Origin of the sequence: Burkholderia sp. lig30, assembly GCF_000687455.2 — a bacterium.
Classification (GTDB): Bacteria; Pseudomonadota; Gammaproteobacteria; order Burkholderiales; family Burkholderiaceae; genus Burkholderia.
On the sequence record NZ_JGVW01000096.1, the window covers coordinates 57,309 to 111,856 of the forward strand.

Genomic DNA, 54,548 nt, shown 5'->3' on the forward strand with positions numbered 1-54,548 from the left:
CGAGCGACACGTAGCCGGACGCAACGCAGCCCTGCCGGTGCGGCAGGGCTGTTTTTTTCAGGGGCGTTCGCGCGCCCTGGCGAGGGAGTCCAGCGATGAGCGTCGTCAATCGTCAGATCCTGCTCGTGTCCCGCCCTCAGGGCGCGGCGAGCGTCGACAACTTCAGGCTCGTCGAGACGCCGCTCGCGCCGCTCGCGAGCGGCGAGGTGCGGGTGCGCAATCATTTCCTGTCGCTCGATCCGTACATGCGCGGCCGCATGAGCGACGCGAAGTCGTATGCGGAACCGCAGCCGCTCGGCGAAGTGATGATCGGCGGCACGGCGGGCGAGGTGATCGAGTCGCGGCATCCGGGTTTCGCGGTCGGCGACACGGTGGTCGGCCGCTTCGGCTGGCAGGAGTACGGCACGTCGGACGGGCACGGGCTGCAGAAGGTCGACGTGTCGCGCGTGCCGCTGTCGGCGTGGCTGGGCGTGACGGGCATGCCCGGCGTCACCGCGTGGTACGGGCTGAACCGGATCATCGTGTCGAAGGCCGGCGAGACCGTCGTGGTCAGTGCGGCAAGCGGCGCGGTCGGCAGCGTCGTCGGCCAGCTCGCGAAGCGCGCCGGCTGCCGCGCGGTCGGCATCGCGGGCGGGCCGGACAAATGCCGCTACGTGGTCGAGACGCTCGGCTTCGACGCGTGCGTCGACTACAAGGCGGGCGCGCTCGCCGACGACCTCGCGGCCGCGACGCCGGACGGCGTCGACGGCTGCTTCGAGAACGTCGGCGGCGCGGTGCTCGATGCGACGATGGCGCGGATGAACGCGTTCGGCCGCATCGCGCTGTGCGGGATGATCGCCGCGTACGAGGGCGGGCCGGTGCCGATGGCGAATCCGGCGCTGATCCTGCGCTCGCGCCTGTCGATGCGGGGCTTCATCGTCTACGAGCATCCGGACGCATGGCCGCCGGCGATCGCCGAGCTGACGGGCCTCGTCGCGGCGAAGCAGCTGCACTATCGCGAGTCGATCGCGCACGGGCTCGAGCGCGCGCCCGAGGCGTTCATCGGGCTGCTCAAGGGACACAATTTCGGCAAGCAGCTCGTCCAGCTGGTTTGAGCCGGACGTGGCATCATTGGGCGCTTGTCGTCCGTCACGGGCGCCGTGCAGGCGCCCGTTCCTTCCCGATGCCGCTGAATCCCAAGATCGCCCAGGTGCTCGACATGGTCGAGCGCGCCAGACGCCCGTCCTACCATCACCAGACGCCGCCGGAGGCGCGCGCCGCCTATGAGCGCAGCGCGCCGATCCTCGATGTTGCGCCCGCGACGATGCACGCGGTCGAGGCCTGCGCCGTGCCGACGCGCGACGGCGGCTCGATCGGTGCGCGCCTGTATCAGCCGGTCGCGCCGAGCCGCGCCGAGCCGATGCCCGCGCTCGTCTATTACCACGGCGGCGGCTTCACGGTCGGCAGCATCGACACGCACGACGCGCTGTGCCGGATGTTCGCGCGCGACGCGCAGTGCGCGGTGCTGTCGGTCGACTACCGGCTCGCGCCCGAGCACAAGTTCCCGACCGCGGTGCACGATGCCGCCGACGCGCTGCGCTGGCTGCATCGCGAGTCGGCCGCATTCGGCATCGATCCGGCGCGGCTCGCGGTCGGCGGCGACAGCGCGGGCGGCACGCTCGCGACCGTGTGCGCGGTGCTTGCGCGCGACGCCGGCATCGCGCTTGCGCTGCAATTGCTGATCTACCCGGGCACGACCGGCCACCAGCAGACCGGCTCGCACGCGCGGCTCGCGAACGGCTATCTGCTGTCGCAGGACACGATCCAGTGGTTTTTCTCGCAGTACCTGCGCGATGCGTCCGATCGCGACGACTGGCGGTTCGCGCCGCTCGACGGGAGGCGCGGCGCGCCGTCGTTCGAGGGTGTCGCGCCCGCGTGGATCGCGACAGCCGAATACGATCCGCTCGGCGACGAAGGCGCCGCCTACGCGGACAAGCTGCGCGCGGCGGGCAATGCGGTCACGCTGACCTGTTATGCGGGCATGATCCACGAATTCTTCAAGATGGGCGGCTTCGTGCCGGACGTGCAGCGCGCGCATACGGACGCGGTTGCCGCGCTGAAGGCGGCGTTCGACAACGATTGACGCCGAGGCGGCGGCCCGACGGGATGGGGGAGCGAATGACGAATTGCGTGGTGGAGACCGGCGACTGGGCGACGCTCGGCGGCGATGCGGCGCGGATACGCGATGCCGTGTTCGTGCGCGAGCAACGCATTCCGCCGGAGCTCGAGCTGGACGACGACGATCCGCTCGCGCGGCATGCTGTCGCGTATCGGGTCGACGCGGCGACGGGCGCACGGGAGGCGGTCGCAACCGGGCGGTTGCTGCCGGCCGGCACGATCGGCCGGATGGCGGTGCTGGCCGGCGCGCGCGGGCAGGGCATCGGATCGCAGGTGCTGCTCGCGCTGCTGGCCGAGGCGCGGCGGCGCGGCGACCCGAGCATCACGCTGTACGCGCTGGCGCCCGCCGTGCCGTTCTACGCACGGCACGGCTTCGCGGCGGTCGGCGAGCCATTCGTCGCGGCCGGCGTGGCGCACGTCGAGATGACGCGCGCGCTGTAACGGGCGCCGCTCAGCGCGGCTGCGTCGCGTCGATGTCGAACGCGAACGCGCGCTCGAATGCGCCGGGGCGCACGATGCGGTGCGAGCCGTCGTCGTCGCAGCGCTCCTTGATCTCGACCGTCAGCCGCACGCCTTCCTTCATCGTGACCCGCATCGCGGTGGTGCCGCGCGAGCCGTATTCCGGCGTTTCGATGAAGGCCGCCGACAGCGCGCGCTCGCGTTCGAGCGGGATGCCGGTGTGCGGCAGCGCGTCGTCGCCGGCGACGCGCGCGTCGCGCATCAGCGCGATCAGGTCGTCGAGCGGCGGGGCGGCATCGCCGGTGAGCAGCGTGCCGAGCTCGCTGCGCTTGCGCACGACTTTCGGCCAGGGCGTGTCGAGGCGGGCGTTGGACAGCCCGTGCACGCCCGGATAGACCCGCTCGGGCGCGGCGGCACCGCTCGCGCCTTCGGCGACGCGGTTGCAGAACCACGCGAGCTCACGGCGCTTCCAGTCGCCGACGATCAGGTTGAAGCCGTTGTACATCGCCGCATTCGCGGACAGCCGCTCGAGGTACGCGAGCGGTGCGACCGGCTCGCCGCTCAGGAAGTCCGACACGAGCCGGCCGCGGGTCGGCGCGCCCGCGCGGATGTCGAACGGCGCGCGGAAGTTGGTGAGCGCCGCGAAGCGCCCGTCGCGCGACACGCCGAGCCAGGTGCCGCCGCCTTCGAGGTCGCGGCCGGCGAGGACGCCGGGCGCATCCTCCCACCACGACAGCGGTGCGCTCGTGCGGCGGAAGAACTCGTCGCGGTTGGCGGTCAGGGTGAAGACGGGGCCGGCGGCGGCTTCAGGCTGCCAGTCGAAGACAATCAGGCACATCGGGCGAGTCCCTCGCTGGGATCATGGGGCGCCGGCCACCTTCGGCGGGGCCGGCGCGCAATCGGGCAGGCCGCGCGTCAGCCCTCGGCGGGCAACGCGTAAGGGAGCGGCACGAACGCGAGCGCGGGGCCGTCTGCCGCGCCGAGATGCACGCCGCCGCTTTCGAGCGCGGCGAGCTTGATCTCGACGAGCACATCGACGCCGCCGGCGGGCGCGGCCGCCGCGTTGACGATCATCCCGCACGGCTGGCCCGGGTCGTCGCTGTGGAACACCTCGATGCCGGCACGCACGGTGTCGGTGTCGCCCGCGACGTGCGCGAGCGCGGTGCGGCGCTTGATCGTGCCGCGATACTGGCTGCGCGCGACGATTTCCTGCCCCGGATAGCAGCCCTTGCGGAAGTTCACCGCGCCGATCACGTCGAAATTCACCATTTGCGGCACGAACTGCTCGACGGCGGGCTGCGTGACGCGCGGCTCGCCCGCGCGGACGTCGAGCCAGTCCCACACCGCGGGCGACACGGCGGGCAGCTTGCCGTCGAGCGCCGCCAGACGGGTCTCAACTTCCGCGCGCGGGCCGATCCACAGGTAGCGCAGCCGGCCGGCCGCGTCCGGCAGCCGGATCAGCGCGCCGGCGGGGCCGTCGACTTTCACGTGCACGCCGTCCGGCAGCGCGTCGAAGATGCCCGACAGCACGCCGCGCACGTCGCCCGCGAAGCCCACCACGGCGAGCGTGTCGCTCGCGTCGGACAGCTTCGCCTTGGCGCGCAGCACGAACATCGACAGGCGTTTCTGCACCGCCGCCTGGATGTCCTTCGACACCAGCAGCCGCACATCGTGGCCGGCCCGCCACGCGAGGAACGACGCGAGCAGGCGGCCTTTCGGCGAGCAGTAGCCGGCCAGGCGCGCGCTCGCGGCGTCGAGATGCTCGACGTCGTTGGTCAGCTGGGTGTGGAGGAACGTCGCGGCATCCGCGCCGGCGACGTCGATCACGCCGAACTGCGTGAGCGGCATGTACGCGCCCGGCGCGTCGAAATCGGCGGCGGACGGACGGGGGAATACGGGAAGCGGGGCGGGTGCGGCGGCCTGGGCGGCCGCTGAGGCGATCGGTGTGGTCATGGAACGAGGGAACAGTCAATCCTGACTTTGGCGTAGGCGAGCAAGTATTATATGGGCTTCAACCAAGTCTCGTTTCGCAAGTCCCTACTGAAAGAAAGCCTCTGCCAAGGCTTATGCAGCAAGGGTTGCGGGCGAGGGCTCATTTGAGTGTGCCCAAATCGTGACCACTTTTGCATGCTCCGCGAGGTGGTCAGGGGCAAGGTGAGCATACCGCAAGACGTGCTCGTGCTTGGTCCATCCCCCCAATTCCATCAGGCGGTTCAACGGCGTCCCCGCCTGGACGTGCCAGCTCGCCCAAGTGTGGCGCACGTCGTGGAACCGGAAGTTGTCGATTCTGGCCCGCGCGCATTGGCGATCCCACTGCGCGCTGCACCATCCCTCGATCGGCTTGCCGTTCCTCAGAAAGACGTGAGTCTGGTGCTTGCCGATCCAGCGGCGGATCGTCGCCACGGCGTCGTCGTTCAGCGGGACGCCGATCGGCTTGCGGGCCTTCGCCTGATCTGGATAGATCCACGCCCGGCGGTTCACCAGATCGACCTGCGACCATTCGAGATTCAGCAGATTCGCCCGGCGCAGACCGGTTGCGAAGCCAAGAATCGCCACGTCCCGAAGCCAGTCTGTGCGGATGGCCGACATCGTCGGCGACGTCGCGAGGCGCAACAAGTGGTCAGCCGCATGCGATGTCGATGTCGTCGTGCCACGGATCGACCAGTTCGGCGAAAGCGATCTGCATTTCATTACGCGGATCGCGCGTCAGTACGGCGCAACCGCGACCGCCAAGGCCGGCAAGCTGATCGTGCTGCCTCGCGGGGGCGGCAAGAGCGCGAGCGGCAAGCCGCTGCCCGTCGTGACGCTCACGCCCGAGCAGCTGATTGATTACGACATCACGTTTCCCGATCGGGCCAGCTTCGCGGCGGTACGGACGAAGGTCCATGACCGCAAGACGGGCAAGAAGATCGACCTGACGATCCCGAACCCGGATGCACAGCCCGGCGCGGCGGCCGTGCATACCGAGCGGCATGCGTTTGCCAGTTCGCAGGCGGCCAAGTCCGCGGCCACGTCGCGGCTCGCGACGCTCAACCGGCACACGTCGGTGAGCAGCTTCACGTTGCGCGGCCGTGCCGATCTGGCGGCGGAAAAGACGATCGGACTGAAGGGGGGCAAGGAGGGTGTCGACGGCGAGTTTCTGGTCGAGTCGGTCGAACACACGTTCTCGTCGCGCGGCTGGCTCACGACCGTCACGCTGAACGGCGGCAACAAGGGGAAAGCAAAGGTCGGCCACGGCAAGAAGCCGACGAAGAAGATCAATCTGGTTGTGCCGGCACCGCAGAAGTAACGCGACGGTGTCGGATCTGGCAAGCCGCCTCGAGGCAACTCGGGCGGCTTTTTCTTTTTTACGGGTGAAGAGGTGGGAATGCAAGACCACGAAAAGACGATTCTGGAGCTGGTCGTCATGGGCGGGCTCATCGGTGTCGCAAAGGTGCTGGTCGGTAGCGAGCAGCTGACGTACCGGCTGGTGGCCGGCCGGGCGATGCTCGGCTCGGCGACGTCGATGGTGGCCGGCATTGCGCTGCTGCAGATTCCGGATTTGCCGCCGATCGCGCTGCTCGGGATGGGGAGCGCGCTCGGCATCATCGGCTCGCAGTATCTGGAGGTGCTGCTGCGGCGTAACGCGAAGCGCCTGTTCGGGGAGAAGTGACGATGGCACGCATCAGCATGGCCGCCGCCGGTGGCAAAAACCGTGTCGCGTTCCTCGACATGATCGCTGTGAGCGAGATCGGTCCCGCGTTGCTCGCGAAGTCGGACGGCGGCTACAACGTGCTGGTCGGATCGACGCCTGCACGACCGTTGCTGTTTGCGAGCTACGCGGCGCATCCGAACGTGCTTAACCGGCAAATTCCGGTGCCGTCGACGGCGGCCGGCCGCTATCAGGCGCTGAATCGCTGGTGGCGTATCTATCAGGCGCAGATGAAGCTGCCGGAATTCGGGCCGGTTTCGCAGGACCGGTACGCGCTGCAGCAGCTGCGCGAGCACGGTGCGCTTCCGCTGATTGACGCGGGCCGATTCGGCGAGGCGGTCGCGAAGGTGTCGAACGTCTGGGCGAGCCTGCCCGGTGCCGGGTATGGCCAGCACGAAAACCGGATCGAGCAACTGCTGGCCGCGTACCGAGCGGCCGGCGGGGAGGTGACGGCATGACCTGGTTCGATCCGCGTATCTGGCTGGTCGTCGTGGCCGGCCTCGTGGCCGGCTCGGCCGGCGGGTATTTCAAGGGACACCGGGACGCCGATCAGCCGGCCAAGGTCGAGGATCAGGCGAGGCAGATCAAGGATCTGACCGCCGAGCGTGACGTATTCCGCCGCCGCACGGCGGCTCAACAGGAGATCGCAACCGATGCTGCGAAAGAACGTGACCAGGCGCGCGCTGATGCCGTTGCCGCTGCTTCTGCTGCTGACGGCCTGCGCCGGCAGGTCGCCATCCTCGTCGACGGCGTACGACATTCCGCCGCTGCGGCCGGAGGCTCGCCAGCCGGCGACGCCCTCGATCTGCTTGCCGACGTGCTCGGCCGGGCCGATGCGCGAGCGGGAGAGCTGGCAGCAATCGCTGACGAACGCGGCATCGCCGGCCAGCAGTGCGAGCGCAGCTACGACGCGTTGACGGGCGACACGCCATTCAATCCGCAGCGATAACGCGGCAATCGAGGCCGGGCGGCCTCGAAAGAAACAGGGCGACCGGGGGAATGTTCGCGCATTGTCCCCGGTCGCCTTTCCACTGTCTACGCCAGTGAATCGGCCAAGGCCCTGCTTACCTACGTAGGCGGGCCGGATTTTACACCAAGTTTAAAAATTGCTTTCACAATGGCAAATCCCATCATTCCCTGGATCGGCGGCAAGCGCCGTCTGGCAGACCATTTGATTCCGCGCTTTCCGGCGCACGATTGCTACGTCGAGGTGTTCGCGGGCGGGGCCGCGCTGTTCTTCCTCCGGCCGCCGGCCAAGGTTGAAGTGGTCAACGACGTCAACGGCGAGCTGGTGAATCTGTATCGGGTCGTGCAGCATCATCTGGAGGAGTTCGTGCGGCAGTTCAAATGGGCGCTGACGAGCCGGCAGGTGTTCGAGTGGCTCAAGCAGACGGTCCCGGAAACCCTCACCGATATCCAGCGCGCGGCACGGTTCTACTACCTGCAGAAAAGTTGCTTTGGCGGCAAGCTGGAGGGGCAGACGTTCGGCACGCGGACGGAGCATCCACCCGGCTTGAATTTGTTGCGTCTTGAGGAAGAATTGTCTGCCGCGCATTTGCGGCTGGCGAATGCATTCGTTGAGCGGCTTGACTGGGCTGCGTGCATTGACCGTTACGATCGGCCGCATACGCTGTTCTATCTCGATCCGCCGTATTACGAGACGGAGGGGTACGGCGTGGCGTTCCCATTCGCGGAATACGAGAAGATGGCCGAGTGCCTTCGCTCGATCAAGGATCGGGCGATCGTGAGTCTGAACGACCACCCGGATATTCGGCGCGTGTTCGACGGGTTTCACATCGAGACTGTGCCGATCCAGTACACGGTCGGGGGCGGGAAGGGCGTCGACCGCAACGAGCTGATCATCTTCAGTTGGGATGACGCCGCGCAACCGGTCGGGCTGTTCTGAAAGACGAAGTGAAGCCGGCGCGGGATGACCGCGCCGGCGAGGTTATATGCTCGTGTAGTCCGATGTCTGTTAATTGAGGTCAATCGAACCTTGCTACGTCGATTGTCCTGCGGAGCTTGTTGAGTGGGAACGATTCGGGGGCACCGCTTTCCTTCAGTTCTTTCTCGGCCGCGCTGGCCAGCTTGTCGATGTGACGAAGTGCGCGGCGTACGTGTACGACCTCGAGCACGAAGCGCTGCTCTAGCGTGAGCCGCCCCTTTCCCGTGTAGCCAGATTGTCTCCAGGTGTCGCGCAGATCCGTCCAGCTCAGGCGCTGGAAGTCGGGCAACTTCATCGCCTTGTCCGATCCGGGATCTGGCTCGTCCGGCGCATCGCGGAGTTTGCATCGGATTGCCTCGCGCGCCCGCCATTCGTCAGAGAATGGCGCGATTTGCTCACGGGGGCTATCCATTCTGCCTAGCCGCACAATTTCCCTCTCGATTTTCGCCTTGAGCAGGCGCAATGGTGCGCAGTACTTCATCATGTCCGGCTCGAGGTTCATGACCGCGCGAGACGCATCGCCAGCCAGCTCGGAGAGTTCGCGCAGCATAACCCGTTGGTGCAGCACTTCAAGTATCAGCAAATGCACGTCTGCGTACGTGCACGTGCGCCACCATTTCGACATCGCGTCGAATTGGGGCGGCTCAAATGGGGGTAAGATCATGACGCGAGGATGTTGCTGTATGAATATACAGTATGTTGCGCGGTAAGATGCTCGCGTCAAGTCTCAAAATTGGGGAGCGGGCAGTGCGCACAAACTACCAAGCGCCAACAGAAGATATGGGGATCAGTGAGCTGAAGCTTGGCATCGGCGACCTATACCGTCGCGACCAGTGGGAGCCGGATGTCTATCCCGACTATGCAGCTCCGATCGCATGGCGGATGGTGATGGCCTCGGTGTCGTCAAGGCGGTGTTTGGCTTCTGGCCGAAGTTCATGCCATCGTCTAATCATCATCTGATCCGGTACTAATGGTTACCTTGCCGACGGTGTGAAATGCCGATCGGGATCGGAAACGGACGGCCGCGAAATTCATGAATATAGGTGGGGCGCTCATCAGTCAGGCGTAAAGTTGCTTTGCCCGAGCTTACAAGCGCCTCCGTTGTTCCCGTTTGGTGCTCACCTTTCGGCCAGTTCGCCTTCCAATGTGAGTATTTGTCGCTTTGGGGGATTGCAGTTTTGCTCCTGCTGCCAAATTATCTGGATTAGGGGCCGGACATATTGGCTGTGCTGTGACACTATCGAAGCAACCACTTCCCCGTGTTCCAGGAAATGCGTCGATCAAACGATTTCGCATATCGGAATCGTGGGAAAAAACTGTCATCCATATACTAAAGAACCCTGTGCTTTTCGCTAGGTTCACCGCGACTCTCCGCAACGCATCGTTGCCCGGATTCGCCTCCACTTCGCCTTTTGTGGCAACCGCGACTCCCCAAGCTTGAGTTCGTTGAGCAACACGGTCCAATGCGACTTGCTCGCCATTTTCGTCAAGGTAGGCGTCGTCCACTGGCCTGCATGTGTCAACTGCCAGGTCGATGCACCGGCAAAATATGATCAAAGTTCCGGGGATCTGTCGCACCCATCAGGCTACCCCAGCTGGACCGAACTTGAGGTCATACTCAACGCGCGTCACGAGCAGCCGGTTAATGCATTTGACCTCGACCTTTCCCTCCGCAACGGGGTACCCGAACAACGCAAGGTTGGGAACAATCTTCGATCGTTCATGTTCCGCGTGCCGAGCGTGCCTCGTGTATCGAGCGATCACTCGACCCGAGAGTCCGTAGGCGGTCTCGAAGGGAATTGCCCCGGTTCGCAGGAGGCTAAAGTACGACGGGTATTCGATGCCGTCGAAGCCCGCCTGTCCCGCCATAAGCGAGATGCGCCGCGTAATGTCGTAGGAGTGGCTCGCTGCAAGGAACAGCATGTGAACGGCCATATCGAGGCTCTCGAACTCTGTCACGCCTTCGGGTTCACGCAGTACTTCCGACAGATCGAGGAGCTTCAACGGACGCGTCGGCGCAAGCGTTGCCACATACGTTTCGTCCTCAGCGGAGACACGGCATTCATGCACGCATACTTGCAAGTCTGCTGAACCGTAGAGCACGGGTTGACCAGGGGAATCCAGTCGTCCCCTGCCACTAAATTCCTTCGGTGGTGCATCGTATTCAGCAGGATCCTCTGGGTTCTTTGGATTCACCCGTAGCCGAAAGAAGATGTTCTCCGGTGGGAGCTCCTTGCCCGGATACTCGTTTAGTATTCGCTGGATAACTGCGCCCCGTCGTTGTTCATCTTGCATCTCCTTGAGCGGTTCGACTTCCCCCACCATCCACAAGCGCGGTCCATAGGGGAAGACTCCGATATTGAGTAGCCTCTCCAAAAGAGAGAGGTCACTCTTGAACCACGGGGGCACGGTGACGGAACTAGCCTGCTTGGTATTGAACGCAAGCGTAGGTGCCCCTCCGAAGCGCAACCTGCGGATCGACCCCCGGTTGAAGAAGGAGCGTGCAGCATCATGGAGCGCCGCTATGTTCACCTTCCAGCTGCTGTGTTGGCCGCAGTTCGGGCATGCCGCGTCGGTACGTTCGCCGCGGCGCGCGACCTCTAGGCCCAAGCCGAAATCCGAGAAGCAGCCAGAGCAGCAAACATGCTCCGGACGATCGTCATGAAGCGGGCCATCGCACTCCCAGGCCATGATCGCCTCAAATATTTTTTCGAATTGCTCGTCGTTGTCCATGTTCTTGTGCGATTCCTATTTGCCTAGTCACCGTGCTTCGTCGTGAGCTAACGCAATGTCCGTTGGGGTCGCTTAGATAGAATTATTGGCAGATCGATTTTTCGTAACATGCATTTAGATTATTTCTTCTATGCTAGTTAGATAGTCCATTCGATGCTGCCACAGCTTAATGGTGACATCCGATTCGATATTTCGCATGGCATTGCCAGTCAGCATGCCGTGCGCCGAAAGACGAAAGCTTGACTCGGCTTGATAGTAAGCATCAAAAGCGCATGTTGCCGCTCTGAATAGGGCGGCTAGATCATGCTCGGTTGATTCCGTGGAAGAAATCTTTGACATTATCCGTTCCTGAACCGCCAGTGCGCTAGCCTGAATCGCGCCAGCTCGTGCCATCGCCTGAACTGAGTCGCCATATCCACTTCGCGATTGACCTGGATTCAAATCTTGCTCCACCAGTTCATAGAGGCAATTCACGAAAAGTCGTGCGCTATTCAGGAATTTTGAAAGTTCATCCGACGAGACGGAATTGAAATTAGCTTCGTGAGCAACTAAATGGCGAATCTCAAAGATAGATGCAATGTCCAGCAAGAGACCGCTTGGCTCACTAAGCAACAATGGAGCGGTTTTCTGTTTTTGTTCCGCCTGACCTCCACCAAAAAGCTCTTCTTCGCTTGGCTCGACATACTCGCGAATGTCGGAAATTATTCTATTGAATTTTTTTCGTTGATCTTTGTCGCAAAATAAAGACTCAAAATGCGATGCGATGTGTTCTAGTCGACTTACGGGGAGCGAATGTGAAACCAAATCTCCGAACGTTATTGTCCCATCGCTTAGCGCCTTGGTTAGCAAGAAATCAAATTTAATGTGCTCCTTAAAAGCCTCTGCCCTCTCGATGTAAGGCGAGCCGGAGTCCACCAATCTCTTGATGGCTTCACGAACACTTACTTCAATACAGGATGCGATACCCATTATGTGCAAGGCACGCATAGTCGCATCTGACTCGCCAATCCGTCGAGAGCTTGCTTCCAAGTCGTAGAGCTCCAAGTTCCCATGGAGATACTTGTTCGAGGCTCTAGCGTTTTTCTCTTCTATTTCGGAAATTACGTTTCGCTTAGACATGAAACACCGATCAATGGAGTTGGCGAAGGATCGCTCGGTTAGGTAAATGTCTTCAGAGTGTGCCACATCAGATCGAACGTCCGCTACGGAGACGGATGAATGGCCCGTTCGGGTTGCGGATTCAACCGGTCGATCTCGAAATCCGCTAGCGTAGGTTGTAGCGTAGCTTTTTGATTCGGGCCTTATCAGCTAAGGCGAAGAGACCTATGTATCATCGGCGTATGGCCGGCCAGGACATCGGTCGGCATGGTACTCATTGGCTAGGCGTAAGGTTCGAGCTTACCGGCGCCGCCGCCACCTTCGCCCGAAGCGCGGGTGTCGGCCAAGAAGTGGCGTTCACTTCTTGGCGCGGCGCGACATTCGAGCGCTCCCTCCGCAACGGTTACGCCAACCCCTCTCGTGTTTGTCCGATGAGGCGCTAACCGTTCGAGAGGAGCGGATCTTCCGCCGATCCGACCATCGCGATATGGCGTGCCATCGCCACGACGAGCGCGCGAGGTTCGTATGTGACCAAAGCGTGCCCACATCTATACAATACGGGGCAGAAAATGCCGAAAAAGCGACAAACTGGCAAAGTCCCGAAGCTGACCGGCGCGAGACTTTTTAGTTAAAAATCAATGGTTTGCTGGTTTAACTCTACTTCTTTCTTGTTGTGTCCCTACTGAAGAAATGCGGCGCCGCGCTCCTGACGGTGGCCGTCGTTGTGGCCGCCGCCGGCGCGGGCGGCGCGTACTACTGGGCGACCCGGCCGCTGCTGCTCGGCGCCGCGGCGCTCGACATCACGATCACGCCCCGCAGCAGCGTGCGCAGCGTCGCGCAGCAGCTGGAGCGCGCCGGCGTGCCGATCGAGCCGGACGGCTTCGTCGCGATGACGCGCGTGCTCGGCCTGTCGAGCCGGCTGAAATCCGGCAACTACGAATTCAAGAGCGGCATCACCCCGTACGAGGTGCTCCAGAAGATCGCGCGCGGCGACGTCAACGAATCCGTCGCAGCGGTGATCGAGGGCTGGACCTTCAAGCGGATGCGCGCGGAGCTGGACGCGAATCCGGCCCTCGTGCACACGGCGGCAGGCATGAGCGACGCCGAGCTGCTGCGCGCGATCGGCGCATCGGAGAGCGAGATCCGGCGCGGCAGCGGCGAAGGGCTGTTCTTTCCGGATACCTACCTGTTCGACAAGGGCACGAGCGACCTGAACATCTACCGGCGCGCGTACCGTCTGATGCAGATGCGCCTCGACGCGGCATGGAGCGCCCGCGCGCCGGGGCTGCCGTACAGGACGCCCTACGAAGCGCTGACGATTGCGTCGATCGTCGAAAAGGAAACGGGGCACGCCGCGGATCGCGCGCTGGTCGCGGCGGTGTTCGCGAACCGGCTGCGTGTCGGCATGCCGCTGCAGACCGATCCTTCGGTGATCTACGGGCTCGGCGACACGTACGACGGCCGCCTGCGCAAGCGCGACCTGCAGGCCGACACTCCCTACAATACCTACACCCGCCGCGGGTTGCCGCCGACGCCGATCGCGTTGCCGGGCACGGCGGCGCTCGAAGCCGCGGTCAACCCGGCGGCGACGGGCGCGCTCTATTTCGTCGCGAAGGGCGACGGGACGAGCGTGTTCTCCGACACCCTCGGCGATCACAACAAGGCCGTGGGCAAATACATACGAGGTCAATAATGGCGCGCGGTAAGTTCATCACGTTCGAAGGCATCGACGGGGCGGGGAAAACGACCCACCTGGACTGGTTTCGCGAACGGCTCGACGCGAAGCTCGCGCCGCTCGGCCGGCAGGTGGTCGTCACCCGCGAGCCGGGCGGCACGCCGCTCGGCGAGACGCTGCGCGACATCCTGCTGAATCAGCCGATGGATCTCGAAACCGAGGCGCTGCTGATGTTCGCCGCGCGGCGCGAGCATCTCGCGCGCGTGATCGAGCCGGCGCTCGCGCGTGGCGACTGGGTGCTGTCCGACCGCTTCACCGACGCGACGTTCGCGTACCAGGGCGGCGGGCGCGGCCTGCCGCGCGACAAGCTCGAGGCGCTCGAGCGCTGGGTGCAGGGCGGCTTTCAGCCGGACCTGACGGTGCTGTTCGACGTCGCGACGGAGGTCGCGAGCGAGCGGCGCGGCGCCGCGCGCACGCCGGACAAGTTCGAAAGCGAATCCGACGCGTTCTTCGCGCGCACCCGCGCCGAGTACCTGCGCCGCGCCGAAGAGGCGCCGCACCGCTTTGCGATCGTCGATGCAACGCAGTCGATCGCCGAAATCCGCGAGCGCCTCGAAGGCGTGCTCGCCACGCTGTAACCGGAAGGACGCACGAACATGATCTATCCGTGGCAGACCGGCGACTGGGACCGCCTGCAGCAACTGCGTGGCCAATGGCCGCACGCGCTGCTGCTGCACGGCCAGGCCGGGATCGGCAAGCTGCGTTTCGCGCAGCATCTCGCGCAGGGCTTCCTGTGCGAAACCCCGCAGGCCAACGGCGAGCCGTGCGGGACGTGCGCGGCCTGCACCTGGTTCGAGCAGGGCAATCACCCGGACTACCGGATCGTGCTGCCGGAGGCGCTTGCCGGCGAGGCGGCCGTGGCCGGCGCGGCCGACGACACGGCGAAGGACGCCGACGACGGCGGCAAGAAGACGCGCACGCCGAGCAAGGAGATCAAGATCGAGCAGGTGCGCGCGCTGCTCGACTTCTGCGGGGTCGGCTCGCACCGCGGCGGCGCGCGCGTCGTCGTGCTGTATCCGGCCGAGGCGCTGAACGTCGCCGCGTCGAACGCGCTGCTGAAGACGCTCGAGGAGCCGCCGGCGGGCGTCGTGTTCCTGCTCGTGTCGGCGCGCATCGACCGCCTGCTGCCGACCATCATCAGCCGCTGCCGCCAATGGCCGATGACGGTGCCGGCGCCGGACGCGGCGGCCGCGTGGCTCGCGGCGCAGGGTGTCGGCGACGCGCAGTCGCTGCTCGCCGAGGCAGGTGGCGCGCCGCTCGCGGCGCTCGCACTGGCGAGCGACGAGAACCGGCCGCTGCGCGACTTCGCGCTCGGCCAGCTCGGCGCGGGCGCCGCGTGCGATCCGTTCGCGTGCGGCGAGGCGCTGCAGAAGCTGCCGGTGCCGCTCGTGCTCGGCTGGCTGCAGCGCTGGCTGTACGATCTGCTCGCGCAGCGCATGGCGGACGCGCCGCGCTATTTCCCGACCCACGGCGCGGCGCTCGCGCGTTGCGCGGCGGCGCTCGACGCGAACGCGTTCGCGCGCTTCATGAAGACGGTGACGCGCCAGCGCGCGGTCGAAAATCACCCGCTCAACGCCCGGCTGGTGTTCGAGGAGCTGTTTCTCGGATATCGCGAGCTGTTCGCTTGAGCGCGGTCCCGCGCAACCCGCCATCAGGAAACAACGGAATGTTTGTCGATTCTCACTGCCACATCAATTTCAAGGGGCTGGCCGACCGGTTGCCGGCCGTGCTCGAAAACATGCGCGAGCACGGCGTTTCGCACGCGCTGTGCGTGTCCGTCGACCTCGAGACGCTGCCCGAGGTGCTCGCGATCGCCGGCGCGCACGACAACGTGTACGCGTCGGTCGGCGTGCATCCCGACCACGAGGACGCCCAGGAGCCGACGCTCGCCGAGCTGGTCGAACTGGCCGCGCACCCGAAGGTCGTCGCGATCGGCGAGACAGGCCTCGACTACTACCGGCTCGAAGGCCGCTCGATCGCCGACATGGAATGGCAGCGCGAGCGCTTTCGCACGCATATCCGCGCCGCGCACGCGACCGGCAAGCCGCTGATCGTCCATACGCGCGCGTCGTCGGAGGACACGCTGCGGATCATGGCCGAGGAGCGCGCGGACGTGCCGGGGGGCGTGATGCACTGTTTCACCGAGCCGTGGCCGGTCGCCGAACAGGCGCTCGCGCAGAACTTCCACATCTCGCTGTCGGGCATCGTGACCTTCAAGAACGCGACCGACGTGCAGGACGTCGCGCGCCGCGTGCCGATCGATCGCCTGCTGATCGAGACCGACTCGCCGTACCTCGCGCCGGTGCCGTACCGGGGCAAGCCGAATGAACCTGCGTTCGTCAGTTATGTCGGACGCTTTATCGCGGCCGAGCGCGGCATGTCCGACGAGGCGCTTGCCGAGGCGACGACGCAGAACTTTTTCCGGCTGTTCAGGATCGCCCGCTGACGGCGGCCGCGTTCAGCCGACAACCCGGGGAAGGAGCCCAACATAATGACGAAGCCGACCAATCATCTGTCGAAACGCGCGATGCTCGCGGCCTTGCTGATCGCGGGCGGGGTGTTTACGGCCGCCGGCGCGCATGCGGAATCCGTCGACAAGATCGTCAAGGCAGTCAAGTTCGACGATATCGCCGACATCGGCAAGCAGCTGAAGAACGGTCTCGATCCGAACACCACCGACGCGAAGGGCGATCCGCTGCTCGTGATCGCCGCGCGCGAGAAGTCCGACAAGGTGGCCGCCGCGCTCGCGTCCACGCCGAGCGTCGATCTCGAGAAGGAAGACAAGGCGGGCGAGAACGCGCTGATGCTCGCGTCGCTGAACGGCGACGTCGGTCTCGTGAAGCTGCTGATCGACAAGGGGGCCGAAGTCAACAAGAAGGGCTGGGCGCCGCTGCACTACGCGGCGACCAACGGCCAGGACGAGGCCGCCAAGGTGCTGCTCGACCATGCCGCGTACGTCGACACGGCGTCGCCGAACGGCACGACTCCGCTGATGATGGCCGCGCGCGGCAACCACCCGACGACCGTCAACCTGCTGCTCGACCAGGGTGCCGATCCGGCGGTGAAGAACCAGCTCGGCCTGACCGCGCTCGATTTCGCGAAACACTACAAGGCGCCGGACGCGACCGAGATCCTGAGCAAGCGCACCGTGCGCGTCGGCGCATCGGCGCCGGCGGACGCGCAAAAGAGTGCAAAATGACGGTTTTCCGGCGCGGCTGACGCCGCGCCGGTCATCGCAGCAGGCGGCCTCGGGCCGCCTTGACATAAGGAACCCCATGTTGCGGGCTTTGTTCTGTACCGCGGCGCTCGCCGTGCCGCTGTCGGCGGCGGCTTTCACCAGCAGCGATCTCGACAGGCTGTGCGCGAAGACGGACGTCAAGTCCCGGGCATCGTGCGCGGCCTATATCGAAGGCGCCGCCGACGGCGTCTACAACACGATCGACGCGATCGGCGGCACGACCGGGCCGCGCGTCGGCCAGTATTTCTGCCTGCCGCCCGACATCAAGTCGAAACAGATGACCGACGCGGTGCGCAAGTACATCGCGGAGAATCCGAAGCTGGCCGACTACAACGCGAGCACCGCGGTATCGCTCGGCCTCGGCAAGGCGTTTCCCTGCAAGGGCGGCGACTGACCTGACCCCGTGTCCGGGCGCAGCGCGCCCGGATGTCGCCGACGCATCCGGGACGCGGCCCGCGCCTCTCGACGCGACGAAGCCAAGGCGTGGATGATTTCTCTCGACGAATTGCGGCGCATCGCCGGTGCGCCGCTCGCCGGCCGTCCTCAGGCACGGATGCCTGCCGTCGGCACGGCGGTCCACACGTCGGCCGGCCCCGGGCCGCCGACGGGCGCTGCGCGCGCGAATGTATCCGGGCTGTAACAACCCCCAGAAAATGCAAGGCGGCCGGTGCGGCCCGCGCGGATCGCTAATAATGGCGCATACGCGCCGGCATGCGCCGGTTGTCCTGGAGAGACGGACCATGAGAATTGCCCAGATCGCCCCGCTGACCGAATCGGTGCCGCCGAAGCTCTATGGCGGCACCGAGCGCGTGGTGTCGTACATTACCGAGGCGCTCGTCGATCTCGGTCATGACGTGACGCTGTTCGCGAGCGGCGATTCGCAGACCCGCGCGACGCTCGAACCCGTCTGGCCGCGCGCGCTGCGGCTCGACACGTCGATCCGCGACCGGGTCGCGCCGCACATGCTGCTGATGGAGACGGTCGCGCGCCGCGCGAAGGATTTCGACGTTCTCCATTTTCATATGGATTACTACTCGTTTTCGCTGTTCAACCGGCAGGAGACGCCGTACCTGACGACGCTGCACGGCCGGCTCGACCTGCTCGAGCAGCAGCCGGTGTTCGATGCGTTCAGCCACGCGCCGGTGATTTCGATCTCGAACGCGCAGCGCGAGCCGCTGCCGCGCTCGAAATGGCTAGCGACCGTCTACCACGGCCTGCCCGAGACGCTCTACACGCCGCAGCCGGTCGAGCCGCGCTATCTGGCGTTCATCGGTCGCATCTCGCCGGAAAAGCGCGTCGACACGGCGATCCGGATCGCGCAGCAGTGCGGGTTGCCGATCAAGGTCGCGGCGAAGATCGATGCGGCCGACCGGGAATACTTCGAGCGCGAGATCAAGCCGTTGTTCGCGTTGCCGCACGTCGAGTACATCGGCGAGATCGCGGACCACCAGAAGGCGGAATTCCTGTCGGGCGCGCATGCGCTGCTGTTCCCGATCGACTGGCCGGAGCCGTTTGGCCTGGTGATGATCGAGGCAATGGCGTGCGGCACGCCGGTGATCGCGTTCAATCGCGGCGCGGTGCCGGAAGTGCTGGACGAGGGCGTGTCGGGCTTTATCGTGGAGGACGAGATCAGCGCGGTCGCGGCGGTCAAGCGGCTGCATCTGCTGCCGCGCGCGCGTGTGCGGCAGTGCTTCGAGGAGCGTTTCACGTCGCGCCGGATGGCGCAGCAATATCTCGACGTCTATCAGTCGCTGATTCGCGCGCGCAACCGTGCGCGCTTCAAGGTGATCGGCTCGACGGCCTGAGCGCGCCGCCGCCGCACGCAAAAAAAACGGCGATGCTCGCGAGGGCATCGCCGTTCGTGCATGCGCGACCGCGCCGCGTGTGCGGCGCGATGGCTCGCGCGTCAGATCTTCAGCTTCGTGACCTTCGTGCCGTTGATCGACACGTCGCCCATCAGGCCGGCGTTCGTCAGCACGACCACCTCGACCGGTGCGGTCGCCGTCGTCGTGTCGATCGCGCCGTTCGCGCCCATCTTCACGAGCGCGACGGAAGCGCCTGCGCCGGCCGCCCAGCCCTCCGAGCTGCGGAACTCGTCGAGCGCGTTCTGCGTCATGAACAGGAATACGATCGCCTTCGATTGCGCGCCAGCCTGCAGGCCCACGGAAAGCGACGACGTGTTGTAGTAGCCGACCGTGCCGCCGCCGACGCGCAGTGCGCCGTTGCCGGTCTGCGCACCGACGATGAGGCCGGCCTGGATCACTTCCGGGAATACCAGCACGCCGCGCGACTTCGAGACGAGCTCACGTGAACCCTTGACGGTCGAATACAGGCGCGACAGCGTCGCATCGACGCTCGCATCGATCGCCTGGCGCTTCGACGCGCTGGTCGAGGCGTTGTCCGGCTTGTCCGGCGTGGTGGTGCAACCGGTGAGCGCGAGGCTGCCGACCACGAGTGCGGCAGCGACTTTCAGCATGAGATTCCGTTTCTGCATCGTTGTTCTCCATCGAGTGTAGTTCGAGGTGAGTCTCGCTCGTCGAGCGGGGCACGCAGGCACTTATATCACAGCACATTACAAAAACATTTCATTTTCGGGCGGCGCATGATCCATCTTCCGGGCGTGTCGCAGTGCGCCGACGCGTGGCATGCCGTTCGGAATTGTGCCGTATGCGCTCGAGGCGTGACGGCTTGCATGTGGCGCAAGATGTGGCGGCCGGCTCAATGCGGCACGGGCGGCTTGATCGGCGGACGCCGCAACGCGCGGCGAATCAGCGCGATGACGACACCGCACGAGAACAGGAACGCCGCGGGCACCACCCAGTAGCCGACGAAAGCGTGCCACAAATAGCTCGCCAGCGTGTTGCGACGCACCACGAATTCGTCGCGCGCGGCCTGCTGGCGCGGCGCGTTGGCGGCGAGCACGTCGGCGGGGCATCCGGACGAGCGGGCCTCGTCGGGGTCGCCGTGGCAGCGCGCGAGTGCGCCGGCGGCGCGTTGCGCGTCGGTCAGTTGCCAGGTGGTCAGCGCGAGCTTGAGATCGGCGTAGTTGTAGGCCATTTCCTCGCGGATCTCGCGTATGGCGACGATCGAGACGGGCACGGCCCAGAAGACGATCACGATCAGCCAGCGGCGCAACCAGCGGTGTTGTCTCCCTGCCATCCCGGCCTCCCTTCGACACGGCGTGCGGGGCGGCCCGATGGCGCGTCCGGGGCTCGGATGGGCCGCATTGCAGCCATCATAGAAGAAATCGCGGCGAATTGCCGCAGGCGGTCCGTCGCGCGCGGGCCACGCAAACAAAAATGCCGCGCATCGCCCGGGGCGGTGCGCGGCATGCTGCCGGTCGCGGCGAGGATCAGGCGCCGGCCTGGTTGCTCAGGCAGCTCTTCATGAACGCCTTGCGATCGTCGCCGGTCTTGCCGGTTGCGTCCTTGTTGCACGCCTTCATCTTGTCCTGCTGCGTCATCTTCTTCTTCGCCGACAGGCAGTCTTTCATGAAGGCCTTGCGCTCATCGCCCTTCTTGCCGGCCGCCTGGGTGTTACAGGCCTTCATCTTGTCCTGCTGGCTGCTCTGAGCGAACGCGGGGGAAGCCAGCATGCCGCCGACGAGCAGTGCGGCCACGAGCGATTGGATTTTCATTTGACACTCCCAATGTGGGTGAATTGCGTTTTATTGTCACCGTCATGAAGCGAAGACGCAGCAGCTTCGCGTTCCGATTATGGCGACCCTGTGTGAAAACAACAAAACGGCAGGATATAAAACGTGCAGGCCGGGCACGGGGTTGACAGTCGCGATGTCGAAAGCATCCCGAAACGACGCGCGCGGCACGGCGGCGTGAAAGCGTGCGGGGCGATGCGGGAAAACCATCATGCGAGGCCGGCGCAGCATGCGGCACGATGCGGGAAAACCATCATGCGAGGCCGGCGCAGCATGCGGCGCGATCGGTGAACGCGAGGGCTATCGGACGCGGCGCGCGAGCCATTACAATCGCGCCCATGAACGCATCGAACACTTCCCCCGCATCGCCTGCAGCGCTGCCGCGCATCGCCGTCCTCGCCACCGGCGGCACCATCGCCGGCGCCGCGCCGGACGCGGCCAGCACGGCCGGCTATCAGGCCGGTGCGCTCGGCGTCAATTTCCTGCTGGACGCGGTGCCGGCGCTCGCGTCGGTTGCGCGCATCGACGCCGAGCAGGTCGCCAGCATCGACAGCAAGGATCTCGCGCTGCCGCTCTGGAATACCCTCGCCGCGCGCATCGATGCGCTCGCCGCCGACGACGCGATCGACGGTATCGTCGTGACGCACGGCACCGACACGCTCGAGGAAACCGCGTACGCGCTGCACCTGACCGTGAAGACCGACAAGCCGGTCGTGTTGACGGCGGCAATGCGCCCGGCGACCGCGCTGTCGTCCGACGGTCCGCTCAACCTGCTCAACGCCGTGACGGTCGCCTCGCATCCGGCGGCGCGCGGGCAGGGCGTGCTGGTTGCGTTCAACAACAAGATCCATTGCGCGCGCGACGTCGTGAAGACCAGCACCTATGCGGTCGACGCGTTCCATTCGCCGGAGCTCGGCGTGCTCGGCTGGGTGCAGGACGGGCGGGTCGAGTTCGCGCGCCGCGCGACGCGTCCGCATACGCGCGCGGCGCAACTGGCGATGGCCGCCGCGTGGCCGCAGGTCGAGATCGTCACCAGCTATGCCGGCGTGTCGCGCACCGCCGTCGACGCGCTCGTCGCGGCCGGCGTGCGCGGGCTCGTCGTCGCGGGCACGGGCAACGGCTCGATCCACGCGACGCTGCAAGGCGCGCTGGCCGATGCGGCGAAGGGGGGCATCGCGGTCGTGCGCGCGTCGCGGGTCGGCTCCGGGCACGTGATGCGCAATGGCGCTGCATCGGACGACGCGCTCGGCTTCGTCAGCGCCGGCTCGCTGAATCCGTTCAAGGCACGCGTGTTGCTGATGCTCGCGCTGGCCAACGGCGTGAGCGGGCAGGCGGCGTTGCAGCAGGCGTTCGACACGTACTGATACAGAAGCTGAACGCGGGTTTGCCACACGTCATGAAAAAAAGCAGGCCGCCGGCCTGCTTTTTTGTGTCCCGATCCCGGGCGAGCGCTCAGGCCAGCGGCGGAATCACCAGCTTCTGGCCCGGATAGATGCGGTCCGGGCTCGACAGCATCGGCCGGTTCGCTTCGAAGATCGCGTCGTACTGGGTCGCGTCGCCGTATTGCGACTTCGAGATCGCGGACAGCGTGTCGCCGCTCCGGACTTCGTAGAACGTCGCCTCCGGCGCCGGATTGTCGACCGTGAGCGCGTCGCCGTCGACCGCCGCGACGCCCTGCACGTTGCCCGCCGCGACCGTGATCTTTTCCTTGGCCGCCTGGTCGCCGACGCTGCCCGACAGCGTCACGGTGCGCGACGCGCCGTCGAAGGCGACCGTGAGGTTCGACGTGTCGAAGCCCTGCGCGGCGATGTAGTTCTTGATGGCGTCGGCCGCGGTCTGGTTCGCGGCATTCGGGTCGGTCGCCGCTTGCGCGTCGCTCTCGCCCAGCAGTTTTTCACCCGCTTCCTTGATAAACGAAAGAAGACCCATCGCGATGCTCCTTCAGGTGGTTGGAACGGAAAACGCGCCGTGAAGCGGCAAACAAACGCCGCGCGAAGCGCGAACGCGCGCGCGGCGGATTTTTCTTGAAAGCGTGGCGAGAGTGTAGGCGCCCAAAGCGGCGCTTGCATGAAAAATTGCCCACGCGAACGTCAAGAAGTGTCACGCTCGAATCCGGCCGGCCGTTATCCGACGACGAGCACGCCGTTCATCTGTTCGTGCCCGGAGCCGCAGAAGATGTCGCACAGGAACACGACCGTACCGGCGTTGCCCGCCTGCGCGGGCAGGTGCACGACCGCGCCGGGCGGCACGTCGGCGCGCACGCCGTAGTCGGGGATCGAGAAGCCCATCACCGTGTCCTCGGCGGTCAGTTCGAACACGACCGATTCGTGCGGCGCGAGCGGGATGCGGTCCGGTGTGAAGACGAAGCGCCGCGCATGAACCTTGATGACGCGCGGCGCGGCCGCGCGCGCCTGCCAGCCCGCGAGCGTCGCGATGACCGCGACGCCGGCGGCCAGCAGCCAGCGGCGGCGCGCCGGCCTTGCCGGGCCGGCGCGCGTGACGCGTGCGGGACGATCGATGTGACGCATGATCGGCTCCTCAAAGCGTGCCCGACGGCGCGACGGGCATTTCGGTCAACTGGTACGCGCCCGGCGCGTCGGCGCGCCGCACCTCGCGCCAGCCGAGCCCGCGATACGGCGCGGCGGCGTCCCACGGCACCGGCAGGCGCTTGGCCTGCGAGCCCGCCGCAGGCAGCGGGAACATCAGCGAGCGCGCCGCGTGATGCGCGATGTGGCCGGTCATCGCGTGGTGCTCCTGATGGATGTGACCGTAGAACACGGTGACGTTCGGGTACGGCATCAGCACCTCGACGACCTTCGCGCCGTCGCGCGTCGCCCAGTCCCACTGCGGCGCGAGGTCGAACAGCGGGCGGTGCGTGAAGACGACGATCGGCGTGCCGCGCGGCAGGCGCACGAGATCCTGCGCGAGCCATTCGATCTGCGCGTCGCCGACGCGTCCGGCAGGGTCGGATACGTTGTCGACGGTGACGAAATGCACGCCCTTGTGATCGAACGCGTAATGCGTGGTGCCGAAGTGCTCGCGGTACGCGGCGCCGCCGTCGAGCGCGGCGTCGTGCTCGCCGGGCATCAGGTAGAGCGGCTTGACGCGCAACTGCGCGATGATCGACTGGAACTGCGTCATCCGCGCATGGCGCTCGGCGGTGTCGTCGGTCGTATGCGTGAGGTCGCCCGTAAACATCACGAAATCGGGCGGCGAAGGCAGCGCGTTGACTGCGGCGATCGCCTTCGGCAGCGTGCCGGCCGCGTCCGGGTTGATCGCGGGGCCGGTGAAGCCCCAGTGCGCGTCGGAGAGCTGGACGAAGAAGAAATCGTCGGCGCGCGCCAGGCTCCAGCCGGGCAGCGCGGACGCGAATGCGGCGCCGCCGTAGGCGGCGAGGCGCAGGAAGTCGCGCCGTTTCAGGGACACGGGCAGGTTCGACATGACAGCTCCTTCGAAAGTGACGGGGCATGCCTGTGATACCGGCCGGGACGGGCATCCATTCCCGGAATATTTTCGTGCCGGCGCGCGACCGGCGGGAATAAACTCGACGGGCGGGCGGTATCAGCCAGGACGGCGCGCGCTTCGTGAGCGGGGCGCCAGCGTATTCCGGACGGCGCGGCCGGCAGTCCGCGCGCGCAAGGGAGGCGACGTGGGGCAAACCGGGCGGGCGGCCGACGAGCATGGCGCGAGCGATGCGCAAGGCGCCGACGCGTCGCGCAGCCGGCGCTTTCAAACGCTTGCGCTGCCGCATCTGGATGCGGCGTACAACCTTGCGCGCTGGCTGTCCGGCAACGCGAACGACGCGGACGACATCGTCCAGGAGGCGTTCATGCGCGCGTTCCGCTTTTTCGATTCGTGCCGGGGCGACAGCGTGCGGCCGTGGCTGCTCGCGATCGTGCGCCGCACCTGGTACACGGAATGGAATCGCCGCGCGGCCGCGCACGAGGTCGCGGCCGCCGAGGAACTGGAGGGTGCGGCGTTGCCGGACGACTGGCGGATTGCCGCCGACGATCCGGAAACGATGCTGATCCGGGGCGAGGACGCGCGGCGCGTACGCGACGCGCTCGTGCGGCTGCCTGCCGAATATCGCGAAGTGCTGGTGCTGCGGGAGATGGAGGATCTGAGCTATCGCGAGATCGCGGCGATCGCGGACGTGCCGGTGGGGACCGTGATGTCGCGGCTTTCGCGCGCGCGGCGGCGGCTGGCCGCGATGCTTGCGGACGCGCCGCGCGGCACGGACGCGCGGGCACCGCGAGGGGGCTGCGCGGACAGTGCGGGTGGCGCGGGCGGCAGAGGCGGCACGGCAGCTAACGAAGTGGCCGCCGGGCAAGCGGCCGGCGGGTCCGGGCTGCGCGAGTCCGGCCATTCGCGCGGAGTTGACGCCGGCCGTGCGTCCGCTGCGACGGACGGTTCCGCATCGGAGGCTATCGATGGACTGTAACGAAACGCGCATGCTGCTCGACGCGGACGTCGATCGGGAATTGCCGCCGACCGATGCGCTGCGCGTGCAGCGCCACGTCGACGGCTGCGACGCCTGCCGCCGCGAGCGCGAAACGCTGGCGGCGCTGGGCCGTGTGGTGAGGCAGGCCGGCTATCATCGCGCGCCGGATGCGCTGCACGCGCGCATCGCCGCTGCGTTGCCGGCAGGCGCCCGGCGCGAGCCGCTTGAGACGCGGGCCGCGCGGCCCGCGGGCTGGCGCGGCTGGCTCCGGCGGGTCGGGTGGGGCGCCGCGGCATCCGCAGGCGCGGGAACGGGAACGGGAACGGGAACGGGAACGGGGGTGGCCGGCGCTGGCGCGAAGGCCGGTGGGCCGGCATGGGCCGGACGGCCGTTTGCGGCGCTGCCCGCCGGCTGGCTCGCCGGGCTGGCGTTGGCGCTGGCGCTGGGCGCGGCAGGCGGCGCGGCGCTGACGGCGCAGCGGCTGACGGCCGACCGGCTCGCCGACGAACTGGTCGCAAGCCACATTCGCGCCGGGCTGTCGGCGCGGGATGTCGATGTCGTCTCGACCGACCGGCATACGGTCAAGCCGTGGTTCAACGGACGTCTCGATTACGCGCCCCCGGTCGCTGACCTGAGCGCGAACGGATTCGTGCTCGCGGGCGGCCGCCTCGACTACGTCGGGCAGCGCCGCGTCGCGGTGCTCGTCTACCGTTACCGGCAGCACCTGATCGATGTGTACGTGTTTCCGGGGACGGATGGCCTGGCGTCGCGCGCCGCGGTGCGACAGGGCTATGCGCTCGAGCGCTGGCAGGCGGCCGGCATGACCTGGTGGGCGGTGACGGATGCCGAACCGTCCGCGCTCGCCGCGTTCCGGGCGGCGTTGACCGCCCGCGTCACGGTGCCGCGCACGGAGTGACGCGGCCCGGCGCCGCCCGCGCGCGACGGCGCACGGCCGGGCTGGGAGGCGCGGCGGCCGCCCGCGCCCCAAGTCGTTGAAAACACGGCCGAAACGCACCGCGTATGATGCAAGAACCTTGCGTGAGGTTCGCATCCGGGTTAAACTCTTCGGCTTCTCACTTGCCGCACCGGTTCCGACGCCCGGGTGGCTTCAATCCACAAGGAGTGTGTAATGCGTCATTACGAAATCGTATTCATCGTGCACCCCGATCAAAGCGAGCAAGTGCCCGCGATGATCGAGCGCTACAAGTCCACGATCACGTCGCACGGCGGCCAGATCCACCGTGTCGAAGACTGGGGCCGTCGCCAGCTGGCCTACATGATCGAGAAACTCGCGAAGGCTCACTACGTCTGCATGAACATCGAGTGCGACCAGACGACGCTCGACGAACTCGAACACGCGTTCAAGTTCAACGACGCCGTGCTGCGTCACCTCATCGTCAAGATGAAGAAGGCCGAGACCGGCCCGTCGCCGATGATGAAGGAAGTTCAGCGCGAAGAAGCCAAGAAGGCGGCTGCTGCCCAGCCGACCGAAGCGCAGGCTTAAGCTCGTAGCATTTAAGCCACCAAGGAGCGCGCCACCCACGTGAACAGGCTGCAATTGACGGCGAGCGTCGCCGAACGCGCACCGGTGCGGTACACCCCCGCCGGCGTTCCGATCGCAAGCGCCACGTTGCATCACCGCACGGAGGTCGTCGAAGCAGGCATTCGCCGCCAGGTCGAGATGACGATCGAGGCGGTGGCGGCAGGCGAGGCGAGCGGCAGGCTGGAAAGCTGTGAAATGGGCGTCGAAACGCTGTTCACAGGCTTCCTGGCAAAGAAAAGCCGCAACGCGAGAACCTTGGTGTTTCACATCACAGCATTGCAGGACATTGGAAAGGACTGAACATGGCCCGCCCCACTGGTAAGAAATTCGACAAGCGTCGTCAGCAACAAAACCCGCTCTTCAAGCGCAAGAAGTTCTGCCGCTTCACGGCAGCCAGCGTCGAGCAGATCGACTACAAAGATACGGATACGCTGAAGGACTTCATCGGCGAAAACGGCAAGATCACGCCGGCTCGCCTGACGGGCACGAAGGCGCACTACCAGCGTCAGCTGGACACGGCGATCAAGCGCGCACGCTTCCTCGCGCTGCTGCCGTACACCGATCAGCACAAGGCGTAATCAGGCGACGCAATAAGGAGAATTCGAATGCAAATCATTCTGTTGGAAAAAGTCGCCAATCTGGGCAACCTGGGCGATATCGTCAAGGTCAAGGACGGTTACGCACGCAACTTCCTGATCCCGAACCGCAAGGCACGCCGCGCGACGAAGGACGCGATCGCTGAATTCGAAGTTCGCCGCGCCGAGCTCGAAAAGGTCGCCGCTGAAAAGCTGGCAGCCGCACAAGTGGTCGGCGAGAAGCTGAACGGCCTCGCGTTCGAAATCACGCAGAAGTCGGGCGTGGACGGCCGTCTGTTCGGTTCGGTCACGAACGGCGACGTCGCGGAAGTCCTGAAGGCAGCCGGCTACGTGGTCGAGAAGGCCCAGGTTCGCATGCCGGAAGGCCCGCTGAAGATGATCGGCGAGCACGGCGTGCAGGTCGCACTGCACACGGACGTGGTGGTCGACGTCACGATCAACGTGATCGGCAACCACGCGTAAGCGACATGCAGTCTCGCCGGGCGGCTCGCGCCGCCCGGATGAAGGGCAGGGCCCGGGCAACCGGTTCCTGCCTTTTTTGTTTCCCGGCATTGCGCCGCCCGGCTGGCGAAGCCCCGCCCAATTCGCGATAATCCCAAGCCATGAACGCGCCGAAAGATCCCCAAATCGAATCGCTGAAAGTCCCGCCGCACTCGCTCGAAGCCGAGCAGTCGGTGCTGGGTGGCCTGTTGCTCGACAACGCCGCCTGGGACCGCATCGCCGACTTCCTGTCGCAAGGCGACTTCTACCGTTACGACCACCGGATCATCTTCGAGCACATCGGCCGCCTGATCGCGGCGACGCGTCCTGCGGACGTGGTGACCGTGTTCGAGGCGCTGACCACCTCCGGCAAGGCCGAGGATGTCGGCGGGCTTGCTTACCTGAATGCGCTCGCGCAGAACACGCCGAGCGCGGCGAACATCCGCCGCTACGCGGAAATCGTCCGCGACCGCGCGGTGCTGCGGCGGCTCGTGTCGGTGGCCGACGAGATTTCGGCGGGCGCCTTCAACCCGCAGGGCAGGGAAGTCCGCCAGCTGCTCGACGAAGCGGAATCGAAGGTGTTCTCGATCGCCGAGGACGGCGCGCGCGGCAACCAGGGCTTTCTCGAGGTCGGGCCGCTGCTCACGCAGGTGGTCGAGCGCATCGACACGCTCTACCACACCGCGAACCCGAGCGACGTGACCGGCACGCCGACGGGCTTTGTCGATCTCGACCGCATGACGTCAGGCATGCACGGCGGCGAGCTGATCATCGTGGCCGGCCGCCCGTCGATGGGTAAGACCGCGTTCTCGATGAACATCGGCGAATACGTTGCGGTCGAATACGGCCTGCCCGTCGCGGTGTTCTCGATGGAAATGCCGGGCACGCAGCTCGTGATGCGGATGCTCGGCTCGGTCGGGCGCCTGGACCAGCACCGGATGCGTACCGGCCGCCTCACCGACGAAGATTGGCCGAAGCTGACCCACGCGGTGCAGAAGATGAGCGAGGCGCAGATCTTCATCGACGAGACGGGCGGCCTGAACCCGATGGAATTGCGTTCGCGCGCGCGGCGGCTCGCGCGCCAGTGCGGCAAGCTCGGCCTCATCATCGTCGACTACCTGCAGCTGATGAGCGGCTCGTCGCAGGGCGAGAACCGCGCGACCGAGATCTCGGAAATTTCACGTTCGTTGAAGAGTCTGGCGAAGGAGCTGGACGTGCCGGTGATCGCGCTGTCGCAGCTGAACCGCGGCCTCGAGCAGCGTCCGAACAAGCGTCCGGTGATGTCGGACCTGCGTGAATCCGGCGCAATCGAGCAGGATGCGGACGTGATTCTGTTCATCTACCGCGACGAAGTCTACAACCCGGACAGCCCGGACAAGGGCACCGCGGAGATCATCATCGGCAAGCAGCGTAACGGCCCGATCGGGCCTGTTCGGCTCACGTTCATGGGGCAATACACGAAGTTCGACAACTTCGCGGGCGCGCAGAACTTCTACGGCGAGTGATGCCGGATGTAAACCCCCAATTGGGGAATCGTTGTATCTCGTCTCCGCGCGCACGCATGTTCGGCATGTTCGCCCGGCGATGAGACGTTAAACGGTACAATGTCGCCGATTTTTATGACAGCCGTTTGACCCTCTCTCAGGAATTCCATGTTCGGTCGATTCATGCCCACCGAGGGCAAGTTCTTCGAAATCTTCAATGCGCACGCGAAGTACATCGTTGCCGGTGGTCGCGAGCTCGAACTGCTGATCGACAATCTCGCCGATGCCGAGATTCACAAGCAAAACGTGCAGTCCGCCGAAAAGGCCGCTGACAAGCTGACGCACGAAGCGATCGACTTGCTGCACAAGACCTTCATTACGCCGCTCGATCGCGACGAGATCCACAAGCTCATCACGACGATGGACGACATCCTCGATCTGATGGAGGACGTCGCAACGTCCGTGTCGCTGTACGACGTGCGCGCAGTGACGTCGGAAGCGACCCAGCTCGCGCACATCGTCACGCAGTCGGCGCAGCATGTGCAGCAGGCGGTGGCGCTGCTGTCCGACATGAAGCAGTCGAGCCAGATCCTGAAGGCGTGCGAGGAGATCGACCGCTGGGAATCGGAGGCCGATCGCGTGCTGCGCGGCGCGATGTCGAAGCTGTTCCGCGAAGAAGACGACGTGAAGACGCTCATCAAGCTGAAGGCGATCTACGAGCTGCTCGAGCAGATCACCGACAAATGCGAGGACGTGGCGAACATCATCGAAGGCATCGTGCTGGAAAACGCCTGAGCAGAACACGATGCATTCGATACAACTTGCCCTATGGATGGTCGCGGCGCTCGTGCTGGTCGCGCTCGTGTTCGATTTCATGAACGGTTTCCACGACGCGGCGAACTCGATCGCCACCGTCGTGTCCACCGGCGTGCTGAAGCCGCAGCAGGCGGTGGTGTTCGCCGCCGTGTTCAATGTCATCGCCTATTTCATCTTCCACCTGAAGGTCGCGCAGACCGTCGGTAAAGGCACGATCGACCCGGGGATCGTCGACCATTACGTCGTGTTCGGCGCCCTCGTCGGCGCGATCGGCTGGAACGTCATCACCTGGCATTACGGCATCCCGTCCAGCTCGTCGCACGCGCTGATCGGCGGTCTCGTCGGTTCGGCGATCGCCAAGGCGGGCTGGGGCTCGCTCAACCTCGACGGGCTGATGAAGACGGTTGCGTTCATCTTCATCTCGCCGCTGCTTGGCTTCGTGCTCGGCTCGCTGTTCATGCTCGGCGTGTCGTGGCTGTACTTCCGCACGCCGCCGAGCAAGGTCGATCGCCGCTTCCGCAGGATGCAGCTGTTGTCGGCGGGGCTGTACAGCCTCGGTCACGGCGGCAACGACGCACAGAAGACGATCGGCATCATCTGGATGCTGCTGATCGCGACCGGCTATGCGTCGGCGACGTCCGACGCGCCGCCGATGTGGGTAATCGGCGGTTGCTATCTGTCGATGGGTCTCGGCACGCTGTTCGGCGGCTGGCGCATCGTGCGCACGATGGGCCAGAAGATCACCAAGCTGAAACCGGTCGGCGGCTTCTGCGCCGAAACCGGTGGCGCGATGACGCTGTTCCTGGCGTCATTCCTCGGCATTCCGGTGTCGACGACGCACACGATCACCGGCGCGATCGTCGGCGTCGGCGCGACGCGCAAGCTGTCCGCCGTGCGCTGGGGCGTCGCGGGCAACATCGTGTGGGCGTGGGTGCTGACGATCCCGGCTTCGGCGCTGATCTCCGCCGCCGGCTGGTGGGTCGGCCACCGGATCTTCTGATCGAGCAGCACGCCGCTGCATCGCGCACAGCGCCGCATGCCGTCAGGCTGCGGCGCTTTTTGTTCGGGTCGGCAGAATAGGGCGCGCGCGGGCGTGCTCAGTAACCGCTGGTCGCGAAGCGCGCGATCGGGTCGTCGCTGGTGCCGGTCGGGGCGTCGACGGGCGCGGACAACGTCGATGCCCGCAGCACCTGCACGCCGTCGGACGAGACCATCCGGGTCTGGCGTGCCGCGTCGCTCGCGGTCGGCGGCGGCGGTTCGAATGCGTCCGCGCTGCCCGACGACGCGACCATGCCGGCCGGCTGGAGGGCGAGCGTCGGGATCGTCGCGCTCGCGGAGGCCGCCGCGGCATGGCTCGGCCCGTTCGCGAGGTCCGGCGCGACGGCGCCCGCCGCTTCGGCCTGCTGCTGCGCGGCGAGCAGGCGCGCCGGCGGCGGCTCGTACGGATCGGCGCCGATGCTTGCACGCGCGATGCGGCGCGGCGGCGCGCTTGCCGCCGCCGGTTGCGGGCGCAGCGGGGCTGCGGCGACCGGCGCGGGCGCGGCGGCGAGGGTGACGGCGGCCGCGGCGGGCGGCGCCGCGCGCCGCGCGTCGTAGGTCGGCGTATCGAACGGCTCGGGTGCCGTGCGCGGCGGCGCGACGCGGCGGATGCCGTCGAAGCGCTTCGCCCAGTACGGGTTCGTCACGTAGTCGAGCCGCACGGTGCCGCCCGTCGACGGCGCGTTGACGAAACGCAGCTTGCCGACATAGATGCCGACGTGCGAATGCGGGCGTCCGGTGGTGTTGAAGAAGATCAGGTCGCCCGGCGCGATCTGGTCGGGATCGATCGATGCGCCGCGCCCGCTCATGTCGGCGGTGGTGCGCGGCAGGTTGACGTCGGCCGCGCGGCCGACCACATAGCGCACCAGCCCGCTGCAATCGAAGCCGCTGTCCGGCGTATTGCCGCCCCAGCGGTACGGCACGCCGACGAGGCTCATCGCCTGGATCGAGATTTCTTCCTGGCCGACGCTATGGTCGACGAAATTCGGGAAGTTGGACGGCGGGCGGTATGCGCGCGGCGTCGCGATAGTCATCCCCGACGAGCGCGACGACTGCGGCGGCACGCTGGAACAGGCCGCAAGCAGCGAGACGACGGCGAGAGGGAACCAGATTCGGAGCATGACAGGCGGGCGAACGCGGCGCGCTCGCCAATCGTGTGACTACGGGCAAACCTGATGGTAGTCCGTGCAGCGGGGCTTAGGCAACCGTTCCTGAGACTTTACTTGAAGTTTCGCGCGCCGATGTGGCAATACCTGGCGAAGCATGGCGAATGCGAGGCATCGGTCGGGTGCGGTTCCCGCTCCAAACGACTGCGTGGCGCCTGTCTCGCCCGGGTTCCGTCTCCCCAAAAGAAAAGCGGCGCTCCGGAGACCGGAGCGCCGCGACGCGTGGTGTGCCGAGTCCGGCCGGCGAATGCCGGCAGGCGGCGTTACAGGATGTCCGACGCGTAGTCGGCGAGGCGCGAGCGTTCGCCGCGCGCGAGCGTCACGTGGCCGCTGTGTCCCCAGCCCTTGAAGCGGTCGACGACGTACGTGAGGCCCGAGCTGCCTTCCGTCAGGTAAGGCGTGTCGATCTGCGCGATGTTGCCGAGACAGACGATCTTGGTGCCGGGGCCCGCGCGGGTGACGAGCGTCTTCATCTGCTTCGGCGTCAGGTTCTGCGCCTCGTCGATGATCACGTACTTGTCGACGAACGTGCGGCCGCGCATGAAGTTCATGCTCTTGACCTTCAGGCGCGAGCGGATCAGCTCCTGCGTCGCGGCGCGGCCCCATTCGCCGGCTGCGTCGTCGGTCTTCTGCAGCACTTCGAGGTTATCGTCGAATGCGCCCATCCACGGCTGCATCTTCTCTTCCTCGGTGCCCGGCAGGAAGCCGATGTCCTCGCCGACCGGCACCGTTGCGCGGGTCACGATGATCTCGTTGTAGCGCTTGTCGTCGAGCACCTGCGCGAGGCCCGCGGCGAGCGCGACGAGCGTCTTGCCGGTGCCGGCCTGGCCGAGCAGCGTGACGAAGTCGATCTCCGGGTTCATCAGCAGGTTCAGCGCGAAGTTCTGCTCGCGGTTGCGCGCGGTGATGCCCCACACGTTGTTCTTGTGGTGGCTGTAGTCGCGCAGCGTCTGCAGCAGCGCCGTCTTGCCGTTCAGTTCGCGGACGATCGCGTGGAACGTCGGCTCGCCGTTCTGCGGCTCGAGATAGACGAACTCGTTGACGAGCATCGACCCGGCGAGCGGGCCGGTGACGCGGTAGTAGGTCGTGCCCGTCTTGGTGTCCTGCCAGCTCTCCATGCCCTTCGCATGTTTCGCCCAGAAGTCCTGCGGCAGTTCGCGCACGCCCGAGTAGAGGAGATCCTTGTCCTCGAGCACCTGGTCGTTGTAGTAGTCTTCGGCGGGCAGGCCGAGCGCATGCGCCTTGATCCGCATGTTGATGTCCTTCGACACCAGCACGACCTGACGGTCCGGCCGCTCGCGCTGCAGCGCGCGCACGACGCCGAGGATCTGGTTGTCGGCCTTGCCTTGCGGCAGGCCTTCGACGGGCTCGATGGTCGTGAGCGTCGTCTGGAAATACAGGCGGCCGAGTGCCTCGCGGCTGCCGAGGCGGGCAAGCGGGATGCCTGCCGAGATCGCGCCGGCGTCGGCGACGAGCGCGTCGAGCGTGCGGCTCACCTGGCGCGCGTTGCGCGCCACTTCGGACATCCCCTTCTTGTGGTTGTCGAGTTCCTCGAGCGTCATCATCGGCAGATAGACGTCGTGTTCCTCGAAGCGGAAGAGGCTGCTCGGGTCGTGCATCAGCACGTTCGTGTCGAGCACGAACAGCTTCTGGACTTCGGCCTCGGCGGCCTTGCGGCTGCGCGACTTCGGCTTCGCGGCCGCCTCGCCCGCGGGGGCGGCGGCCGGTTTTGCCGCGGCCGGTTTGTCGGCGCGCGCGGCAGGCGCGGCAGGCGCCGGCACGGGCTGCAGCAGCGCGGCCGTCTGCCTGGTCTTGCGGGTGCGCGCCGGAGCAGGCGCTGCTTCCTCGGCCACGGCGACCGCGCGCAACGGCGCGGCGGTGTTGGCGGCGGGTGTCATCGGCTGAGCCACGCTGGCCGGGCCGTATTCATCCGTGTCGGACAGGTCCCCTTCGGCGGATTGCTTTGCGGCTTTCGCGGGCCGCGCTTTCGCCTTGTATTCGTCGGGCGGCAGCAGGCTGCCGAGCTTGCTGGGGGGAGTAGGCAAAGGCATGGTGTCCCTCGGGAGGAATCGTGTCTCAAGGCGTGCGCCGCTGGTCGCATTCTGCTGCGTGAATGTGCGGGCAGTCTGCGCGCGGTGGCGCACATGGAATTCGAATCGCCGGTTCGCCTAAATGTCGATCAGCTCCTTGACGGGGTGACGGGCCGGGAGGACCCCGGCATGCGATCCATAAAAAAAGCCGCTGCCCCGTCGACCGGGACAAGCGGCTCGGCTCTTACCGTCGTGCTGCGCGTCACATGCCTGACGGCATCGCAACGACCAGCGGCGCAGCTACGAGAAAAATGGGGCGAACATGCATTCATTGCGGCCCAATATAGCGCGCCTCAAAGCGCTTGTACAGCACCCAGCACGTCGTCCACGTGACCCGGCACCTTGATGCCGCGCCATGCCTGGCGCAGCACGCCGCCGGCGTCGATCAGGAAGGTCGAGCGCTCGATGCCGCGCACTTCCTTGCCATACATTTTCTTCATCTTGATGACATCGAACAGCTGGCACAGCGCTTCGTCCGCGTCGGAGATCAGCGCGAACGGCAGCTCGAGCTTGGCCTTGAAATTGTCGTGCGAGCGCAGGCTGTCGCGCGACACGCCGACGATTTCCGCGCCGGCCTTCTGAAACGCCGGATAGAGATCGCGGAACTGCAGCCCTTCGGTCGTGCAGCCGGGCGTGTTGTCCTTCGGATAGAAATACAGCACGAGCTTCTTGCCGCGCAGGTCGGACAGCGAAAGCTCACCGCCCGTGGCCGGCGCGGTGAAATCGGGAACTTGACGGTCTACTTCGACGGACACGTGTTTCTCCTGTTGTTATTGGCGGGCGCGTTTGCGACAGTGCGTTTGCAAGCGCTCGTCGGCGGCGGCGCGTGTGGAACGGCATGTTTGCGAGGGCGCCTGTGTGACGGCGCGTGGCGTGCGGCTGCGCAGCGCGCGTACGGCGCGCACCGCGCATGCTCAGTCGGGCTGGACGATCAGCTCGCCGGAGCGGCCGGGGATCTCGCCCCAGGTGACAGGGTACGATGGCAGTGTGTCACGGTCCAGCGTCGCGTAATAGTCGCCCATCGTCGCGAACGTGTGGCCTTGCGCGCGCCAGCCAGCGAGCAGTTGCTCGAACACCGGTGCGAGCTTCTGGCCCTCCAGCTCCGCATGCAGCGTGAAGACCTGGTCGTGCGGATTGGTTTCGGTGAACTTGAGAATATGGGCGGCGACGTTGTGCGTGTCGACGCCGTCGATGCCGAGGATTTCGTCGAGGGTCGGCAGCGTGGTCGGCATCTGCACGTGCGCGAGCGTCTTGCCGCGGACGACCGGCAGGTACGGCGAGTGGCCGCGGCCGTCGGACGCGTAGCGCATTCCCCACGCGTCGATCTGCTCGAACGCGGCGTCGTTCATCTGCCAGCCGGCCGCGCCGTGCGTAACGGGCGGCGCGCCGAAGATCTCGACGAAGCGCGCGTGGCTCTTGCCCATTTCGCGCGCGGTCCAGTCGCGGTCGCGCTCGCGGACGTTGTCCTGCCAGTACACGTGATCCCACGTGTGGATCCCGCATTCGAAGCCGGCCTCGTGGATCGCGCGCATGTCGGCGATCGCGCGCCGGCCGATGTCGGGGCCGGGCAGCAGCACGCCGTACATCAGCTGCTTCACGCCGTAATGCTCGACCACCGACGTGCGCGACACCTTCTTCAGGAACCCCGGGCGGAACACCCGCCGCAACGCCCAACCGGTGTGGTCGGGCCCGAGGCTGAAGAGGAAGGTCGCGCGCGCGGCGAAGCGGTCGAAGATGCGAGCGAGGTTCGGCACGCCTTCACGCGTGCCGCGCAGCGTATCGACGTCGATCTTGAGAACGATGCGAGCCAAGCGACGTCCTTTAGCCTTGCTGCTCGACGAGCGCGCGCGCGTCCGCGACGTGGCCGCGGTACGCTTCGAAGATCTTGCGCAGCGCGTCGTCGAACGTCGACTGCGGTGCCCAGCCGAGTTCCTGCATCGTGTTGTCGATCTTCGGCACGCGGTTCTGCACGTCCTGGTAGCCGTTGCCGTAATACGCGCCGGACGTCGTCTCGACCAGATTCACGCGCTTGGCCGAATCGGTGTATTCCGGGAACTCGGCTGCCAGCTCGAGCATCTTGTGCGCGAGTTCGCGTACCGAGAAGTTATTGTTCGGATTCCCGATGTTATAGATCTTGCCCGATGCGATGCCGTTCGGGTTGTCGATGATCTTCATCAGCGCGCTGATGCCGTCGTCGATGTCGGTGAACGCGCGCTTTTGCGAGCCGCCGTCGACCAGGCTGATGTTCTCGCCGCGCACGATGTGGCCGAGGAACTGCGTGACGACGCGCGAGCTGCCTTCCTTCGGCGTGTAGATCGAGTCGAGGCCCGGGCCGATCCAGTTGAACGGACGGAACAGCGTGAAGTTCAGGCCTTCCATCCCGTAACCCCAGATCACGCGGTCCATCAGCTGCTTCGAGCAGGCGTAGATCCAGCGCGGCTTGTTGATCGGGCCGTAGGTGAGGGCGGAGTTGTCCGGGTCGAACTGCTCGTCGGCGCACATGCCGTATACCTCGGACGTCGACGGGAACACCAGGTGCTTGCCGTACTTCACGGCCGAGCGCACGATCGGCAGGTTCGCCTCGAAATCGAGCTCGAACACGCGCAGCGGCTGCTTGACGTAGGTGGCGGGCGTCGCGATCGCGACCAGCGGCAGGATCACGTCGCACTTCTTCACGTGATACTCGACCCACTCCTTGTTGATCGTGATGTCGCCTTCGAAGAAATGCATCCGCTCGTGGTTGACGAGGTCGCCGAGCCGATCGGTCTGCATGTCCATGCCGAACACTTCCCAATCGGTGGTTTCAAGAATGCGCTTCGACAGGTGATGGCCGATGAAGCCGTTCACACCCAGGATCAGGACTTTTTTTGCTTTCATGAATGACGGGAAGAATGAATGAACTGCGCGAATTCAGCGGGCGATACGGCGGTTTCGCCGCCGTCGCGCTGTCGCCGCAGTTCGAGAATGGCCACGGCGCGGCTGTCACCGCAAACGCCGAATAATACATTATCGCTGACGTGCAGGCCCGGCGCCAAATTGGCGGCCGCGGCCGCGGCCGCGGCAGCGCTGCCGGGCGCGGCGAGGCGCGCCCGGGCGACCACGAAGCGCGTGCCGTCGAGATCGGTGAACGCGCCCGGATAAGGGGGCGCGACTGCCCGGATCAGGTTGTAGACGCGGGCTGCCGGCTGCGACCAGTCGACGCGGCCGTCTTCCGGCTTGCGTCCGCCGTAGTAGCTGCCGGCCGCGAGATCGTTCGGCAGGTGCGGCGCCTCGCCCGCGAGCAGCGCGGGCAGCACGCGCCAGAGCGTCTGCTCGGCGGCGACGGTGACCTTGTCGAACACCTGGGCGGCGGTGTCGTCCGGCAGGATCGGCACCGCGGTCTGGCCGACGATCGCGCCGGCGTCCGGCTTCGCGGCCATCTCGTGCAGCGTCGCGCCGGTTTCCGTCTCGCCATGCAGGACCGCCCAGTTGGTCGGCACGCGGCCGCGGTACTTCGGCAGCAGCGAGCCGTGCATGTTGTACGCGCCGCGCGGCGCGAGCGCGAGCAGCTCGACCGGCAGCATGTGCCGGTAATAGAACGAGAAGATGAAATCCGGCTGCGCGTCGGCGATCGCGCGGCGCAGCGCCGGGTCCGCCGGGTCGGCCGGCGTGACGACCGGGATGCCGTGCTCGGCCGCGACCGATGCGACGCTGCCGAACCAGATGTTCTCGTTCGGATTGTCCTCGTGCGTGACGACGAGCGCGACGTCCACGCCGCGCGCGAGCAGCACCTGCAGGCAGCGCACGCCGACGTTGTGGTAAGCGAAGACGACGGCGCGCGGCTTCATCGCGTGACCTCCTGGCGGGTGGCGGGCACGGTGACGCCGGGCGCGCCGTCGCGCGTCTCGAGCACCGTCTGGATCAGGTAGCGGGGCCGCGCGCGAACCTGCTGGTAGATCCGGCCGATGTATTCGCCGAGCAGGCCGAGCGCGAAGATGATCACGCCGAGCAGGAAGAACGTGATCGCGAACAGCGTGAACACGCCTTGCACTTCCGCGCCGACGATGAAGCGCCGCACCAGCAGCAGCACGAACAGCGCGGCGGAGCCGAGCGACAGGATCACGCCGATGAACGACAGCCATTGCAGCGGCACGACCGAGAAGCCGGTGACGAGATCGAAGTTCAGGCGGATCAGGCTGTACACCGAGTACTTCGATTCGCCGGCGAAGCGCTCCTCGTGCGCGACCTCGATTTCGGTCGGGTTCTGCGCGAACGTGTAAGCGAGTGCCGGGATGAACGTGTTCACTTCGCCGCAGCGATTGATCGTGTCGATGATGTGGCGGCTGTACGCGCGCAGCATGCAGCCCTGGTCGGTCATCTTGATGCGCGTGATGCGCTCGCGCAGCCGGTTCATCGCGGCGGACGCCTTGCGGCGCCACAGGCTGTCCTGGCGCTGCTTGCGGATCGAGCCGACGTAGTCGTAGCCCTCGCGTATCTTCTCGACGAGCTTGCCGATCTCCTCGGGCGGGTTCTGCAGGTCGGCGTCGAGCGTGATGACGATCTCCCCGAGTGACTGCTCGAAGCCGGCGAGGATCGCCATGTGCTGGCCGTAGTTGCCGTTCAGGAGCACGACGCGCGTCGTGTCCGGGCGGACGCGGAACTGATCGGCGAGCATCGCGGCCGAGCGGTCGCGGCTGCCGTCGTTGATCAGGATCACTTCGTACGACGTGCCGAGCGCGTCGAGCGCCGGGTACAGCCGCGCAAAGAGCGCGGCGAGGCCGTCTTCCTCGTTGTACACGGGGATGACGACCGATACTTCCGGACGGCCGGCGTCCTGGTGTCCGGCGCGTGCTTCAGGGTGACTCATTTCCGGTTACTTTCCGTATTGTTCGCAAATCTGGTTGGTGGCGTCGACGACGCGCGTGACGTCGCTTTCCGTCATCTGCGTGAAGAGTGGCAGCGTGACGGTCGACGCTCCGTACCGTTCGGCGTGGGGGAACATCCCCTCCGTGAAGCCGCGCGCGCGGTACAGCGTGAAAAGGTGGATCGCCGGGTAGTGGACGCCGGTGCCGATGCCGCGCTCCTTCATCTGCGCCATGAACTCGCTGCGCGTGAGCGACAGCTTCTCGAGCGGCAGCGTGATCTGGAACATGTGCCAGTTGCTGTTCTCGAAATCGGCGACCGGCAGGCCGATGCCGAGCTTCGCGGCCGGGCCGCCTTCGAATGCGGCGAAATACGCGCGCGCGAGCGCGCGGCGCTGTTCGGTGAAGCGCTCGAGGTGCGGCAGCTGGCCGAGGCCGACGCGCGCGGCGACGTCGGTGAGGTTGTACTTGCCGCCGAGCACGTCGCAGTCCATCCCGTCGAAGCCGGTGCGGGTGATGCCCTGCAGCCGGTATTTCTGCGCGAGGGTCGCCTCGTCCTCGTTGTTCAGCACGAGTGCGCCGCCCTCGATCGTCGTCAGGTTCTTGTTGGCATGGAAGCTGAACGACACGATGTCGCCGATCGCGCCGATGCGCTGGCCTTTCCACGTCGAGCCGAGTGCCTGCGCGGCATCCTCGACCACGCGCAGCTTGTGTGCGCGCGCGATCGCGTACAGGCGGTCCATGTCGACCGGCAGGCCGGCCAGGTAGACCGGGATGATCGCCTTGGTGCGCGGCGTGATCGCCTTTTCGAGCAGGTCGAGATCGATGTTGCGGGTGACCGGGTCGATGTCGGCGAACACCGGCGTCGCGCCGGTCTCGAGGATCACGTTGCTCGTCGACACCCACGACGCGGGCGTCGTGATGACCTCGTCGCCGGGGCCGACGCCCGCGATGCGCAGGCCGATCTCGAGCGTGCAGGTGCCCGAATTGAACGCGCGCACCGGACGCCCGCCGCAATAGTCGGACAGCGCGGCCTCGAAGCGCTGGTTCTGCGGGCCGGTGGTGATCCAGCCCGAGCGCAGTACCTCGACGACGCCCTGGATGGTTTCCTCGTCGATCTCGGGACGGACGAAGGGCAAGAACGGAACGGCAGTCTGGCTCATGAACGCTTGGCTCGTAGTGGCGTGTAATAAAAGGGCCGGGCGTGTCGCCCGGAACCGGCATCGAACGCCGGCTGGCACATTCGTGCCGTGATGCATTGCCGGCGGCGGGCGGCGCTCAACTGCGCGCGAGCACGACCACGCCGACCAGGATGATCCCGATGCCGACGAGCCGCTGGATCGACAGCACCTCGCCGAACAGGTACCACGCGGCGAACGCGTTGACGACGTAGCCGAGCGACAGCATCGGATACGCGATCGATACGTCGACCCGCGACAGCCCGAGGATCCAGACGACCACGCTCAGCACGTAGCAGCCGAGGCCGCCGATGATGGGCAGCTGGGTGGCGATCTTCAGGCCGACGGGCACAATGTTCGCACGGGTGAATTCGAAGTGTCCAACGGCGTTGACGCCGGCCTTCAGCAGCAGCTGGGCGCAGGCGTTGAGCATGACGCCGGTGATGATGCAGACGAGCGAAATCGGGTTCACGGAAAGGGGGTCCTCAGGGTTGCGGCTTCTCGACGATCACGCGGCGGTTGTCGCGCGCGATCACCTGCATCGGCAGGCCTTGGGCGGCGAGCGCCGCGTAGCGGGCGGGCGGCATGATCGCGAGCGCGTAGCGGTCCGCCTTCCAGCGGGCGACCCACTCGTCGACGGTCGGGATCCACTTGCCCGGCTCCATCGAGATGCCGAACGACAGCTCGTCCTGGCGCGCGACCATGATCGTCGTGTGGCGTGCGTAGAACGGGAACGTATGGTCGAGCGTCTCGACCGCGTAGAACGGCGTGTCGGCCGGCAGCTTCGCCAGCTCGGCGCGCACCGGCGGCGCGAGCAGCGCGCCGGAGCTGTAGCGGCCGAATTCGTCGTGGCCGGTGCCGCCGATCGTGCCGAACAGCAGCCAGGCGGCGCCGAACGCGATCAGCGTGCCGACGATGCCGCCGTGCGCGCGGCGGCCGAGCCGCACGGCGACGAGGGTCAGTGCGAACGCGACTGCGAGGCCGCCGTACAGCCACAGCATGAACGCGCGGTACAGCGCGTTCGGCGTGCGCGCGTCGCCCAGGTAGGCGAGCGAGATGATGCCGAGCGCCGCGGCGACGTAGAACACCAGGTAGCCGAGCAGGTGGCGGCGCAGGCGCTCGGCGGTGACGAGCGGCAGATAGGCGCCGATCACGAGCGCCAGCGCCGGCGCGACGGGCAGCACGTATGAGATCAGCTTCGAATGCGATGCGCTGAAGAACAGGAAGATGAATGCGCTCCAGATCAGCAGCACGAGCATCGGCGCAAAGCCGTTCGGCTGGCGCGGCATCCGCAGCGCGTGGCGGATGCTCTGCGCGGCCACCGACAGCCACGGCAGGAAGCCGACCAGCAGCACCGGCACGAAGTAATAGAACGCGCCGGGGCGGTTCTGTTCCGGGGTCAGGTAGCGGCGGAACTGCTGGACGATGAAGAAGAAATTGAGGAATTCCGGGTTGCGCTGCTGGACGAGCACGAACCACGGCGTGACGATCGCGAAGAAGATCACGAGGCCGCTGACGAGGTACAGACGCTTCCAGAGCGCCCAGTCGCGCGCGATCAGCGTATAGAGGACCAGCACGGCGCCCGGCAGGATCAGGCCGACGAGCCCCTTGGACAGCACCGCGAGCGCCATTGCCGCCCAGCACAGCCACATCCAGCCGCGCACCGCGCCGGGGCGCAGGCCGGGCCGCTGCGCGAGCAGCAGCGCGCAGAGCGTGACGGTCATCCAGAACGCCAGGCCCATGTCGAGCGCGTTGAAGTGGCCCATCAGGTTCCAGTACGGCGAGCACGCGAGCACGAGCGCGGCGAGGAAGCCGCACAGCGGGTTGAAGAGCCGCGCGCCGGTATAGCCGACGACCAGCACGCCGCCGAAGCTCGCGAGCGCGGTGTAGAGGCGCGCCTGCCATTCGCCGATGCCGAACCACGCGAACGTGAGCGCGTTGAGCCAGGTCTGCAGCGGCGGCTTCTCGAAATACTTGTAGCCGTTGTAGCGCGGGGTGATCCAGTCGCCGGTGGCGAACATCTCGCGCGCCATTTCGGCGTAGCGGCCTTCGTCGCTGGGGATCAGGTGGCGCCAGCCGAGCGGCACGAACCAGATGACGGCCAGCGCGACGACCAGAAGGACGAGCGCGGCACGATTGAGCGGTAGCCTCGACGGCGTATCGTTCATGGTGGAAGCCTGTTGGTTGTTGTGGTGAGCCGCCGGCGACGTCGGCCGGGGCCTGCGCGCCGGGGCGGGAATCGGACCCGCGCCGCCGGCTAGAGTTTTAGCGCATTCCGGATTAACGTTCGATTAAGAGCGCGGCGGCGACCTTGCGGCCCTCGGCCATCAGGATGTTGTAGGTGCGGCAGGCCGCCTGGAAATCCATCGTCTCGACGCCGATCCGGCGCGCGGTGAGCGCCGCGACGAGGCTCGGGTGCGGGAAGCGCAGCCGCGCGCCGCTGCCGAAGATGACCAGCTCGGGCGCGGGCGCGAGCAGCAGCGCGAAGTGCTCGGGCGTGAGCGCGTCGAACGACGACACGGGCCACGCCTGGACCGGCGCGCCGGGCAGCACGATGACGCTCTGCTCGTGGCGTTCGAGATTGATGTCGACGTAATCGGGGCCGTAGCCGGTGACGGTATTGAGCGCGCCGCTCGTGTCCTGGTGCAGTTTCAAGTCAGTATGTCCGCGGTTCCGAAGGGGGGATTTCGACGCGCGACGCGCGCCCGGGCCGCCGCGTTGCGCCACGCGCCCGAGGGCCCGAGCCCCGGCGCGACCTTGGTGCATTGCGAAAGTTGGCCAAAATCCGCTAAATTATAGCTTTTTAGCCGCCCCCGGGCGGCGTTTGCGTCGTGCGCCGCCACAAGCCGCGCCCGGCCGCCGCATCAGCCCAGTCTAGACAGCGCACGCGAACCGGCCGCTTTCCAGTTTTGATTCCCGTCCCCCAGGCCCGATGGGCCAACCCAGGAACCGTGTTGTCGTGAAACCGATTCAGAAGTCGAACAAGCTGCAAAACGTCTGCTACGACATTCGTGGCCCGGTGCTCGAGCACGCGAAGCGTCTCGAGGATGAAGGCCACCGGATCATCAAGCTGAACATCGGCAATCTGGCGCCGTTCGGTTTCGATGCGCCGGACGAGATCATCCAGGACATGATCCGCAACCTGCCGGCCTCGTCCGGCTATTCGGACTCGAAGGGCGTGTTCTCGGCGCGCAAGGCGGTGATGCACTACACGCAGCAAAAGGGCGTGCACGGCGTCGAGCTGGACGACATCTACATCGGCAACGGCGCATCCGAGCTGATCGTGATGGCGACCCAGGCGCTGCTGAACGACGGCGACGAGGTGCTCCTGCCCGCGCCCGACTATCCGCTGTGGACGGCTGCCGTCAGCCTGTCCGGCGGCACGCCGGTGCATTACGTCTGCGACGAGCAGAGCGCGTGGATGCCGGATCTCGACGACATCCGCCGCAAGATCACGCCGAACACCAAGGCGATCGTCGTGATCAACCCGAACAACCCGACCGGCGCGCTTTATTCAGACGAATTGCTGCTCGAGCTGATCGAGATCGCGCGCCAGCACGGCCTCATCGTGTTCGCGGACGAGGTCTACGACAAGATCGTCTACGACGGTAAGACGCACACGGCGATGGGCGCGCTGTCGGAGGACGTGATCACGGTCACGTTCAACAGCCTGTCGAAGAGCTACCGCGCGTGCGGCTACCGCGCGGGCTGGATGTCGGTGTCGGGCCTCGGCGGCGGGAACCGCGGCCGCGCGAAGGACTACCTCGAGGGGCTCGGGATCCTGTCGTCGATGCGCCTGTGCGCGAACGTGCCGGGGCAGTTCGCGATCCAGACGGCGCTCGGCGGCTACCAGAGCATCAACGAGCTGATCGTGCCGTCGGGCCGCCTCTACAAGCAGCGCGAGCTCGCGTACGACATGCTCACGTCGATCCCCGGCGTGTCGTGCGTGAAGCCGGACGCGGCGCTCTACATGTTTCCCCGGCTTGACCCGAAGCTCTACCCGATCGAGAACGATCAGCAGTTCATTCTCGACCTGCTGCTCAAGGAGCGGGTGCTGCTCGTGCAGGGCACGGGCTTCAACTGGCCGACGCCGGATCACTTCCGCGTCGTCTTCCTGCCGAACCTCGACGACCTGGCCGATTCGATCAACCGGATCGCGCGCTTCCTCGACGGGTACCGCAAGCGGCACTCGGTCTGAACAGGGCGTCTTCGCTCGGGCATATTCACTTTAATCTATCGATCACACGCAGCATGGAACCGATCAAAGTTGGCCTGTTGGGCTTCGGCACGGTGGGCAGCGGCACCTTCACGGTGCTGCGCCGCAATCAGGAAGAAATCAAGCGCCGCGCAGGACGCGGCATCGAGATCGCGCGCATCGCGGTGCGCAACCCGGCCAAGGCGCAAGCGGCGCTGGGCGGCGACGCCGGCAGCGTCGGGATCACCGACGACTTCAACGCGGTCGTCGACGACCCGTCGATCTCGATCATCGCCGAGATGATCGGCGGCACCGGCATCGCGCGCGACCTGGTGCTGCGCGCGATCTCGAACGGCAAGCACGTCGTGACCGCCAACAAGGCGCTGCTCGCGGTGCACGGCACCGAGATCTTCGAGGCCGCGCGCGAGAAGGGCGTGATGGTCGCGTTCGAGGCGGCCGTCGCGGGCGGGATTCCGATCATCAAGGCGCTGCGCGAAGGCCTGACCGCGAACCGCATCCAGTACATCGCCGGCATCATCAACGGCACGACCAACTACATCCTGTCGGAAATGCGCGACCGCGGCCTCGACTTCGCGACGGCGCTGAAGGCCGCGCAGGCGCTCGGCTACGCGGAAGCCGATCCGACCTTCGACATCGAAGGCGTCGACGCCGCGCACAAGGCGACGATCATGAGCGCGATCGCGTTCGGTGTGCCGGTGCAGTTCGACCGCGCGTACGTCGAGGGTATCAGCAAGCTCGACGCGACCGACATCCGCTACGCGGAAGCGCTCGGCTACCGGATCAAGCTGCTCGGCATCACGCGGCGCACCGAGCGCGGCATCGAGCTGCGCGTGCATCCGACGCTGATCCCCGAGAAGCGCCTGCTCGCGAACGTCGAGGGCGCGATGAACGCGGTCGTCGTGCACGGCGACGCCGTCGGCACGACGCTGTATTACGGCAAGGGCGCGGGCGCGGAGCCGACCGCGTCGGCCGTGGTCGCCGACCTCGTCGACGTCACGCGCCTGGAGACGGCCGATCCGGAGCATCGCGTGCCGCACCTCGCGTTCCAGCCGGACAGCCTGTCGAACACGCCGATCCTGCCGATCGACGAAGTCACGAGCGGCTACTACCTGCGCCTGCGCGTCGCCGACGAGACCGGCGTGCTCGCCGACATCACGCGCATCCTCGCCGATTCGGGCATCTCGATCGACGCGCTGCTGCAGAAGGAGTCGGAGGAAGTCGACGCCGCGAACGGCGAGACCGACATCATCCTGATCACGCACGAGACGCTCGAGAAGAACGTCAATGCGGCGATCGCCCGCATCGAGTCGCTCGCGACGGTCGTCTCGAAGGTGACGAAGCTGCGCATGGAAGCGCTGAACTGAGGGACGACATGAACTACATTTCCACGCGCGGCGCCGGCATCGGCGAGCACCACACGTTCTCCGACATCCTGCTCGGCGGCCTCGCGAAGGACGGCGGGCTGTACCTGCCGTCCGAATATCCGCAGGTCACCGCCGACGAGCTGGCGCGCTGGCGCACGCTGCCGTACGCGGATCTCGCGTTCGAGATCCTGTCGAAGTTCTGCGACGACGTCCCGGCCGACGACCTGCGCGCGATCACGCGCCGCACCTACACGGCGGACGTCTACCGCAACACCCGCCACGGCGAGAACGCGGCCGACATCACGCCGCTCAAGCCGCTCGGCACCGAGGGCGGCGCGCCGCTCGCGCTGCTCGAGCTGTCGAACGGCCCGACGCTCGCGTTCAAGGACATGGCGATGCAGCTGCTCGGCAACCTGTTCGAGTACACGCTCGCGAAGCATGGCGAGACGCTGAACATCCTCGGCGCGACGTCGGGCGACACCGGCTCCGCCGCCGAGTACGCGATGCGCGGCAAGGCCGGCGTGCGCGTGTTCATGCTGTCGCCGAACAAGAAGATGAGCGCGTTCCAGACCGCGCAGATGTACAGCCTGCAGGACCCGAACATCTTCAACCTCGCGGTCGAGGGCGTGTTCGACGACTGCCAGGACATCGTCAAGGCGGTGTCGAACGATCACGCGTTCAAGGCGCGTCACAAGATCGGCACGGTCAATTCGATCAACTGGGCGCGTGTGGTCGCGCAGGTCGTCTACTACTTCAAGGGCTACTTCGCGGCGACGACGCGCAACGACGAGCGCGTGTCGTTCACGGTGCCGTCGGGCAACTTCGGCAATGTCTGCGCCGGCCACATCGCGCGCATGATGGGCCTGCCGATCGAGAAGCTCGTCGTGGCCACCAACGAGAACGACGTGCTCGACGAGTTCTTCCGCACCGGCGCGTACCGCGTGCGCAGCGCCGAGCAGACGTATCACACGAGCAGCCCGAGCATGGACATCTCGAAGGCGTCGAACTTCGAGCGCTTCGTGTTCGACCTGCTCGGCCGCGATCCGGCGCGCGTCGTGCAGCTGTTCCGCGACGTCGAGGAGAAGGGCGGCTTCGATCTCGCGGCGAGCGGCGATTTCGCGCGCGTCAGCGAGTTCGGCTTCGTGTCCGGCCGCAGCAGCCACGCAGACCGCCTCGCGACGATCCGCGACGTGCATGCGCGCTACGGCGCGATGATCGACACCCACACGGCCGACGGCGTGAAGGTCGCGCGCGAGCATCTGGAAGCGGGCGTGCCGATGATCGTGCTCGAGACCGCGCAGCCGATCAAGTTCGGCGAGACGATTCGCGAGGCGCTGGATCGCGAGGCGGAGCGGCCCGCCGCGTTCGACGGGCTCGAGGCGCTGCCGCAGCGTTTCGAGGTCTTGAAGGCCGACGCGCAGCAGGTGAAGGATTTCATCGCCGCTCGTACCGGGGCGTGATTCGCAGCCGGGCCGCGCGCCCGGCGCCGCGTCGCGGCCGGGGAGCCGATTCGTGTCTCGAATCGGCTCCCCGGCCGTTTTTCTTTTCCTGGCGGTCGCACGCATGCGTGCCGCGCCCGCCCTCACGTGCCACGCACGCCCGCGCGCGTCAGCCGGCGCGGGCCGACGCGCCCGATCGCCGGTCCGGCCGCTGCCGCACGCCGCACACCCGTGCGGAGGCGTCGCTACAATGACGTATCTGCTTCTTACCGATTCAGCCGATGTCGAATCCGAATTCCGCGGCGCCGCGCGCGCCGCTGCTGTCGACCGCCGAAGCGCTCGCCGCGCTGCTCGCCGCCGCGACGCCGCCTGACGGCGCCGAAAGCGTCGCGACCCTTGATGCGCTCGGGCGCGTGCTGGCGGCCGACGTCGAGTCGCCGCTCGACGTGCCGCCGATGCATACGAGCGCGATGGACGGCTATGCGGTGCGCGTCGCCGATCTGCTGCACGGCGAGCGGCGTCTGCCCGTGTCGCAGCGTATTCCGGCCGGTCATCCGGCCGCGCCGCTCGCGGCGGGCACTGCGGCGCGCATCTTCACCGGCGCACCGGTGCCGGCCGGCGCCGATGCCGTCGTGATGCAGGAGCAGACCGAGCCGGACGGCGACGCGGTCGAGATCCTGCATACGCCGAAGGCCGGCGAATGGATCACCGCGCAGGGCGCCGACATCCGGTGCGGCGCGGTGATCCTGCCCGCCGGCACGCGGCTGACGCCGCAGGCGCTCGGCCTCGCGGCGTCGGTCGGCTGCGCGCAGCTCGCCGTGACGCGGCGCATCAAGGTGGCGGTGTTCTTCACCGGCGACGAGCTGACGATGCCCGGCGAGCCGCTCAAACCCGGCGCGATCTACAACTCGAACCGCTTCACGCTGCGCGGCCTGCTGGAGCGCCTCGGCTGCGACGTGACCGACTACGGCATCGTGCCGGATTCGCTTGCCGCGACCCGCGACACGCTGCGCGACGCGAGCCGCGCGCACGACGTGATCCTCACGAGCGGCGGCGTGTCGGTCGGCGACGAGGATCACGTGAAGCCCGCCGTCGAGGCGGAAGGCCGGCTCGCGCTGTGGCAGATCGCGATGAAGCCTGGCAAGCCGCTCGCGTTCGGCGCGATCCGGCGTGCCGACGGGCGCGGGGACGCGCACTTCATCGGCCTGCCGGGCAATCCGGTGTCGAGCTTCGTCACGTTTCTGCTGTTCGTGCGGCCGTTCCTGCTGCGCCTGTCGGGCGTGCGCGACGTCGCGCCGCGCGCGCTGTCGCTGCGCGCCGACTTCACGCAAGGCAAGGCCGACCGGCGCAACGAGTTCCTGCGCGCGCGCGTCAATGCGGCGGGCGGCCTCGACCTGTTCCCGAACCAGAGCTCGGCGGTGCTGACCTCGACGGTGTGGGGCGACGGCCTGATCGACAACCCGCCGCAGCATGCGATCAGTGCGGGCGAGACCGTCCGCTTCCTGCCATTTTCCGAGCTGCTCGCCTAACGCGGCGGCGATCCGAGATGAACATTCAGCTGAGATTCTTTGCGAGCGTGCGCGAGGCGCTGGGCGTCGCGCAGGAGCAGGCCGACGTGCCGGACGGCGTCGCGACCGTCGGCGACGTGCGCGCGTGGCTGCGCACGCGCGGCGGCGCGTGGGCCGACGCGCTCGCCGAGGGGCGCGCGCTGCGCATGGCCTGCAACCACGAGATGACCGATGCCGCGACGCGGATCACCGACGGCTGCGAGGTCGCGTTTTTTCCGCCCGTCACGGGCGGTTGAGCTTTGCATGAGACCAGAGTAGGCGCTGAAGCGCCAACTCTGGTCGACAGCTTTGATGAGGAGACGAACGATGGCGACAGTACGCGTGCAGGCCGGGGATTTCGACCTGAATGCCGAAGTTAGCGCGCTGCGCGCGCGCAATCCGAAGATCGGTGCGGTCGCGTGCTTCGTCGGCACCGTGCGTGACCTGAACGACGGCGAAACGGTCGCCGCGATGGAGCTCGAGCACTATCCGGGCATGACGGAGAAGGCGCTCGAACGGATCGCCGCCGACGCCTGCCGGCGCTGGCCGGGGATCGACGTCACGATCGTGCACCGCGTCGGCAAGCTGTATCCGCTCGACCAGATCGTGCTGGTCGCGACGGTCGCCGCGCATCGGGGCGACGCGTTCGCGTCGTGCGAATTCGTGATGGACTACCTGAAGACCCAGGCGCCGTTCTGGAAGAAGGAAGCCACGGCGGACGGCGAGCGCTGGGTGGACGCGCGCAGCGCCGACGACGCCGCGCTGGCGCGCTGGGGCGTCGAGTCGGGCAACGCGCGACGCTGAGCGGGCGCGGCCCGGGCGGTCACGCGTCGTCGGTGCCGCGGCCGAGGATCTTCGCCGGAAACGGTTCGCCGCGTGCGCGCGCCGGCGGATGCGCGGGATCGTCGCCGGCGTCGCGGCGGCGCGGCGCGACGGCATCGAGCAGCGCCTGCTGCTCGGGCGGAATCTGGTAATCCCAGCCGAACCGGCTCAGCTGCAGGCTCTGCGCGATCCTGAGCGCCGGCTCCATGAAGCGGATCGCGGCCGCCGGCTCGTAGCGCGCCTCGACCGTCTTCAGGAACAGCGACAGCCAGCGGCTGAAGTGCGCGGGCTCGAGGCCGTCGAGCGGCTGATGGGCCTGCTGCACATTGCCGCGGTAGCCTTTCGTGCCGAGCACGAGACTGGACCAGAACGTCACCATTTTCGGCAGATGATCGTCCCAGCGGCCGGCGAGCCGGGTGTCGAACACCGGGCCGAGCATCGGGTCGGCGCGCACGCGGTCGTAGAACGCGTAGACGAGATCGCGGATATTGTCTTCGGTCGGAACCGGGTCGCGGGGCCGGGCCGGCGCAGTGTCCGGCAGGGGCGGTGTGGCGGTCATGGCAAATGGGGCCGGGCGGCAGGCGGGACGTGAGCGGGATTTTGCCGCACAATAGCGGCCAGCCAACCCAACAAGAAGTGCTGGTGAACCGCATCTTATTGCGCGTGCGCTGCCGCGGCAACCGTCCGGATGCCGCAGCCGGCTCGCGCGGACCCCTGTTATCGGGGCGCCATCACGTCCGACTGCTTTCGACATGAGACTGACCGACTACACCGACTACTCGCTGAGAGTCATGCTGTTCCTCGCCGTGCGCGGCGAGGGGCTGGCGACGATCCAGGAGATCTCGGATGCCTACGGCATCTCGAAGAACCATTTGATGAAGGTCGTGCAGCGGCTCGGCGAACTCGGATGGGTCGAAACCGTCCGCGGGCGCAACGGCGGCCTGCGCCTGTTTCCGCACTCGACGCAGCTCACGGTCGGCCAGGTCGTGCGCGCGACCGAAAACGATTTCGCGCTCGTCGGTTGCTTCGGGGCCGGCGATCCGCATCGGAATTGCGTCATTCTGCCGCACTGCGGGCTGAAGGGCGTGTTCGCCTCCGCGCGCGATGCGTTCTTCGCCGAGCTCGACCGGCATACGCTCGGCGAGCTCGCGCAGCCCGCGCCGCAGATCGCCGCGCTGCTCGGCATCAAGCCGGTCGTGTTCGTGCGCAACGATGCATCCGGCGAGCCGTCCGCGCTCGCCGACTGACCCCCGCGCCGCCGGCGGGCAGACGCCCGCCGCGCGCACATTCGCGGCACCCCGAAAGTCTTTGCGTTGAATCAACAGGTATCCCGCTTGAAAGCCGCATAAGTATCCTCACTTTGGTGTTATTCGAAAATTGGAGTCTCTTCATGAGAATCGACAAACTCACCACCAAGTTTCAAGAGGCACTGGCGGATGCGCAAAGCCTGGCGGCGGGGCGCGACAATCAATACATCGAGCCCGTTCACGTGCTGGCCGCGCTGGTCGCGCAGCAGGACGGCTCGGCGCGCTCGCTGATGTCGCGTGCGGGCGTTCATGTGCAGGCGCTGCAAGGCGCGCTGGGCGAAGCGATCGCGCGCCTGCCGCAGGTCACGGGCACGGGCGGCGACATTCAGATCGGCCGCGAGCTGGCCGGCCTGCTGAACCAGGCGGACAAGGAAGCGCAGAAGCTCAACGACACGTTCATCGCGAGCGAGATGTTCCTGCTCGCCGTCGCCGACGACAAGGGCGAGGCCGGCCGCCTCGCGCGCCAGCACGGGCTGACCCGCAAGTCGCTCGAGACCGCGATCGCCGCGGTGCGCGGCGGCTCGCAGGTGCACAGCCAGGATGCCGAAAGCCAGCGCGAGGCGCTGAAGAAATACACGGTCGACCTGACCGAGCGCGCGCGTGCCGGCAAGCTCGATCCGGTGATCGGCCGTGACGACGAGATCCGCCGCTCGATCCAGATCCTGCAGCGCCGCACCAAGAACAACCCGGTGCTGATCGGCGAGCCGGGCGTCGGCAAGACCGCGATCGTCGAAGGCCTTGCGCAGCGCATCGTCAACGGCGAGGTGCCGGAGACGCTGAAGAACAAGCGCGTGCTGTCGCTCGACATGGCGGCGCTGCTCGCCGGCGCGAAGTATCGCGGCGAATTCGAGGAGCGCCTGAAGTCGGTGCTCAACGACATCGCGAAGGACGAGGGCCGCACGATCGTCTTCATCGACGAGATCCACACGATGGTCGGCGCGGGCAAGGCCGAGGGCGCGATGGATGCGGGCAACATGCTGAAGCCGGCGCTGTCGCGCGGCGAGCTGCACTGCATCGGCGCGACGACGCTCGACGAATACCGCAAGTACATCGAGAAGGATGCCGCGCTCGAGCGCCGCTTCCAGAAGGTGCTGGTCGACGAGCCGAGCGTCGAGGCGACGATCGCGATCCTGCGCGGCCTGCAGGAGAAGTACGAGCTGCACCACGGCGTGGACATCACCGACCCGGCGATCGTCGCCGCGGCCGAGCTGTCGCATCGCTACATTACCGACCGCTTCCTGCCGGACAAGGCGATCGACCTGATCGACGAGGCCGCATCGAAGATCAAGATGGAAATCGACTCGAAGCCCGAGGTGATGGACAAGCTGGACCGCCGGCTGATCCAGCTGAAGATCGAGCGCGAGGCGGTGAAGAAGGAGCAGGACGAGGCGTCGCAAAAGCGCCTGCAGCTGATCGAGGAAGAGATCGAGAAGCTCGGCCGCGAATACGAGGGTCTCGAAGAGATCTGGAAGTCGGAAAAGGCCGCCGTGCAGGGCAGCGCGCAGATCAAGGAAGACATCGAGAAGGTGCGTGCCGACATCTCGCGCCTGCAGCGCGAGGGCAAGCTCGAGAAGGTCGCCGAGCTGCAGTACGGCAAGCTGCCGCAGCTCGAGGCGCGGCTCAAGCAGGTCACGCAGGCCGAAGAGGCCGAACAGCAAAGCCCGACGCGCCCGCGCCTGTTGCGCACGCAGGTCGGCGCGGAGGAAATCGCGGAAGTCGTGTCGCGCGCGACGGGCATCCCCGTGTCGCGGATGATGCAGGGCGAGCGCGAGAAGCTGCTGCACATCGAGGAGAAGCTGCACGAGCGCGTGGTCGGCCAGAACGAGGCGATCGACGCGGTCGCCGATGCGATCCGCCGTTCGCGCGCGGGCCTCGCGGACCCGAACCGGCCGTACGGCTCGTTCCTGTTCCTCGGGCCGACGGGCGTCGGCAAGACCGAGCTGTGCAAGGCGCTCGCCGCGTTCCTGTTCGATTCGGAAGAGCATCTGATCCGCATCGACATGAGCGAGTTCATGGAGAAGCACAGCGTCGCGCGGCTGATCGGCGCGCCGCCGGGCTATGTCGGCTACGAGGAAGGCGGCTACCTGACCGAGGCCGTGCGCCGCAAGCCGTACAGCGTGATCCTGCTCGACGAGATCGAGAAGGCGCACCCCGACGTGTTCAACGTGCTGCTGCAGGTGCTCGACGACGGCCGGATGACGGATGGCCAGGGGCGCACCGTGGACTTCAAGAACACGGTGATCGTGATGACGTCGAATCTCGGCTCGCAGGTGATCCAGGCGATGGTCGGCTCGACGCAGGAGGAGATCAAGGACGCGGTGTGGATCGAGGTGAAGCAGCATTTCCGCCCCGAGTTCCTGAACCGGATCGACGACGTCGTCGTGTTCCACTCGCTCGATCGCAGCAACATCCAGTCGATCGCGAAGATCCAGCTCGCAAGTCTGCACCAGCGGCTGGCGAAGCTCGACATGGCGCTCGACGTGTCGGAAGCGGCGCTCGAGCAGATCGGCAAGGTCGGCTACGATCCGCTGTTCGGCGCGCGGCCGCTCAAGCGCGCGATCCAGCAGGAGATCGAGAACCCGGTCGCGAAGCTCATCCTGGCAGGCCGTTTCGGCCCGAAGGACGTGATTCCGGTCGACATTCACGACGGCAAGTTCGTGTTCGAGCGCGTCGTTCACTGAGCGCGTGAAATCGGCCCGGCGCGACGCCGGGCCCTGAAATGCAAACGCCCCGCCAAAAGCGGGGCGTTTGCGCATGGCGGGCGGTGTGGCGCGCTCAGCCTTGCTTGTTGCCGCCGAACAGGCCTGCGAGCTGCGACAGCATGCCGAGCGCGTTCGACGTGTCGATCTGGCCGCCGGCCGGCACTTCGCCGTTCGGCGTCGCGCCGTTGACGACGTGCGGCAGCACCTGCGCGAGGAGGCCCGATGCCTGCTCCGGATCGATGCCGACCTTGCTCGCGAGCGCGCCGACGGCGTCCGAGCCCAGCACGTTCTGCAGCGTCTCGGGGGAAATCGGCTGGTTCTCGCCGGTGCCGATCCACGAACCGATGATCTCGCCGGCGCCGCCGGCGTTGAACTTCTCGACCAGGCCGTTCAGGCCGCCCGGCTGGTTGTTGATGAATTCGAGCGCCGCGGACAGCAGCGCGTTTTGCGAATTGCCGCCGGCTTCGCCGCCCAGCAGACCGCCGACGATATCGAGTAGACCCATGATGCTTCACCTTCTTTAAGCGGCGCCGCCGGTGTGGCGGCGCCTGTTGGACGAAATCGCCCGCACGCCGCGCGTGCGGTGCGCGTCAGGCGCCCGATGCCGCGGCGGCGGAGGCAGCCTTGTCTTTCTTGCCCTTCTTTTTCGCGCTCTTCGCCGCGTTCGCGGACGATGCGCCGGCCGGTGCGCTCGCGGCCACAGCCGGCGCCGATGCCGCTGCCGCGCTTGCAGCCTTGTCCTTCTTCGATGCGTGCTTCGCGCTGGC

At 66.6% G+C, this 54,548-nt stretch carries 58 protein-coding genes and 4 pseudogenes (2 of these 62 cut by a window edge); 36 read left to right on the top strand and 26 right to left on the bottom strand.

The features are described 5' to 3' along the window. From LIG30_RS19615 to LIG30_RS19630, 4 genes are all read left to right on the top strand, one after another. A protein-coding gene (locus tag LIG30_RS19615; RefSeq protein ID WP_038714673.1) for a PaaI family thioesterase crosses the window boundary here: on the top strand, window positions 1-14 show its end. Its footprint begins 466 nt before the window's first position; only the last 14 of its 480 coding nucleotides appear in the window; its start codon lies beyond the left edge, outside the window; its stop codon occupies window positions 12-14. Between the two features lie 81 nt (window positions 15-95). Then, window positions 96-1,094, top strand: a complete 999-nt coding sequence (locus LIG30_RS19620; protein WP_038714675.1) for an NADP-dependent oxidoreductase — start codon at window positions 96-98, stop codon at window positions 1,092-1,094. Between the two features lie 68 nt (window positions 1,095-1,162). Next, window positions 1,163-2,122, top strand: a complete 960-nt coding sequence (locus LIG30_RS19625; protein ID WP_038714678.1) for an alpha/beta hydrolase — start codon at window positions 1,163-1,165, stop codon at window positions 2,120-2,122. Between the two features lie 35 nt (window positions 2,123-2,157). Further along, on the top strand, window positions 2,158-2,598 hold the full coding sequence (locus tag LIG30_RS19630; protein ID WP_038714784.1) for a GNAT family N-acetyltransferase: 441 nt from the start codon (window positions 2,158-2,160) through the stop codon (window positions 2,596-2,598). 10 nt (window positions 2,599-2,608) lie between these two features. Here the strand turns inward: LIG30_RS19630 and LIG30_RS19635 are convergent, their stop codons facing one another. From LIG30_RS19635 to LIG30_RS19645, 3 genes and pseudogenes are all read right to left on the bottom strand, one after another. Next, window positions 2,609-3,454: an NRDE family protein gene (locus tag LIG30_RS19635; RefSeq protein ID WP_038714680.1), complete on the bottom strand. Its 846-nt coding sequence runs from the start codon at window positions 3,452-3,454 to the stop codon at window positions 2,609-2,611. Between the two features lie 77 nt (window positions 3,455-3,531). Continuing rightward, window positions 3,532-4,569 (bottom strand): CAF17-like 4Fe-4S cluster assembly/insertion protein YgfZ, encoded by a 1,038-nt coding sequence (ygfZ, locus tag LIG30_RS19640; RefSeq protein ID WP_038714681.1) that lies wholly within the window; start codon window positions 4,567-4,569, stop codon window positions 3,532-3,534. A 111-nt stretch (window positions 4,570-4,680) separates the two neighbouring features. After that, window positions 4,681-5,205, bottom strand: a pseudogene (locus LIG30_RS19645) (site-specific integrase); the annotation flags it as partial. On the opposite strand from LIG30_RS19645, the pseudogene LIG30_RS19650 reads away from it, so the two are divergent. The 5 genes and pseudogenes from LIG30_RS19650 to LIG30_RS19670 all read left to right on the top strand — a co-directional run. Continuing rightward, window positions 5,198-5,905, top strand: a pseudogene (locus LIG30_RS19650) (phage late control D family protein); the annotation flags it as partial. The pseudogenes LIG30_RS19645 and LIG30_RS19650 overlap by 8 nt on opposite strands. Before the next feature lie 78 nt (window positions 5,906-5,983). After that, window positions 5,984-6,268, top strand: coding sequence for a phage holin family protein (locus LIG30_RS19655; protein WP_038714682.1), 285 nt, complete (start codon window positions 5,984-5,986; stop codon window positions 6,266-6,268). A 2-nt stretch (window positions 6,269-6,270) separates the two neighbouring features. Next, window positions 6,271-6,765, top strand: a complete 495-nt coding sequence (locus LIG30_RS19660; RefSeq protein WP_038714684.1) for a glycoside hydrolase family 24 protein — start codon at window positions 6,271-6,273, stop codon at window positions 6,763-6,765. Further along, on the top strand, window positions 6,762-7,256 hold the full coding sequence (locus LIG30_RS19665; RefSeq protein ID WP_038714686.1) for a DUF2514 family protein: 495 nt from the start codon (window positions 6,762-6,764) through the stop codon (window positions 7,254-7,256). The genes LIG30_RS19660 and LIG30_RS19665 overlap by 4 nt, the downstream gene beginning before the upstream one ends. Window positions 7,257-7,424: 168 nt before the next feature. Continuing rightward, on the top strand, window positions 7,425-8,213 hold the full coding sequence (locus LIG30_RS19670) for a DNA adenine methylase (RefSeq protein WP_038714687.1): 789 nt from the start codon (window positions 7,425-7,427) through the stop codon (window positions 8,211-8,213). A 79-nt stretch (window positions 8,214-8,292) separates the two neighbouring features. Here LIG30_RS19670 and LIG30_RS19675 read toward each other — a convergent pair whose 3' ends face one another. Then, a complete protein-coding gene (locus LIG30_RS19675; RefSeq protein ID WP_038714690.1) occupies window positions 8,293-8,916 on the bottom strand; it encodes a hypothetical protein in 624 nt (207 codons plus the stop codon). 83 nt (window positions 8,917-8,999) lie between these two features. Between LIG30_RS19675 and LIG30_RS27335 the strand changes: the two are divergent. Then, a pseudogene (locus LIG30_RS27335) lies at window positions 9,000-9,190 on the top strand (DUF159 family protein); the annotation flags it as partial. Between the two features lie 643 nt (window positions 9,191-9,833). Here LIG30_RS27335 and LIG30_RS19680 read toward each other — a convergent pair. Beyond that, window positions 9,834-10,985, bottom strand: a complete 1,152-nt coding sequence (locus LIG30_RS19680) for an RES family NAD+ phosphorylase (RefSeq protein ID WP_235510339.1) — start codon at window positions 10,983-10,985, stop codon at window positions 9,834-9,836. A 114-nt stretch (window positions 10,986-11,099) separates the two neighbouring features. Continuing rightward, window positions 11,100-12,104: a HEPN domain-containing protein gene (locus tag LIG30_RS26565; RefSeq protein WP_160326712.1), complete on the bottom strand. Its 1,005-nt coding sequence runs from the start codon at window positions 12,102-12,104 to the stop codon at window positions 11,100-11,102. Between the two features lie 652 nt (window positions 12,105-12,756). Here LIG30_RS26565 and mltG point away from each other — a divergent pair. The 7 genes from mltG to LIG30_RS19720 all read left to right on the top strand — a co-directional run bounded on the left by mltG (window position 12,757) and on the right by LIG30_RS19720 (window position 18,861). Continuing rightward, window positions 12,757-13,776 (top strand): endolytic transglycosylase MltG, encoded by a 1,020-nt coding sequence (gene mltG / locus LIG30_RS19690; protein WP_038714692.1) that lies wholly within the window; start codon window positions 12,757-12,759, stop codon window positions 13,774-13,776. Next, window positions 13,776-14,396, top strand: coding sequence for a dTMP kinase (gene tmk / locus LIG30_RS19695; protein ID WP_038714693.1), 621 nt, complete (start codon window positions 13,776-13,778; stop codon window positions 14,394-14,396). The genes mltG and tmk overlap by 1 nt, the downstream gene beginning before the upstream one ends. Before the next feature lie 18 nt (window positions 14,397-14,414). Then, window positions 14,415-15,446 carry a DNA polymerase III subunit delta' gene (locus tag LIG30_RS19700; protein ID WP_038714695.1) on the top strand — a complete coding sequence of 344 codons (1,032 nt, stop codon included), beginning with the start codon at window positions 14,415-14,417 and terminating at the stop codon, window positions 15,444-15,446. Window positions 15,447-15,484: 38 nt separating this feature from the next. Next, window positions 15,485-16,264 (top strand): TatD family hydrolase, encoded by a 780-nt coding sequence (locus LIG30_RS19705; RefSeq protein ID WP_038714698.1) that lies wholly within the window; start codon window positions 15,485-15,487, stop codon window positions 16,262-16,264. A gap of 45 nt (window positions 16,265-16,309) precedes the next feature. Beyond that, complete coding sequence (locus tag LIG30_RS19710) at window positions 16,310-17,017, top strand: ankyrin repeat domain-containing protein (RefSeq protein ID WP_038714700.1); 708 nt, start codon at window positions 16,310-16,312, stop codon at window positions 17,015-17,017. A 76-nt stretch (window positions 17,018-17,093) separates the two neighbouring features. After that, entirely contained in the window at window positions 17,094-17,450 is a 357-nt protein-coding gene (locus LIG30_RS19715) for a Rap1a/Tai family immunity protein (RefSeq protein ID WP_038714701.1), read from the top strand. A gap of 346 nt (window positions 17,451-17,796) precedes the next feature. Further along, window positions 17,797-18,861 (top strand): glycosyltransferase family 4 protein, encoded by a 1,065-nt coding sequence (locus LIG30_RS19720; protein WP_038714702.1) that lies wholly within the window; start codon window positions 17,797-17,799, stop codon window positions 18,859-18,861. A 101-nt stretch (window positions 18,862-18,962) separates the two neighbouring features. Here the strand turns inward: LIG30_RS19720 and LIG30_RS19725 are convergent, their stop codons facing one another. From LIG30_RS19725 to LIG30_RS19735, 3 genes are all read right to left on the bottom strand, one after another. Next, window positions 18,963-19,550: a BPSL1445 family SYLF domain-containing lipoprotein gene (locus tag LIG30_RS19725; RefSeq protein ID WP_038714704.1), complete on the bottom strand. Its 588-nt coding sequence runs from the start codon at window positions 19,548-19,550 to the stop codon at window positions 18,963-18,965. A 224-nt stretch (window positions 19,551-19,774) separates the two neighbouring features. Further along, entirely contained in the window at window positions 19,775-20,215 is a 441-nt protein-coding gene (locus LIG30_RS19730) for a membrane protein (protein WP_038714706.1), read from the bottom strand. A 193-nt stretch (window positions 20,216-20,408) separates the two neighbouring features. After that, window positions 20,409-20,693, bottom strand: coding sequence for a PsiF family protein (locus tag LIG30_RS19735; RefSeq protein WP_038714707.1), 285 nt, complete (start codon window positions 20,691-20,693; stop codon window positions 20,409-20,411). Window positions 20,694-21,049: 356 nt separating this feature from the next. Here LIG30_RS19735 and LIG30_RS19740 point away from each other — a divergent pair, with 356 nt between their 5' ends. Then, window positions 21,050-22,075: an asparaginase gene (locus LIG30_RS19740; protein WP_038714708.1), complete on the top strand. Its 1,026-nt coding sequence runs from the start codon at window positions 21,050-21,052 to the stop codon at window positions 22,073-22,075. Window positions 22,076-22,163: 88 nt separating this feature from the next. Here the strand turns inward: LIG30_RS19740 and lysM are convergent, their stop codons facing one another. The 3 genes from lysM to LIG30_RS19755 all read right to left on the bottom strand — a co-directional run bounded on the left by lysM (window position 22,164) and on the right by LIG30_RS19755 (window position 24,152). Beyond that, window positions 22,164-22,640 carry a peptidoglycan-binding protein LysM gene (lysM, locus tag LIG30_RS19745; protein WP_038714711.1) on the bottom strand — a complete coding sequence of 159 codons (477 nt, stop codon included), beginning with the start codon at window positions 22,638-22,640 and terminating at the stop codon, window positions 22,164-22,166. Window positions 22,641-22,834: 194 nt separating this feature from the next. After that, complete coding sequence (locus LIG30_RS19750) at window positions 22,835-23,239, bottom strand: cupredoxin domain-containing protein (protein WP_038714713.1); 405 nt, start codon at window positions 23,237-23,239, stop codon at window positions 22,835-22,837. Between the two features lie 10 nt (window positions 23,240-23,249). Then, window positions 23,250-24,152 carry a metallophosphoesterase family protein gene (locus LIG30_RS19755; protein ID WP_038714715.1) on the bottom strand — a complete coding sequence of 301 codons (903 nt, stop codon included), beginning with the start codon at window positions 24,150-24,152 and terminating at the stop codon, window positions 23,250-23,252. 208 nt (window positions 24,153-24,360) lie between these two features. Here LIG30_RS19755 and LIG30_RS19760 point away from each other — a divergent pair, with 208 nt between their 5' ends. The 9 genes from LIG30_RS19760 (at window position 24,361) to LIG30_RS19800 (ending at window position 31,071) form a co-directional block, all read left to right on the top strand. After that, window positions 24,361-25,152, top strand: coding sequence for an RNA polymerase sigma factor (locus tag LIG30_RS19760; RefSeq protein ID WP_083494099.1), 792 nt, complete (start codon window positions 24,361-24,363; stop codon window positions 25,150-25,152). Next, window positions 25,142-26,068 carry a zf-HC2 domain-containing protein gene (locus LIG30_RS19765; RefSeq protein WP_038714716.1) on the top strand — a complete coding sequence of 309 codons (927 nt, stop codon included), beginning with the start codon at window positions 25,142-25,144 and terminating at the stop codon, window positions 26,066-26,068. The genes LIG30_RS19760 and LIG30_RS19765 overlap by 11 nt, the downstream gene beginning before the upstream one ends. A 213-nt stretch (window positions 26,069-26,281) precedes the next feature. Further along, window positions 26,282-26,656, top strand: coding sequence for a 30S ribosomal protein S6 (gene rpsF, locus LIG30_RS19770; RefSeq protein ID WP_004193673.1), 375 nt, complete (start codon window positions 26,282-26,284; stop codon window positions 26,654-26,656). Between the two features lie 39 nt (window positions 26,657-26,695). Next, window positions 26,696-26,995 carry a primosomal replication protein N gene (gene priB, locus LIG30_RS19775; protein WP_038714717.1) on the top strand — a complete coding sequence of 100 codons (300 nt, stop codon included), beginning with the start codon at window positions 26,696-26,698 and terminating at the stop codon, window positions 26,993-26,995. Window positions 26,996-26,997: 2 nt separating this feature from the next. Next, the gene (rpsR, locus tag LIG30_RS19780; protein ID WP_038714718.1) at window positions 26,998-27,273 is read left to right on the top strand and encodes a 30S ribosomal protein S18; all 276 of its coding nucleotides are present in this window, start codon (window positions 26,998-27,000) and stop codon (window positions 27,271-27,273) included. A 27-nt stretch (window positions 27,274-27,300) separates the two neighbouring features. Next, complete coding sequence (gene rplI / locus LIG30_RS19785) at window positions 27,301-27,753, top strand: 50S ribosomal protein L9 (RefSeq protein WP_038714720.1); 453 nt, start codon at window positions 27,301-27,303, stop codon at window positions 27,751-27,753. 140 nt (window positions 27,754-27,893) lie between these two features. Beyond that, window positions 27,894-29,276 (top strand): replicative DNA helicase, encoded by a 1,383-nt coding sequence (locus LIG30_RS19790; protein WP_038714722.1) that lies wholly within the window; start codon window positions 27,894-27,896, stop codon window positions 29,274-29,276. Between the two features lie 147 nt (window positions 29,277-29,423). Then, window positions 29,424-30,050 carry a DUF47 domain-containing protein gene (locus tag LIG30_RS19795; protein ID WP_038714723.1) on the top strand — a complete coding sequence of 209 codons (627 nt, stop codon included), beginning with the start codon at window positions 29,424-29,426 and terminating at the stop codon, window positions 30,048-30,050. A 10-nt stretch (window positions 30,051-30,060) separates the two neighbouring features. Next, window positions 30,061-31,071, top strand: coding sequence for an inorganic phosphate transporter (locus LIG30_RS19800; protein WP_038714725.1), 1,011 nt, complete (start codon window positions 30,061-30,063; stop codon window positions 31,069-31,071). A gap of 97 nt (window positions 31,072-31,168) precedes the next feature. Here the strand turns inward: LIG30_RS19800 and LIG30_RS19805 are convergent, their stop codons facing one another. Together LIG30_RS19805 and LIG30_RS19810 are read right to left on the bottom strand one after the other, a co-directional pair. After that, window positions 31,169-32,230, bottom strand: coding sequence for a C40 family peptidase (locus tag LIG30_RS19805; RefSeq protein WP_038714727.1), 1,062 nt, complete (start codon window positions 32,228-32,230; stop codon window positions 31,169-31,171). A 308-nt stretch (window positions 32,231-32,538) separates the two neighbouring features. Then, entirely contained in the window at window positions 32,539-34,326 is a 1,788-nt protein-coding gene (locus tag LIG30_RS19810) for a PhoH family protein (RefSeq protein WP_038714730.1), read from the bottom strand. Here LIG30_RS19810 and LIG30_RS27550 point away from each other — a divergent pair. Further along, window positions 34,234-34,466, top strand: a pseudogene (locus tag LIG30_RS27550) (hypothetical protein). The gene LIG30_RS19810 and the pseudogene LIG30_RS27550 sit on opposite strands and share 93 nt — an antisense overlap. Before the next feature lie 192 nt (window positions 34,467-34,658). On the opposite strand, the gene LIG30_RS19815 reads toward LIG30_RS27550, so the two are convergent. The 9 genes from LIG30_RS19815 to LIG30_RS19855 all read right to left on the bottom strand — a co-directional run bounded on the left by LIG30_RS19815 (window position 34,659) and on the right by LIG30_RS19855 (window position 43,039). Next, entirely contained in the window at window positions 34,659-35,120 is a 462-nt protein-coding gene (locus tag LIG30_RS19815; protein WP_038714731.1) for a peroxiredoxin, read from the bottom strand. Window positions 35,121-35,279: 159 nt separating this feature from the next. Next, entirely contained in the window at window positions 35,280-36,176 is an 897-nt protein-coding gene (locus LIG30_RS19820) for a polysaccharide deacetylase family protein (RefSeq protein ID WP_038714733.1), read from the bottom strand. 10 nt (window positions 36,177-36,186) lie between these two features. Then, window positions 36,187-37,242, bottom strand: a complete 1,056-nt coding sequence (locus LIG30_RS19825; RefSeq protein ID WP_051995097.1) for a bifunctional UDP-4-keto-pentose/UDP-xylose synthase — start codon at window positions 37,240-37,242, stop codon at window positions 36,187-36,189. After that, window positions 37,239-38,192: a formyltransferase gene (locus LIG30_RS19830; RefSeq protein WP_038714735.1), complete on the bottom strand. Its 954-nt coding sequence runs from the start codon at window positions 38,190-38,192 to the stop codon at window positions 37,239-37,241. The genes LIG30_RS19825 and LIG30_RS19830 overlap by 4 nt, the downstream gene beginning before the upstream one ends. Beyond that, the gene (locus LIG30_RS19835; RefSeq protein WP_038714737.1) at window positions 38,189-39,211 is read right to left on the bottom strand and encodes a glycosyltransferase; all 1,023 of its coding nucleotides are present in this window, start codon (window positions 39,209-39,211) and stop codon (window positions 38,189-38,191) included. Before LIG30_RS19835 ends, LIG30_RS19830 begins: the two co-directional genes overlap by 4 nt. A gap of 6 nt (window positions 39,212-39,217) precedes the next feature. Further along, entirely contained in the window at window positions 39,218-40,369 is a 1,152-nt protein-coding gene (locus LIG30_RS19840; protein ID WP_038714739.1) for a DegT/DnrJ/EryC1/StrS family aminotransferase, read from the bottom strand. Between the two features lie 115 nt (window positions 40,370-40,484). Next, complete coding sequence (locus LIG30_RS19845; protein ID WP_038714741.1) at window positions 40,485-40,856, bottom strand: EamA family transporter; 372 nt, start codon at window positions 40,854-40,856, stop codon at window positions 40,485-40,487. A 13-nt stretch (window positions 40,857-40,869) separates the two neighbouring features. After that, a complete protein-coding gene (locus LIG30_RS19850) occupies window positions 40,870-42,552 on the bottom strand; it encodes a glycosyltransferase family 39 protein (RefSeq protein WP_038714742.1) in 1,683 nt (560 codons plus the stop codon). Between the two features lie 112 nt (window positions 42,553-42,664). Next, window positions 42,665-43,039: an Mth938-like domain-containing protein gene (locus LIG30_RS19855; RefSeq protein WP_038714743.1), complete on the bottom strand. Its 375-nt coding sequence runs from the start codon at window positions 43,037-43,039 to the stop codon at window positions 42,665-42,667. A 304-nt stretch (window positions 43,040-43,343) separates the two neighbouring features. Between LIG30_RS19855 and LIG30_RS19860 the strand changes: the two genes are divergently transcribed. From LIG30_RS19860 to moaE, 6 genes are all read left to right on the top strand, one after another. Beyond that, on the top strand, window positions 43,344-44,582 hold the full coding sequence (locus LIG30_RS19860) for a pyridoxal phosphate-dependent aminotransferase (protein WP_038714793.1): 1,239 nt from the start codon (window positions 43,344-43,346) through the stop codon (window positions 44,580-44,582). 53 nt (window positions 44,583-44,635) lie between these two features. Beyond that, window positions 44,636-45,964 (top strand): homoserine dehydrogenase, encoded by a 1,329-nt coding sequence (locus LIG30_RS19865; RefSeq protein ID WP_038714745.1) that lies wholly within the window; start codon window positions 44,636-44,638, stop codon window positions 45,962-45,964. 8 nt (window positions 45,965-45,972) lie between these two features. Continuing rightward, window positions 45,973-47,424, top strand: a complete 1,452-nt coding sequence (thrC, locus tag LIG30_RS19870; protein WP_038714746.1) for a threonine synthase — start codon at window positions 45,973-45,975, stop codon at window positions 47,422-47,424. A gap of 260 nt (window positions 47,425-47,684) precedes the next feature. Further along, window positions 47,685-48,932 (top strand): molybdopterin molybdotransferase MoeA, encoded by a 1,248-nt coding sequence (locus LIG30_RS19875; RefSeq protein ID WP_038714747.1) that lies wholly within the window; start codon window positions 47,685-47,687, stop codon window positions 48,930-48,932. Between the two features lie 17 nt (window positions 48,933-48,949). Next, on the top strand, window positions 48,950-49,207 hold the full coding sequence (gene moaD, locus LIG30_RS19880) for a molybdopterin converting factor subunit 1 (RefSeq protein ID WP_038714749.1): 258 nt from the start codon (window positions 48,950-48,952) through the stop codon (window positions 49,205-49,207). Window positions 49,208-49,277: 70 nt separating this feature from the next. Then, window positions 49,278-49,754 (top strand): molybdopterin synthase catalytic subunit MoaE, encoded by a 477-nt coding sequence (gene moaE, locus LIG30_RS19885; protein WP_038714752.1) that lies wholly within the window; start codon window positions 49,278-49,280, stop codon window positions 49,752-49,754. 19 nt (window positions 49,755-49,773) lie between these two features. Here moaE and LIG30_RS19890 read toward each other — a convergent pair whose 3' ends face one another. After that, entirely contained in the window at window positions 49,774-50,331 is a 558-nt protein-coding gene (locus LIG30_RS19890) for a group III truncated hemoglobin (protein WP_038714754.1), read from the bottom strand. Window positions 50,332-50,524: 193 nt separating this feature from the next. Here LIG30_RS19890 and LIG30_RS19895 point away from each other — a divergent pair, with 193 nt between their 5' ends. Both LIG30_RS19895 and clpB read left to right on the top strand, forming a co-directional pair. Continuing rightward, window positions 50,525-51,019, top strand: coding sequence for an RrF2 family transcriptional regulator (locus LIG30_RS19895; protein ID WP_038714755.1), 495 nt, complete (start codon window positions 50,525-50,527; stop codon window positions 51,017-51,019). A 143-nt stretch (window positions 51,020-51,162) separates the two neighbouring features. Beyond that, entirely contained in the window at window positions 51,163-53,760 is a 2,598-nt protein-coding gene (gene clpB / locus LIG30_RS19900; protein WP_038714757.1) for an ATP-dependent chaperone ClpB, read from the top strand. 94 nt (window positions 53,761-53,854) lie between these two features. Here clpB and LIG30_RS19905 read toward each other — a convergent pair whose 3' ends face one another. Next, entirely contained in the window at window positions 53,855-54,286 is a 432-nt protein-coding gene (locus LIG30_RS19905; RefSeq protein WP_038714759.1) for a YidB family protein, read from the bottom strand. Between the two features lie 85 nt (window positions 54,287-54,371). Beyond that, window positions 54,372-54,548 carry the final stretch of a ComEA family DNA-binding protein gene (locus LIG30_RS19910; protein ID WP_038714761.1) on the bottom strand. It continues 402 nt past the right edge of the window, so only the last 177 of its 579 coding nucleotides appear in the window; the start codon falls outside the window, past its right edge; the stop codon is at window positions 54,372-54,374.

Excerpts from the sequence above, each read along its gene's own strand:
- LIG30_RS19680 (WP_235510339.1), bottom strand. The coding sequence starts at position 10,985 with ATGGACAACGACGAGCAATTCGAAAAAATATTTGAGGCGATCATGGCC.
- LIG30_RS19665 (WP_038714686.1), top strand. The coding sequence starts at position 6,762 with ATGACCTGGTTCGATCCGCGTATCTGGCTGGTCGTCGTGGCCGGCCTC.
- rpsF (WP_004193673.1), top strand. The coding sequence starts at position 26,282 with ATGCGTCATTACGAAATCGTATTCATCGTGCACCCCGATCAAAGCGAG.
- LIG30_RS19840 (WP_038714739.1), bottom strand. The coding sequence starts at position 40,369 with ATGAGCCAGACTGCCGTTCCGTTCTTGCCCTTCGTCCGTCCCGAGATC.
- clpB (WP_038714757.1), top strand. The coding sequence starts at position 51,163 with ATGAGAATCGACAAACTCACCACCAAGTTTCAAGAGGCACTGGCGGAT.
- LIG30_RS19765 (WP_038714716.1), top strand. The coding sequence starts at position 25,142 with ATGGACTGTAACGAAACGCGCATGCTGCTCGACGCGGACGTCGATCGG.
- LIG30_RS19890 (WP_038714754.1), bottom strand. The coding sequence starts at position 50,331 with ATGACCGCCACACCGCCCCTGCCGGACACTGCGCCGGCCCGGCCCCGC.
- LIG30_RS19895 (WP_038714755.1), top strand. The coding sequence starts at position 50,525 with ATGAGACTGACCGACTACACCGACTACTCGCTGAGAGTCATGCTGTTC.
- LIG30_RS19675 (WP_038714690.1), bottom strand. The coding sequence starts at position 8,916 with ATGATCTTACCCCCATTTGAGCCGCCCCAATTCGACGCGATGTCGAAA.
- LIG30_RS19805 (WP_038714727.1), bottom strand. The coding sequence starts at position 32,230 with ATGCTCCGAATCTGGTTCCCTCTCGCCGTCGTCTCGCTGCTTGCGGCC.
- LIG30_RS19850 (WP_038714742.1), bottom strand. The coding sequence starts at position 42,552 with ATGAACGATACGCCGTCGAGGCTACCGCTCAATCGTGCCGCGCTCGTC.
- LIG30_RS19735 (WP_038714707.1), bottom strand. The coding sequence starts at position 20,693 with ATGAAAATCCAATCGCTCGTGGCCGCACTGCTCGTCGGCGGCATGCTG.
- LIG30_RS19700 (WP_038714695.1), top strand. The coding sequence starts at position 14,415 with ATGATCTATCCGTGGCAGACCGGCGACTGGGACCGCCTGCAGCAACTG.
- LIG30_RS19730 (WP_038714706.1), bottom strand. The coding sequence starts at position 20,215 with ATGGCAGGGAGACAACACCGCTGGTTGCGCCGCTGGCTGATCGTGATC.
- LIG30_RS19865 (WP_038714745.1), top strand. The coding sequence starts at position 44,636 with ATGGAACCGATCAAAGTTGGCCTGTTGGGCTTCGGCACGGTGGGCAGC.
- LIG30_RS19720 (WP_038714702.1), top strand. The coding sequence starts at position 17,797 with ATGAGAATTGCCCAGATCGCCCCGCTGACCGAATCGGTGCCGCCGAAG.
- LIG30_RS19755 (WP_038714715.1), bottom strand. The coding sequence starts at position 24,152 with ATGTCGAACCTGCCCGTGTCCCTGAAACGGCGCGACTTCCTGCGCCTC.
- tmk (WP_038714693.1), top strand. The coding sequence starts at position 13,776 with ATGGCGCGCGGTAAGTTCATCACGTTCGAAGGCATCGACGGGGCGGGG.
- LIG30_RS19630 (WP_038714784.1), top strand. The coding sequence starts at position 2,158 with ATGACGAATTGCGTGGTGGAGACCGGCGACTGGGCGACGCTCGGCGGC.
- LIG30_RS19790 (WP_038714722.1), top strand. The coding sequence starts at position 27,894 with ATGAACGCGCCGAAAGATCCCCAAATCGAATCGCTGAAAGTCCCGCCG.
- LIG30_RS19635 (WP_038714680.1), bottom strand. The coding sequence starts at position 3,454 with ATGTGCCTGATTGTCTTCGACTGGCAGCCTGAAGCCGCCGCCGGCCCC.
- LIG30_RS19620 (WP_038714675.1), top strand. The coding sequence starts at position 96 with ATGAGCGTCGTCAATCGTCAGATCCTGCTCGTGTCCCGCCCTCAGGGC.
- moaD (WP_038714749.1), top strand. The coding sequence starts at position 48,950 with ATGAACATTCAGCTGAGATTCTTTGCGAGCGTGCGCGAGGCGCTGGGC.
- ygfZ (WP_038714681.1), bottom strand. The coding sequence starts at position 4,569 with ATGACCACACCGATCGCCTCAGCGGCCGCCCAGGCCGCCGCACCCGCC.
- rpsR (WP_038714718.1), top strand. The coding sequence starts at position 26,998 with ATGGCCCGCCCCACTGGTAAGAAATTCGACAAGCGTCGTCAGCAACAA.
- LIG30_RS19795 (WP_038714723.1), top strand. The coding sequence starts at position 29,424 with ATGTTCGGTCGATTCATGCCCACCGAGGGCAAGTTCTTCGAAATCTTC.
- LIG30_RS19800 (WP_038714725.1), top strand. The coding sequence starts at position 30,061 with ATGCATTCGATACAACTTGCCCTATGGATGGTCGCGGCGCTCGTGCTG.
- LIG30_RS19670 (WP_038714687.1), top strand. The coding sequence starts at position 7,425 with ATGGCAAATCCCATCATTCCCTGGATCGGCGGCAAGCGCCGTCTGGCA.
- LIG30_RS19830 (WP_038714735.1), bottom strand. The coding sequence starts at position 38,192 with ATGAAGCCGCGCGCCGTCGTCTTCGCTTACCACAACGTCGGCGTGCGC.
- LIG30_RS26565 (WP_160326712.1), bottom strand. The coding sequence starts at position 12,104 with ATGTCTAAGCGAAACGTAATTTCCGAAATAGAAGAGAAAAACGCTAGA.
- LIG30_RS19725 (WP_038714704.1), bottom strand. The coding sequence starts at position 19,550 with ATGCAGAAACGGAATCTCATGCTGAAAGTCGCTGCCGCACTCGTGGTC.
- LIG30_RS19655 (WP_038714682.1), top strand. The coding sequence starts at position 5,984 with ATGCAAGACCACGAAAAGACGATTCTGGAGCTGGTCGTCATGGGCGGG.
- LIG30_RS19740 (WP_038714708.1), top strand. The coding sequence starts at position 21,050 with ATGAACGCATCGAACACTTCCCCCGCATCGCCTGCAGCGCTGCCGCGC.
- LIG30_RS19705 (WP_038714698.1), top strand. The coding sequence starts at position 15,485 with ATGTTTGTCGATTCTCACTGCCACATCAATTTCAAGGGGCTGGCCGAC.
- lysM (WP_038714711.1), bottom strand. The coding sequence starts at position 22,640 with ATGGGTCTTCTTTCGTTTATCAAGGAAGCGGGTGAAAAACTGCTGGGC.
- moaE (WP_038714752.1), top strand. The coding sequence starts at position 49,278 with ATGGCGACAGTACGCGTGCAGGCCGGGGATTTCGACCTGAATGCCGAA.
- LIG30_RS19875 (WP_038714747.1), top strand. The coding sequence starts at position 47,685 with ATGTCGAATCCGAATTCCGCGGCGCCGCGCGCGCCGCTGCTGTCGACC.
- rplI (WP_038714720.1), top strand. The coding sequence starts at position 27,301 with ATGCAAATCATTCTGTTGGAAAAAGTCGCCAATCTGGGCAACCTGGGC.
- LIG30_RS19750 (WP_038714713.1), bottom strand. The coding sequence starts at position 23,239 with ATGCGTCACATCGATCGTCCCGCACGCGTCACGCGCGCCGGCCCGGCA.
- LIG30_RS19715 (WP_038714701.1), top strand. The coding sequence starts at position 17,094 with ATGTTGCGGGCTTTGTTCTGTACCGCGGCGCTCGCCGTGCCGCTGTCG.
- LIG30_RS19835 (WP_038714737.1), bottom strand. The coding sequence starts at position 39,211 with ATGAGTCACCCTGAAGCACGCGCCGGACACCAGGACGCCGGCCGTCCG.
- thrC (WP_038714746.1), top strand. The coding sequence starts at position 45,973 with ATGAACTACATTTCCACGCGCGGCGCCGGCATCGGCGAGCACCACACG.
- LIG30_RS19905 (WP_038714759.1), bottom strand. The coding sequence starts at position 54,286 with ATGGGTCTACTCGATATCGTCGGCGGTCTGCTGGGCGGCGAAGCCGGC.
- LIG30_RS19660 (WP_038714684.1), top strand. The coding sequence starts at position 6,271 with ATGGCACGCATCAGCATGGCCGCCGCCGGTGGCAAAAACCGTGTCGCG.
- LIG30_RS19810 (WP_038714730.1), bottom strand. The coding sequence starts at position 34,326 with ATGCCTTTGCCTACTCCCCCCAGCAAGCTCGGCAGCCTGCTGCCGCCC.
- LIG30_RS19710 (WP_038714700.1), top strand. The coding sequence starts at position 16,310 with ATGACGAAGCCGACCAATCATCTGTCGAAACGCGCGATGCTCGCGGCC.
- LIG30_RS19625 (WP_038714678.1), top strand. The coding sequence starts at position 1,163 with ATGCCGCTGAATCCCAAGATCGCCCAGGTGCTCGACATGGTCGAGCGC.
- LIG30_RS19825 (WP_051995097.1), bottom strand. The coding sequence starts at position 37,242 with ATGAAAGCAAAAAAAGTCCTGATCCTGGGTGTGAACGGCTTCATCGGC.